The sequence below is a fragment of the Bradyrhizobium canariense genome (assembly GCF_019402665.1).
GTDB lineage: Bacteria > Pseudomonadota > Alphaproteobacteria > Rhizobiales > Xanthobacteraceae > Bradyrhizobium > Bradyrhizobium canariense.
In genome coordinates, this window is record NZ_VSST01000072.1 from 1 (window position 1) to 44,990 (window position 44,990).

Here is a 44,990-nt window from a genome sequence, read left to right on the forward strand (position 1 = left end):
ACATCCATGGGGCGAGAATACCGAAGTCGAGCCTTATTGCAACTCATTTGCAACTGCATCTAGCCGCATCGGTCCCTCGGCGGCCGCTATGTGCCGCCCCTGTCGGGAAGCGGGTGGGTTTGGCGGCCTTCCGAGGCAGATACTCGGCGCCAACCCGACTTTGCAGGAAATGAGCCATGTCAAATCCGCTTCGCCTCCCCGAGACATTCAACCGCCTCGCCTGGTCGAACCTGGCGGCACAGTCGGCCGAACAGATCGCGCTGGCCGCGGCCCCCATCGTCGCGGTGCTGACGCTCGGCGTCGCCGAAGGCCAGACCGGCCTGCTCCAGACCGCGCTGACCCTGCCCTTCGTCCTCTTCGCCATCCCGGCCGGCCTGCTGGCCGACCGCATCTCCCGCCGTTCGCTGATGGCGGGCGCCGAGGCGCTGCGTGCCGCGGCCCTTGCAGCGATCGTGCTGCTGCTCGCGCTCGGCGCGCTCAACCTGCCGCTGCTTGCGCTACTCGGCTTTGCCGCCGTGTGCGGCACCGTCGTCTACAGCGTGGCCGCGCCGGCACTGGTGCCCTCGCTGGTGAGTTCGGACCTGTTGCCGGCGGCCAATGCGCGGATCGAGCTCGCACGCACCATCGCCTTCGCCAGCGGGCCTGCGCTTGGTGGCGCGCTGGTGGGGTGGTGGGGCGCGAGCCCGGCCTTCGGCTTCGCGGCCGCGCTCTCGGCTATCGCCGCCGTGCTGCTCTCCGGCATCTACGAGCCCGCCCGCACGCCGGCGCCACGGCGGCATCCGCTCCAGGACATCCGCGAGGGCGCGGCCTTCGTGTTTCATCATCCGCTGCTGCGGCCGGTCTTCATCACCCAGTTCATCTTCAACACCGGATGGTTCCTGCAGATCGCGGTGTTCGTGCCCTACGCCGTACGTCACCTCGGCCTAAACGCGGTCGGCGTCGGCACCGTGCTGACGATGTACGGTGTCGGCATGGTGATCGGCGCGCTGTTCGCCACGCGCGTGATGAAGCGCGTCGCGTTCGGCACGGTGGTCGGCCTTGGCCCCGTCACCGGCTTCGTCGCCGCAATGGTGATGGCGCTGACGGTGCTGGTCCCCTCCCCCTGGCTTGCCGCCTTGAGCTTCTTCCTGCTCGGCGTCGGGCCGATCCTGTGGGTGATCTCGACCACAACGCTGCGCCAGTCGGTGACGCCGCCTCGCCTGCTCGGCCGCGTTTCCGCCATCAACATCATGAGCTACGGCGCCCGCCCGGTCGGCTCGGCGCTGGGTGCGATCGTCGGCGGCCTCTGGAGCGCGGAAGCGTGCCTCTATCTCGCCGCCGCCGTGTTCGGCGTGCAGGCGCTGGTGATCTGGCTCTCGCCCGCGGTGGCCCTGGACCGGCAGCCCGACATGGTGGGCGATGAGGCGGTGGCGCGGTGTTAGGCAGTTCCTCCGCCGTCGTCCTGGCGAAAGCCAGGATCCATTACCCCAGGGAGAAGTTTGGCAAAAATCGCCAACTATGAGTCTTCGCAAAACTGCAGGCGGTGGTTATGGGTCCTGGCTTTCGCCAGGACGACATTGGGGGGCACCGCGGAATTTAATTCGCCAGATACCGCTCGTAGCTCCCCGTCACCGGCTCGCTCGCATCCACCTCGGGATCGAGCGTGTAGAGATCCTGCGCGCGGCCGATGCCGCGCAACGCGTAGCGGCCGGTGGAGACGAGATAGCGGCGGCCGGCGGCATCGAGGCCCTTGTAGAACTCCGCCGAGGCCAGCAGCTCGCGATCGACCGAACGGCTCATCGAGGCGATGCGACTGACCTCGTTCACGGTCGGACCGACCACGGTGAAGTCGAGCCGGTCCTCGCTGCCGATATTGCCGTAGAAGACCTCGCCGACATGCAGGCCGATATAGGCGGACGTGGTGGGACGGCCCTCGGCGCCCCGCCGCAGATTGAGCGCTGCAACGTTCTTGCGGAATAGATGCTCGGCGCGCAGCGCCGCGCGCCGGGCATACGCCATGTCTTCGCCGGTGAACATCGCGAGCACGCCGTCGCCGATCAGCTTCAGCACGTCGCCGCCGGCGTCGTGGATGGCATCGATCACGGCCTGCGCATAGTCGTTCAGGAACGGGATGATCTCGTCGGGGCCGATGCTCTCGCTGATTCCGGTCGAGCCGCGCAGATCCGAATACCAGAGCACGGCGTTGATGCGCTCGGTGACGCCGCGCGAGATGCGTCCGCTCAAGACCTGCTCTGACGCATCGCGTCCGAGATAGACGCGGCCGAGCGTGCGCGCGATGTCGACCTGCTGCGCCGACTTGATCGCGAGCCCCAGCACCGGCACGAGATCGCGCAGCGCGGCGAGCTCGCCTTCGGCGAAGCCGCTGTCGCGTCGCGTTGTCCAGGAGGAGTAGAGGCAATCCATCTGCCCGAGCGCTCCGGTCTCCCCGAAGCGATGCACAAAGGCCAGGAAATGGCGGTGACCCGTTTCAGCGAGCTCGCCGATCTGCGAGAAATCGAGCGAGGGCGCGTCGGCGAGATCGATCACCATCTCGTCGTGACCATGCTCGAGCAAATGATAGAACACCGACCGGCGCCAATTGTTGGCCGCGTCGCCCTCGGCCGTCGAGCCGTATTCGACCACGTCGCTCTCGTTGGTCGGCGTATCGCTCCAGCGGAAGGCGCGTCCCTCGTAGATCGGGTGCAGCGTATCGATGACGACAAGCCCACGCGAGAGTTCCAGCCCCTCGGCGCGGCAGCGCTCGCAGAAGCCCCGCAGCAGTTCGGGTTCGGGCAGGCCGGTGAGCCCCTGGCCGGCCAACCAGTTCATCAGCGCAAGGCGCGAGGTCAATTGCATGCGCCATTATGCCGTGCATTCGTGACGAGCGAAAGGCGGCGCGCGGAGCTTGCGCCGCCAAAGCTCCGCTCACGGGCAAGGCTCCCACCGGCGGCAGGTCGCATATGTCGCGGACGCTGTTGACGTCCCCCCGCCTCGGGCGCAAATGCGAATGATGACACGGCCGATCAGAAATACGGGGACATGAGCCAGCGCCAGCTTCCGATCATCCTGGCGCTCGGTACCACGCAGACCCTGGCCTGGGCCTCGAGCTACTATCTGCCGGCGCTGCTTGCCGATCCCATGGCGCGCGATCTCGGCATCTCCTCCAACTGGGTCTTTGGCGCGTTCTCGGCCTCGCTGGTGATCTCTGCGCTGCTCGGGCCACGCATCGGGCGACAGATCGATCTGGTCGGCGGCCGGCAGGTCCTCTCGGTGTCGAACCTGACGATCGCTGCCGGTCTCGTTCTGCTCGGCCTCTCGCAATCGGTGGCGGTGATGGCGATGGCCTGGCTCGTGCTCGGCATCGGCATGGCGATGGGGCTTTACGACGCCGCCTTCGCCGCGCTCGGCCGCATCTACGGCACCGAGGCGCGCAGGCCGATCACCGGCATCACGCTGATGGCGGGCTTCGCATCGACCGTCGGCTGGCCACTCACCGCCTGGGGCCTTGCCCATATCGGCTGGCGCGAGACCTGCTTCGCCTGGGCCGCCGCCAACATCCTGATCGGCCTGCCCCTGAATTTCTTTGTGCTGCCGACGATCAAGGGCGCCAAGCAAGCTAAGGCGGCGGCAGAGAAGCCGCATCTGCCGCTCGACCGCACCATGATCCTGCTCGCGTTCGTCTTCGCCGCAGTCTGGACTGTCACCGGCGCGATGGCCGCGCATTTCCCGCGCATCCTGGAGACCACCGGCGCGACGCCGGTCGAGGCGATCGCGGCCGGTGCGCTGATCGGCCCCGCGCAAGTCGCGGCGCGGGTTCTGGAAGCGGGCTTCCTCAGCCGCTTTCATCCGCTGTGGTCGACGCGGCTCGCCTGCCTCACCCACCCGATCGGCGCCGTGGTCGTGGCGATCTTCGGCGGCGCCGCGGCCAGTGCGTTTGCGCTGTTCCACGGCTCCGGCAACGGCATCCTGACCATCGCGCGCGGCACGCTGCCGCTGTCGATCTTCGGCCCCAAGGATTTCGGCTATCGCCTCGGCATCATCGGCGCGCCGGCACGGATGGCGCAGGCCGTGGCGCCGCTGGCCTTCGGCCTGCTCATCGACGTCATGGGGGCGAAGGTGCTGATCGTCTCCTCTGCGCTCAGCCTCTCGGCGTTGGCCGCGCTGTTCATGATCCGCGCACAACCGCGGCCGGATTGACCCGGCGGGAGCTTTCGCGCACAAGCGGAGCATGACCGAAGACACCCGCCCGCCCCGCACATTCAAAGGCCTCTTGCGCTGGGCGACCACGCCGCCACAGGCCTGGGGTGTCTATCTCCTCGCCATCATCCTGGTCTGGCTGGTCTCCTTCTACGCCGGCTCGCTGAAGCCGAAGAAGACGCTGGACGCGAGCCCGCCCGCCGTGACTGCACCGAAAGGCTAGCCGCGTCAGTCGTAAAACTCCGGCGACATCTTCTGGCTGTCGCGCTGGATCTTGTCGTGGTTGATCCAGAGCTGCGCCTTCTCCTTGCCGAGCGTGTCGGCGATCTTCTGCATCGAGGCCGCGCTCTGGTCCTTGTTGGCGTTCATGCTGGGCACACGGCGGTTGTCCCAATTGTCTTTGAAGTGCACCGCATCGCCCGACAGCACGACGGCGCCGGTCTTCGGCAGCTTCACCAGCAGCGATTGGTGTCCCGGCGTATGGCCGGGCGTCGACAGGATGGTCACGCTGCCGTCGCCGAACACATCCTTGTCGCCCGCAAGCAGCTCTACCGGATGTGACGGCTTGAAGCGCGGCTCGTTGTTGGCGCCGGGCCAGTCATACTCGGCCTTCTGCACGTAGAGCATGGCCTGCGGGAACAGCTCGACATTGCCGGTGTGGTCGGGATGGGTGTGCGAGACCGCCATCATCTTGACGTCATCCGGCTTGAGGCCGAGCTGTTCGAGCTGGGCGGCAAGCGTCTTCGGCCGCCGCCAGGTCACCGCCTTGGGATCCGCGGGCGCAAGACCATTCGGCATCGCGGCGACTGCGTCGGCGATGCCGGTGTCCCACAGGAACCAGCCCTTGGCGTGCTTGACGAGATAGCAGCTGTCGACGAAGTCCATCGTCTTGCCTTCGTTGAGGCCGGGCGTCCACCGCGAGATGTCGCCGGCGGTGCCCTCCCCGCAATTGAGCACGTAGAGCTTTTCGACACCGGTCTTTTCCGATTGCGCCAGCGCCGCATGGCCGGACAGAGCGAGCGCGGCGACGGCGAGAGCGAGCATGATCCTTGGCGTCATTCGTTCCTCCCTTGCAGCCATTGTCGGCTGTGACCGAGGGTCAACCCCGGCCAGTTCGCAGAATTCCCGCAGACCGCTTCAATGCGGGCAGGTCTCGACCTCGACGGTGACATGGCTGAGGCCCTTCAGCCCGGCGAGCCGCTTCTTGTAGACCGCCGGCTGCTTCGGCTTGTCCGAGACCACCGACACCAGCACGGCGCAATGGCCGGGACCGACCTGCCACAGATGCAGATCCGTGACGCGGTCGTCCCCGATCTCCATGCGCGCCCGGATCACACGCTCGAGCTTCTCGTCGGCGCGCACATCGAGCAGCACCGCGCCCGATGTCTTGATCAGGCCGAACGCCCAGCTTGCGATCACGGCACTGCCGATCAGGCCGACCGCCGGATCGGCCCAGGCCCAACCCGAATACATGGCGACCACGAGCGCGGCGATCGCCAGCACCGAGGTCGCTGCGTCCGCCATTACGTGGACATAGGCGGCGCGGAGATTGTTGTCGTGGTGGTGATGATGATGATCATCATGATCATTGTGATCATCATGCGCATGACCGTGATGGTGGTGATCGTGGCTGTCGCGGAGCAGCCAGGCACTGGCGAGGTTGACGCACAGGCCGAGGGCAGCGACCGCGATGGCCTCGCCATAGACGATCGACACCGGCGTGAACAGCCGCAGCACGCTCTCATAGGCGATCTCGACCGCGATCAGGCCGAGGATGACCGCGCTGGCGAAGGCGGCGAGATCGCCGAATTTGCCGGTGCCAAAGCTGAAATGCGAGCTCCCCAGGTGCCGCCGCGCAAAGCGATACGCGAATGCGGCAATCCCCAGCGCCGCCGCATGCGTGCCCATGTGCCAGCCGTCGGCGAGCAGCGCCATCGAGCCGAACAGCGAGCCGGCGACGATCTCGCCGACCATCATGACCAGCGTCAGCACGACCACGAGCCAGGTGCGCCGCTCGTTCTCGTCGTGCTTGTCGCCCAGAAAGGCGTGGTCATGGGTCCATTGTTCGATGGAATGGGAATGCATCGCAAAGTCTCCGAAAGGTCCGGGCCGTTGACCCCTAATATAGACCTGCGAGTCTTCTGGGCAAAATCGCCGGAATGAGCCGATTGACAGGTCGGTGCCGTTTCGGTGTAATGAAGGCCATGGGGATTTGAGCGATCTCCCCACGAGGCGACATGCCCAAGTATCGCGTCCCGTTTCTTCTTACGAGGGCGCATCATGTCTTCCTACACGACGATATCATCTGAAAAAATGGCACGGCTGATCGGCACGGCGAATGCCCCTGTCCTGATCGACGTGCGCACCGACGAGGATTTTGCCGCCGACCGGCGGCTGATCCCCGGCTCGATCAAGCTCAGCCACGAAAATGTTCCCGACTGGGGCGCCAACTTCGCCGGCCGTTCCGCGATCGTCTCGTGCCTGCGCGGCGAAAAGCTCGCGCAGGGCACGGCGGCCTGGCTCAGGCAGCTCGGCGTGCAAGCCGAGACGCTGGAGGGCGGCTTCGAAGGCTGGAAGGCGGCAAAACTGCCGCTGGTCGACACCCGCAAGCTGCCGCCGCGCGACGCCAAGGGGCGAACCGTCTGGGTCACGCGGGCGCGGCCCAAGGTCGACCGCATTGCCTGCCCCTGGCTGATCCGCCGCTTCGTCGACCCTACGGCCGTGTTCCTGTTCGTGGCGCCTTCGGAAGTGGCGGCCGTCGGGCAACGCTTCAACGCAGCCCCCTTTGACATCGAGAACGTGTTTTGGAGCCACCGTGGCGAGCTCTGCACCTTCGACGTGATGATCGAGGAGTTCGGGATTGCCGCGCCGGCGCTGCTCCGGCTGGCAACGCTGGTGCGCGGCGCCGACACCGGGCGGCCCGACCTTGCGCCGGAGGCGCCCGGCCTGCTCGCAGCTTCGCTCGGGCTGTCGCGGATGTATGATGACGACCTCGAACAGCTCGAAGCCGGCATGCTGCTCTACGACGCCTTCTATCGCTGGTGCCGTGACGCTACGTCTGAGACCCACAACTGGCCGACCAACAAGGCGAAGGCTTGATGGATACGCGTACGATCGAAGCAGGAGCTGATGCCGGTCACGGCGTCAGCTTCAGTGAAGCGTTTCGCGTCTGGCTCCGTGTCGCCTGCCTGAGTTTTGGCGGGCCCGCGGGCCAGATCGCGGTCATGCACCGCATCCTGGTCGAGGAGAAGAACTGGATCTCGGAAGCCCGTTTCCTCCACGCGCTCAATTACTGCATGCTGCTGCCGGGCCCGGAAGCGCAGCAGCTCGCGACCTATGTCGGCTGGCTGATGCATCGCACCGCCGGCGGGCTGATGGCTGGCGGTCTGTTCATTCTGCCCGGCATCATCGCCATCATGGGCCTGAGCTACGTCTACGCCGCCTACGGCAATGTCAGCTTCGTGGAGGCGCTGTTCTTCGGCTTGAAAGCCGCCGTGCTCGCCATCGTCGTCGAGGCCGTGGTGCGGGTCGGCAAGCGCGCATTGAAGAACCGCATCATGATCGCGCTCGCCGCGATCGCCTTCGTCGCGATTTTCTTCTTCGCGATCCCCTTCCCGGTCATCATCATCGCCGCCGGCATCATCGGATATATCGGCGCCAAACAGGGCCGTCCGGAATTTGCGCCGGCCGGTCACGGCTCTGCCGGCAGCAGCGCCGTGATCGACAGCATGCTCGGCGACGCTGTGCCCGAACATGTACGCCCCAACACCGCGCGCGCGATTCGCGTCGGCGCGCTCTGGCTTGCGCTCTGGCTGGTGCCGGTGATCGCGCTGTTGCTCGCTGTTGGACAAGACAATGTCTTCAGTCACATCGCGCTGTTCTTCTCGAAGATGGCGCTGGTCACCTTCGGCGGCGCCTACGCAGTGCTGGCCTATGTCGCCCAGCAGGCGGTCGAGCATTATCACTGGCTCAAGCCGCACGAGATGCTCGACGGTCTCGGCATGGCCGAGACCACGCCGGGCCCGCTGATCATGGTGCTTCAGTTCGTGGGCTTCATGGCCGCCTACCGCGACGCCAGCGGCCTGTCGCCGATGCTCGCGGCCACGCTCGGCGGATTGCTCGCGACCTGGGTCACCTTCACGCCCTGCTTCCTCTGGATTTTCGTAGGCGCCCCTTACGTCGAACGGCTGCGCGGCAACAAGGGCCTCGGCGGTGCGCTCAGTGCCATCACCGCTGCCGTCGTCGGCGTGATCCTCAACCTCTCGATCTGGTTCGCGCTGCACACGCTGTTCCGCGACACCGTGCCGGTGCACACCTTCCCGTTTGCCTTCGACATGCCGGTCCTGACCAGCGTCGATATCCCTGCGCTCGTGCTGTCGATCGCGGCCGCAACCGCGATCTTCCGATTCAAGCTGGGGATGTTGACGGTGCTGGCCGGCAGCTGCGCGGCTGGTGTGGCGCTGCGGCTGGCGGGGGTGATTTAGGACGCGGAGTCATTGGTTCGTCGCGTCCGGTTTGCCAATGGAAGGCGTCACTAAGCCGTCAGAGTTGCATGGCGGCTGCTATCGACCACAAGCCGGCATCGCTGCCGCTAACTCCGTGGCCCCGGCTGCGGTGGCGACGGTTTCGTTTCCGGCTGCTGCGATGACGTAGCGGGGGGTTGCTGCTGCTGAGCATTGACCGGCTGCTGATCGCCGCCACCATGCGGGACACACGTCCCAACGTTGCTCAGCAGTCGTTTGGCTTCGACATCGCGAGCTTTCTTGTAGTCCCTGCGCCGGTCGATCCTTGCCGCAGCCATGCGATCCCACGCCTCGAAGGCATCAGCGTAGTGCTGTCGCATTTGCTCTTCTGCGGCGAGACAATCACTGAACTTGTCGAACACAAGATCGGTGTTGACGGGCGAGACGCCGCTTACCAAAACCACCAGCATCCATTTCATAGCTTCTGCCTGCGTTCGCCCCGCTCACGGGAACGACGAGGCCTTGGCAAAGTTCCCAGCGGCTTTGCAAGCCCGCCGGCTGATCCATCGAGGTGGGCAGATGGATCTAGCTACAAACTTCAACACTTTCGTTGACCGAGCCGAACGACTTCCGCTCTGCCCTCAAAAGCTAGCGTCTCTCGGCACGCGCCTCGGGCGAAAGCCGTCACCCTCGCCTCCGCATGCCCGTCGGGCAAAACAGCCGACCACTTCCGCCACACTTCCTGTCAAGCCCACCTCGCAAAATATTCCGCTTTACCGAAATTCGGATTTGACGTACAAGCGACACACCCTGGCCCGAGACGAGGGGCGGATCGCGATCGTCACGAACCGCGGGTTGGGTAGCGATGGACGCGACGGCGTCGAGTACGATCGGCATTGCAGGGCGGCTTCGGCTGTGAGCAATGGCTTTCGTGCCTACGACACGACGCCGAAAGCGTTTTCGCATGGCCTCGGGTGTGAGCACACGCCAGCACTCGAAGTTCCAGCGAAGACGTGCGCGGACGAACAAGTCGTGTGGTCCTGACGCCCGGGGTCTGTGCGTCAAGTCCTGCGGTGATGTGGCGGCCCGACCGGGCGCGCGCATCAGTCATCTGCATGGCGACGGGGGCAATAGTGCATCGCTCCCCGGGGAGAGCACGAAGGACACGTTAAAACCATCGCGCAGGGAAGGCCGGGCGATCCGGCGAACCTGTGATCCACCCCGTGTGCATTTCTATCGCCCACGGATCTGCGGGTGCCAGCCGGCGCCCGGCCTTCCCTGCGCCCTTGTCTCCACGAGGGGCAATGCGCCGACGCAAGACTCGGGCGGAACGCGCCGCGAGATCGCGAACTCTCGTCCGTTGTTTGAAACGTGTATCGGCGCGACGACTAGTCTAGCCCACTCTCCGTGTCATCGTCCGCGAAGGCGGGCGATCCAGTATTCAACGGCGGCATTGTGCGAACCCAGCGGCGCCTCGGAGTACTGGATGCCCGCCTTCGCGGAGCATGACACTGTCGTTTTCGCTCTACCGCATCATCATCCGCGCAATCGCTTCCCCGATCACCACCGTCGTGAAGTGGGTGTTGGCCCGGCAATCCGACGGCATGATCGAGGCGTCGGCGACGCGCAGGCCCGTAATACCCTTCACCGTACCATCAGGATTGACCACACCGTCGGCGTCGTTGACACCAGTCATCCGGCAACTGCCGGCAGCGTGCTGGATATCGCCGGTCTCACGGCGCAGCAGCGTGTCGAGTTCGTGATCGGGCAAGGCCGCAGCCTGGGGCAAGCTCAAATCCGTGTCGGCGAGCCGGATCCAGTCCGCGATGCCTGATAGCGCCGGGTGGGTGGTGATCACGGCCAGCCGCTTCACCGCATCCTTCATGCGCAGCATGTCGCGGGGATCGGCCAGCATGTTTTCCTCGACGACAGGATCGATCGCAGGATCGGTCGAGGCCAGCTTGAGCGTTCCACGCGAATACGCGTTGAACAGCCCGGCGCCGATGGCCCCCGGCACGCCGATGCCGCGATGATTGAAAGCGATCATGATCATGTCGCGCTTGCCGCCGTCGGCGAGGCCCGACGAATAAGTCACGCAGCAATTGGTATGGCGGGTGTCCGGATCGGTCGGCCGCAGGTTTTCGTGGAGCTGGATCGTGGCGCGAAACAGCGGGTGGTCGAAGAAGTGCCGGCCGACCGGCAGGTCGCGCTCGACCGCGATCCCCATCGCCTTCAGCTCATGCGCGGGTCCAATGCCCGAGCGCAGCAGGATCGCCGGACTGTGGATGGCGCCGGCGCACAGCACGATCTGGCGCGCGCTGATCTCGCTGGTGCCCTGCCCCTCGATGTGAACGCGGAGGCCGGTCGCCCTTCCGTCGCTGATCAGGACCCGGTCGACCAGTGCATGCCCGCGAATCTCGAGATTGGCGCGGCCGCGCGCGGGCTCCAGATAACCCTCATTAGTCGTGATGCGGCGGCTGTCGCGGCTATTTATGGGATAGCAGGCGACGCCCTCGCCGTCCGGGCCGTTGACGTCGGCGCACCAGGGATGGCCGCTCGCCAGCGCCGCATCGCGCAAGCCGCGATCGATCGGTCCCCATTTGTCCGGCAGCGCGCGATAGACCGGCAGCGGTCCGCCGCGTCCGTGGCCGGCGGCGTCGCCGAATTCCAGGTCATCCTCGATCACCGAGAACAACGGCATCACGTCCTTCGCCGACCAGCCGGTGCAGCCATTGGCGGCCCATTCGTCGAACGCAGCGGCGACGCCGCGGATGGCGATCTGGCCGTTCATCATCGACGAGCCGCCGAGCCCCTTGCCGCGCCAGTAGAAGCGCGGCTCCTGGCCGGCCACACGGCGCGTCAGAAGATCCGGCCATTGCCATTTCTCCTGGTACTCGCGCTTGTGGATGATCGGGATGGGATTTGGCGTCATCACTTCCCAGGGCGCCTCGTCGGCGCGCCAGTCCAGACCCGCCTCGAGCAGCAGGACGCGCCGCGCGGGATCTTCCGAGAGCCGCGCCGCAACGGCGGCGCCGGCGGAGCCGCCGCCGACAACAATGACATCGTACATCGGGCTACTTCTCAACGTTCCAGAACACCGGGATGGCTGACGGTATCAGACCGCGCAAACTGGCGCGAGAGGCGGCAGGCTGGGCGAATTGGCCCCACGGTATTGCGGGTGCCTGATCGTACATGACGGCCTGGATCTCGCCTGCGATCTTCTTGCGATCCTCCTCGGCGGGCGCCTTGGCAAAGGCCTCCATCAGCGGCGTGATGCGCGCGTCACACTGCCAGCCGGTGAAGTCGGCGCAGTTGAAGGCGACCATGACGTTGGTCAAGGGCGAGCCGAGATCGAAACCGCCGGCGTGGACGCCATAGACGCTCCAGCCCTCCTTCTTGGCGCGGCGTGCCAGCACGCTCGCCCAGTCCATCACTTGGAGATCGACGGTGAAACCGGCCTGCTTCAGCCGCTCGGCCAGCACCTGCGCCGAGACGCGCGGGGCTTCGAGATCGTTCGCCTCCATCACGATAACAGGCTCGCCGGCATATTTCGTCGCCTTCAGTGCCGCCCTCGCCGCCTCGATCGACGGGCTCACCGCGGCCTCGGTGCCGGCCTTGCTGTCATAGGTGGTGCCGCAGGTGAAGTATGTCGCGCAAGGGGCCGCGTATTTGGCGTCCAGGCCGAGTGCGTCCAGCACCTCGCGCTGATCGACCAGCTTCCACAGCACGCGCCTGATGGCGGGATCGTCGAACGGCTTCGATGCGGCGTTGAGGCGATAGGCGCCCGCGAACATGTTGCCGCCGGTGAAATTGACGAGTTTCACGCGAGAGTTCTTCTCAAGCGTCGGCAGCAGATCGAACGGCGCATACTGCATGAAATCGACTTCGCCGGCCTGCAGCGCGGAGGCTGCGGTCGCACCATCTGGAATGACGCGGATCTCGAGTGTGTCGATGTTGACGCGCTTGCCGCCGGCGAGGAAGTCGGCAGGCTCGGGACGCGGCACGTAGTCGGCGAACTTCTTCAGGACCATGCGATCGCCAGTGCGGTGATCGGCCATGCTGTAGACGAACGGGCCGGAGCCGACGATCTCGGTGATGCGTTGGTCGCCGGGCGTTTTGGCAATGCGCTCGGGCATCATGAAGGCGACCGGACTGACGGGATTGCCGAGCGCGTCGATGACGAGACCGGACGGCTCCTTCAGCGTCAGCACGAATGTTTTCGCATCCGTCGGCTCGAGCGAGGCCGTGATTGCAAAAATGCGGCGGCCGAGCGCACTGCGGGTGCCCCAACGGCGCAGCGAGGCGACGCAATCGGCGGCGGTGACCGGCTGACCGTCATGCCATTTCAGGCCGTCGCGCAGCGTGAAACTGTAGGTCAGGCCATCGGCCGAGACCTTCCAGTCCTGCACCATCTGCGGCTTGATCTCGCCTTTGGAATCCTTCGCAAACAGCGTGTCGAACACCATGTAGCCGAACGTGCGCGTAATGTAGGCCGTCGAGAAATGCGGATCGAGCGTGACGATCTCCGCCTCGAGCACCGCAACGAGATTGCCCGCCGCATGCGCCGGCGCCGCGACGATCACGAGCCCGAGCAGCGCCGGAATGAAAGCCTTCAGTTTGGACATTGGTGCCTATTGCCTCTGGCGAGCTGTTGCTGTCGCCAGGAAAAGGCAATGTTCGTGCCCATTCGATGGAAGCACTCATGCGTCCACGGCTATCTGCCGCGCGTTTGCGCGCTACACCCTGGCTGTCATCGCCCGGCTTGACCGGGCGATCCAGTATTCCAGAGAAAGCTATGGTTGAGCCGAGAGGTCGCTGCGTACTGGATGCCCCGCCTACGCGGGGCATGACACTGTCGTTCGGCGACGGCCTGCGCCCTACCCGATCACCCTGCCGAACTTGTTCGACTTCGGGAATCCCTTCGGCGGCAGGCGGCCGGCATCGGCGCGGGTGCCTTGCCACTCGGCGAGCTCCTTCATGGTCGCGGAGAATTCGCGGCCCGCGGAGTCCTTCCAGGTCAGCCCCGCCTTGGCGTCGAACACGACGACGTCCGAGAGGCCGCCGTCCTTGTATTTCTGCAAGCGAACGCCGCGGCCGCGGGCCATCTCCGGCACCTGGTCGAGCGGGAAGACCAGCATCTTGCGGTTCTCGCCGATGACCGCGACGGTGTCGCCGAGCACTTCGGTGACCGTGCGCGCCTCGTTCGGCATATCGACGTTGAGGACCTGCTTGCCCTTCTTGGTGGTGCCGACGCAGTCGTCCTCGTTGACGACAAAGCCCTGGCCCTCGTGGCTCGCGACCAGGAATTTGCGTCCGCCCTTGTTGACGAACAGCACGACGGGAGCGGCCTCCGGCTCCAGGTCGATGAACTGGCGGATCGGCTCGCCATGACCGCGACCGCCCGGCAGCTTTGCGACATCGAGCGAGTAGAATTTGCCGTTGGTGGCGAACAGCAGCAGCTTGGACGTGGTCTCGGCGAAGAAGGCAAAGCCGAGCTTGTCGTCCTGCTTGAAGGCAAGCCCCGAGAGATCCTCGACATGGCCCTTCAAGGTGCGGATCCAGCCCTTGTCCGAGACGACGACGGTCACCGGCTCGCGCTCGACCAAGGCCTCCTCGATGGCGGCGAGATCGTGCTCGGGCGCATCGGCAAAAGTGGTGCGGCGCTTGCCGAGCGGCGTCTTCGGCCCGAACATGTCGCGGACCTTGGCGACCTGCTCACTGACCTTCTTCCACTGCTCGGGCTCGGACGCCAGCAGTCCCTCGATCCCCTTCAGCTCCTTGCGCAGATCCTTGTCCTCGGTGCGGATCTCCATCTCCTCGAGCTTGCGCAGGCTGCGCAGCCGCATGTTGAGGATGGCTTCGGCCTGCACCTCGGTGAGCTTGAACGCCTTGATCAGCGCCGGCTTCGGCTCGTCCTCGTTGCGGATGATCCTGATCACCTCGTCGATGTTCAGATAGGCAATCAGCAAGCCGCCGAGAATCTCCAGCCGGCGCTCGATCTCGGCCTTGCGATGGTTGGTCCGGCGGATCAGCACGTCGCGCAGATGGTCGAGCCATTCGCGCAGGCACTCAGCGAGCCCCACCACCTTGGGGACGCGGCCCTTGATCAGCACGTTCAGGTTCAGCGGAATCTTGTTTTCGAGCTCGGTCAGCCGGAACAGCGATTCCATCATCAGCGCGGGATCGACGTTCTTCGACTTCGGCTCGATCACGATGCGGACGTCTTCGGCCGACTCGTCCCTGATGTCGCCGACCAGCGGCAGCTTCTTCTGGTCGAGCAGCTCGGCGATCTTCTCGATCAACCGCGACTTCTGCACCAGAAAGGGTATCTCGGTGACGACAACGACCCAGGTGCCACGCGCGCCCTCTTCCTGCTCCCATCGGGAGCGGACGCGGAACGAGCCGCGGCCGGTGGTGTAGGCTTCAGCGATCGCCTGCTTGGAATCGACGCAGATGCCGCCGGTTGGGAAATCCGGACCCTTGACCCATTTCAGCAGCGCTTTGGATTTCGCGTCCGGTTTCTCGATCAGATGCAGCGCGGCCTCGCAGAGCTCGGCGGCGTTGTGCGGCGGGATCGAGGTCGCCATGCCGACCGCGATACCCTGCGCACCGTTGGCGAGCAGGTTCGGGAAGCCGCCGGGCAGCACGATCGGCTCTTTCGACTGGCCATCGTAATTGGGACGGAATTCGACCCCGTCCTCATCGATGCCGTCGAGCAGAAGCCGCGCGACGTCGGTCATGCGCGCTTCGGTGTAGCGATAGGCGGCGGGATTATCGCCGTCGATATTGCCGAAATTGCCCTGGCCGTCGACCAGCGGGTAGCGCGAGGAGAAATCCTGAGCGAGACGCACCATGGCGTCGTAGATCGCCTGGTCGCCGTGCGGATGGAACGAGCCCATCACGTCGCCGACGATTTTGGCGGACTTCTTGAAAGCCGTGCCCGGATCGAGCCGGAGCAGGCGCATGCCATAGAGGATGCGCCTATGCACCGGCTTCAGGCCGTCGCGGGCATCGGGCAGTGCGCGGTGCATGATGGTGGAGAGCGCGTACGCAAGATAGCGCTCTTCCAGCGCCTCACGCAGCGGCACCTCGTGAATTTCGGCCGGTTCCTCCGGCGGAATCAATCGTTTTCCCATGCTGCCCGGTTAAACCGTGGAAGCGAATCGGGCAAGGATCGATTGGTTCCCTGTGGGCGGCCTACTGGCCGGCCCAGCCTGCGGTGAAGGTCTGGGTGGGTTGGGCGTTTTTGGCCTGCGTGGTGGCCGGGGTATTGGTCAGGCACCGCCGGGCCGTCTCGATCTCGGCCTCCGTCGCGCCCTTGGACCGGGCCCATGCCTCTGCTGCCACAGCAGAATATTTGGCCACATAGAATCTGACGACGGTACAGGAGGCACGGCGAAAGACGCCCGGCTGCTCACCCGCGAGAGCGTCCGGCGCCAGCGCGATCAGCGCTGCCGATATCACAAGTCCCTTGATCAGCATCAGGATATCCCCGGTTGGAACCCCGGGGGCAAGTCAGGGAAACCCGATTTCGTTCCACGGTGGGCCGACATATTGCGACAATGCAGAGCCGCGTTTGGCTCATGGCGCGGGAATCGCGGCCTTTGCCTGCTGCCGCGTCAACGCGCTGATGAAGCCTGCCCGCGCGTCGGAATGGCCTTGCCCGCGCGGCTCCAGCACGTGGCGCAACAGGAAAAGGCCGGTCAGTCGAAAGCCGTCCTGAAGATCCTCGTCGGTGAGGTCACCCTGCACCTCGCCCTGGCGCAGGAACGGCGGCAGCCGCAATAGCCGGTCGCGCCACGGTTCGCCCGCCCCGCGCGACACCGCGCCGCCGGATTTGGGCGAGACGTAGATCAGGTCGGTGGTCTCTCCGGTTACGGCGCAGTTTTCCAGCGCCAGCCCGAAGCCGAGCTCGGTGAGCATTGCCAGTTCGAAATGGATCACGTGTACGGCGGCGCTGCCGATGTCGTCGAAATCGTCCAGCGAATGTTCGAGCAGCGCCAGGAGGTTTTCGTGCGGATCGCGCTCCGGCAGCAACCGTGCGATCGAAGCGAGGTGGGTGATGCCGTAGACTCCGTGGGATGATCCCAGCAGCGTCGCCGCCCGCAGCTTGAGGCCCTCGATGGCATAGGTGCCGAGATGCTCGTCGAGCCGCGCCCGCCACACCACGCTGAGGCTGTTGCCGGGCTGCAGCAGCGGCCGCATCCGCGAGCCGGCGCCGCCGCGGACGAGACCGAGATGGCGGCCGTGCGCACGGGTCAGCAGCTCGACGATGGCGCTGCTCTCGCCATGCCGCCGCACCCCCAGCACGATGCCTTCGTCGGTCCATTCCATCGGTGAAGTCTAGCGGATTCCGGTCTTCAATCGTAGGGCGGATTGGCGGGAGGCCGGAAAGTGAAGCGCCGCCAATCCACCCGACGCGGCCTCACGCGTTGAACCAGCCCTGCGCGTCGCCGCGGAACGAGAAATACAATCCCATCGCCGTCAGCACGCAGGAGACGATCTCGATGGCGCTGTCGAGTTCCATGCCCTTCTCGCCGATGATCTGGCCGAGCGAGATCACCGACAGTACGAGTGCTGCCGCCAGCACCCAGCGCGGCCAGTTCTTGCGCCCGCGCGCGGCCAGCCGGACGAAATAAACCAGCAGCAGGATCATGCCGCCGGCAAGGAGCGACGACGTCATGATCATCTGTTCGGTCATCTCGGCAGTCGGCGTGCGGTCCTGCACCGCCACCGACAAGGCATCCAGCATCAACGATGCATAGAGCAACGCTTCGAAGCGCCGTACGTTGCTGGGTACGCTCATCGCCGACCGATCTTTTCTTGGTTATTCTTTGGGAAATTCCAGGCCCATCTCGCGGTAGCGATCGGGATCGTCGCTCCAGTTCTCGCGCACCTTGACGAACAGGAACAGGTGCACCGGCACGCCCAGGATCTCGCCGATCTCCTTGCGCGAGTCCGCGCCGATCGACTTGATGGTGGCGCCGCCCGCGCCGAGCACGATCTTGCGCTGGCTTTCGCGCTCGACGAAGATCGTCTGCTCGATGCGCACCGACTTGTCCTTGCGCTCCTCCCACTTGTCGGTCTCGACGGTGGACTGGTAGGGCAATTCCTGGTGCAGCTTGCGAAAGATCTTCTCGCGGGTGATCTCGGCCGCAAGCTGCCGCATCGGCGCGTCCGACATCTGGTCTTCGGGATAGAGGAACGGCCCCGGCGGCACGATCTCGGCCAGTGTATGCCTGAGGTCGTCGACACCGTCGCCGGAGATCGCCGCGATCATAAACGTCTGTGCGAAGGCCATGCGCTCGTTGGCGGCCTGCGCCAGCGCCAGCAGCTTCTCGCGCTGGACCAGGTCGACCTTGTTGATGACCAAAATCTTCTCGTGCTTGACGCTGGCGACCTTGGTGAGGATCGCCTCGGCTTCCTCGTCGATGCCGGCCTTGGCATCCAGCAGCACGCACACGAGGTCGGCGTCATGCGCGCCGCTCCAGGCGGTCGAGACCATGGCGCGGTCGAGCCGGCGCTTGGGCAGGAAGATTCCGGGCGTATCGACCAGGATGATCTGCGAATTGTTCTCGATCACGATGCCGCGGATCAGCGCGCGCGTGGTCTGCACCTTGCGCGAGACGATCGTGACCTTCGCCCCGACGAGCGCATTGACCAGCGTGGATTTGCCGACATTGGGCGCGCCGATCAGCGCGACGAAGCCGCAGCGCGTAGCAGTGGGCGCCTCGCCGCTTGCTTCAACCGTCATTGCCGCCGCCAACGCCTTCACGTTCGATCATCACTGAAGCTGCCACTTTCTCTGCCGCACGCTTGCTGCCGCCGATGCCTTCCGCCGGAGCGAGTCCCGGAAGATCGACCGCGACGCGGAATTGCGGATCATGATGCGGGCCGGTGCGCTCGACCTCGCGATAAACAGGCGTCGGCAATCCCTTGCCCTGCGCCCATTCCTGGAGAACGGTCTTGGGATCGCGCAACGGACGCCGCGGCTTGTGCATGCGCTCGGTCCAGTTGCGCTTGACGAAATCGGCCGCCGCCGCGTAGCCGCCGTCGAGGAAGACGGCGCCGATCACGGCCTCGCAGATATCGCCGAGCACGCTCTTGCGCAGGCGCGCGTCGGCGCTGGAGCCGACCGAGCCGAGCTTGATGTCGTCGAGCAGACCGAGCGACTTGGCGACATCGGCGCAGCTCTCCTTGCGCACCAGTTCGGCAAGTCGCTTGGACATCTCGCCTTCGTCGGCGTTCGGGAAGGCGTGATAGAGCATGTCGGAGACGACGAGCCCGAGCACGTGGTCGCCGAGGAATTCCAGCCGCTGATAGCTGTCACCGCGCTTGCGCCCGGACTTCAACGCGGAGACATGCGTGATGCCTTGCATCAAAAGGTTCGGATCGGCAAAGCTGTAGCCGATGCGTGCCTCGAGCCCCGCGTTCGCATCCGAGCCCCTGGCCTTGCTGCTCCGCACCCGCTTCTTCTTTGCGGGCGTCTTGTTTTCAGGCGTCTTGCCCTCAAGGCTCTTGGTCGCAGCTTCGCCGTCGGGGCCCGCTTGCGCCTCGGTCGGCAGGGTCGCGATGTCCTTGGCTTCGTCTTTCATCGGACGATTTTGAAGAAGCGATTCCAGCGCACCGCCCACGGCCAGCGCCAGAACATCCATGCATGCTCGCCTTCGGCGATCGAGAAGAAGATCATCTGGGCGCGCCCGATCAAATTCTCCTGCGGCACGTAGCCGACCTGGCCGAGAAAGCGGCTGTCGGTGGAGTTGTCGCGGTTGTCGCCCATCATGAAGAAGTGGCCGGTCGGCACGGTGTAGACGTTGGTGTTGTCGACGTAGCCGTTGTCGGCGCAGTCCAGCGTCTCATAGGACACGCCGTTCGGCAGCGTTTCCTTCCAGCGCTTCACCCGGGAGACGCCGCTGCCTTCGGCGCCGCAGGGATCCTCGCCGACAAATTCGCTCATGCGCTGCCGCTCGACCGGCGTGTCGTTGATGTAGAGCAGCCCGTCCCGCATCTGGATGCGGTCGCCGGGCAGGCCGATCACGCGCTTGATGTAGTCGGTGGAATCGTCCTTCGGCAGGCGGAATACGACGATGTCGCCGCGGTTCGGGTCCGAGCCCCAGATCCGCCCCGAGAACAACGGCGGTGAGAACGGGATCGAATAGTGGCTGTAGCCGTAGGAATATTTCGAGACGAACAGATAGTCGCCGACCAGCAACGTGGCCTTCATCGAGCCGGATGGGATGTTGAACGGCTGAAACAGGAAGGTGCGGATCACCAGCGCGATCAGGAGAGCGTGGATCACGACCCGGATCGTTTCGCCGACGCCGCTCTCAGTTTTCGTTCCTGAAGTCACGCTCATTGCTCTCTCAATTCCGGCGGGCGGTCACAGCGCGCCCTCCTCCCGCGAACAGCCCATCGCTCGCGGCCCAAGGAGATTGTCCTGATTCTGATAATGAGGGCCAATTCCGGCGTAAAGCCGAATTCGCCCAGCCTGATTTGCGTCCGCGGACTTTTAGACGGTTGTCGGAGGCCACGCAATCAAGGATCGCATCAAAACTGCATAAGCATTTGATTTTGAATGCGAATTATAAAATGATCGGTGCCCAATCAGGGTTTGTCCAGCGGCACGGCGGAAATGATGACGAAGGCCTGTGCCAACGGCCAGTCATCGGTGATCGACAGGTCGATCTGCGCCGCGAACCCCTCCGGCGTCAGGGCCTGGAGCCGGGCCAGCGCCCCGCCCGTCAATTGCATGGTTGGCCGCCCTCCCGGCAGGTTGACCACCCCCATGTCGCGCCACCAGACGCCGCGCCTGATGCCGGTGCCGAGCGCCTTGGAACAGGCCTCCTTGGCGGCGAAGCGTTTGGCGTAGGTTGCCACCACCATCTTCTCGTTCTTGGCGCGCCGTTCCGCCTTGGCCCGCTCGGCCGCGGTGAAGATGCGGTCGAGGAAGCGCTCGCCATGGCGGTCGATCACCTTGCCGACACGGGTGATGTCGATCAGATCGGAGCCGATGCCGATGATCATGCCCGGCTCCGGCCGCGGTCCATCGCCGCGCGCATGCTGCGCACCGTCTCGGCGAGACCGACGAACAGGGCTTCGCCGATCATGTAGTAGCCGATGTTGAGCTCCATGATCTCAGGCAAGCCGGCGATCGTCTCCGCCGTCGCGTAGTCCAGCCCGTGTCCGGCGTGAACCTCCAGCCCCGCTTCCTTCGCCAGCTTCGCCCCCGCCACGATTCGCCGCCATTCGGCCTCGGCCTTGTCGGCGTGACCGTCGACGACGGCGTCGCACCAGGCGCCGGTGTGGATCTCGATCACGGGCGCGCGCAGCCGCGCCGCCATCTCGATCTGGGCAGGATCGGCCGCGATGAACAGCGACACCCGGATGCCGGCATCGTTCAGCCGCGCGATACAAGGCGCCAGCGCATTGTGCTGTCCGACGACGTCGAGCCCGCCTTCGGTCGTCACCTCCTGGCGCCGCTCCGGCACGAGGCACACCGCGTGCGGCCTGGTGGCGAGCGAAATGCGCATCATGTCGTCGGTGGCCGCCATCTCGAAATTGAGCGGCTTGGAGATCTCGGCTTTCAGCCGCGCCATGTCCTCGTCGCGGATGTGCCGGCGATCCTCGCGCAAATGAGCGGTGATGCCGTCGGCGCCGGCCTCGATCGCCAGCAGCGCCGCGCGCACCGGATCGGGATTACGGCCGCCGCGCGCGTTACGCAGGGTCGCGACATGATCGACATTGACGCCGAGGCGGAGCGGAGGTGCAGGCATTTCAGGACTCACGGAATCATAGGGACAGACCAGGACGGAAGGCGTCTATCCATTAACACGTTCGGCGCGGGCGACGACCGCCTTCGCGCGCAGCTGGGCCAGGATCGCGCTCAAATGCTTGAGATCGTAGACTTCGAGATCGATCGTCGTCTCCGTGAAGTCCGGTGAGCGGCGCTGCATGCTGATGTTGTCGATGTTGCCGTCGTGCTCGGCGATCACGGTCGCGATCTGCGCCAGCGCGCCGGGCTCGTTGACGTTCTCGACCTTGATGCGGGCCGGGAAGCGCTGCGGCGCGGAGTCCTCGATGTCCCAGCGCACGTCGAGCCAGCGCTCCGGCTCTTCCTCGAAATCCTTCAGGGCCGGCGCCTGGATCGGATAGATGGTGATGCCCTCGCCCGGCGTGACGATGCCGACGATGCGGTCACCGGGCACCGCGCCGCCGTTCGGCGCGAACTTCACCGGCAGATCGGAATTGATGCCGCGGATCGGAATCGCGACCGGGCTGCGCGGCGGTTCGGACGACTTCTCCTTGAGCTTGCCGGCAAGCCCCTTTTTGACGCCGTAGCGCGCGATGCGCTCCTCCTTGTAGTCGGGATACATCGCACGCGCGACGTGGGAGGCCTTGATCTCGCCGCGTCCCACAGCCGCCATGACGTCCTCGATCGAGGTTCGTGCCAGTCGCGGCAGCGCGCCCTTGAGCTTGTCGTCGGCGTATTCGATCTTGGCGCGCTCGAACAGGCGCTCGACGATGCGCCGGCCGAGACCGACATATTGATCGCGCACCGCAGTCCTGGTGGCGCGGCGGATCGCAGCGCGTGCCTTGCCGGTGACCGCGAGCGTTTCCCAGGCCGACGGCGGCGCCGCTTGCGCTTCCGAGGTCAGCACCTCGACCTCGTCGCCGTTCTGGAGCTCCGAGGACAGCGGCGCAAACTGGCCGTTGATCTTGCAGCCCACTGCGCTGTTGCCGACGTCGGTGTGTACGGCATAAGCGAAGTCGATCACGTTGGCATGGCGCGGCAGCGCGATCAGCTTGCCCTTCGGGGTGAAGCAGAACACCTGGTCGTGGAACAGCTCGAGCTTGGTGTGCTCGAGGAATTCCTCGGGGTTGGCGCTCTCCGAGAGAATGCCGATGGTGTGGCGCAACCAGGCGAACGCATTGGACTCGCGCTTGAGGAATTCGGTCGGCGAGCCCACGCCTTCCTTGTAGAACACGTGCGCGGCGATGCCGCGCTCGGCGATTTGGTCCATCGCCTCGGTGCGGATCTGCAACTCGACGCGCTGGTTGCCGGGGCCGATCACGGTGGTGTGGATCGAGCGGTAGTCGTTCTGCTTCGGCGTCGAGATGTAGTCCTTGAACCGGCCGGGCACGACCGGCCAGTTGGTGTGGACGATGCCGAGCGCGCGGTAGCAGGCCTCGATGTCGTTGACGACGACGCGGAAACCGAAGATGTCGGACAATTGCTCGAAGCCGACCGACTTGCGCTCCATCTTGGTCCAGATCGAGAATGGCTTCTTCCGGCGGCCATAGACCCGCGCCCCCAGGCCCCGGTGGCGCAGATTGTTGGAGAGCTGGTCCTCGATTTCGCCGATCAGATTGCGGTTGCGCTCGGCCAGCGCATCGAGCCGCTGCATCACCACCGAATAGGCTTCCGGGTCGAGGGTCCGGAACGACAGGTCCTCCAGCTCCTCGCGCATCTCCTGCATGCCCATGCGTCCGGCCAGCGGCGCATAGATGTCGAGCGTCTCCTCGGCAATGCGCCGTCGCGATTCCGTCGGCACGAAGTCCAGCGTGCGCATGTTGTGCAGGCGATCGGCGAGCTTCACCAGGAGCACGCGGACATCGTCGGCAATGGCCAGCAACAATTTGCGCAGATTCTCGGCCTGCTTGGCCTCCCGCGATACCAGTTCCAGCCGCTTCAGCTTGGTCAGGCCCTCGACCAGCGCGCCGATCTCGGGCCCGAAGATCTGGTCGATCTCGGCCCGCGTCGCTTCGGTGTCCTCGATCGTGTCGTGGAGCAGCGCAGCCACGATGGTGGCGTCGTCGAGCTTCAGGTCGGTGAGAATCGCCGCCACTTCGAGCGGATGGGAGAAGTACGGGTCGCCCGAGGCGCGGGTCTGCGAGCCATGCGCCTTCATGGCGTAAACATAGGCGCGGTTCAGCAGATCTTCGTCGGTGTTGGGATTGTAGGACCTGACGCGCTCGACGAGGTCATATTGACGCATCATGCGTGCGCGAGGCTTCGCCGGGCGCGCCACCGGCGCAGTCGGGGCCACAGCAACCGATTCGGTTGCGGCCTGCATCTGCGTTGGTGTGCGGCGTCGATATACCATGCCGTCCTGCCTTCAAACGGACCACGACAGAGCCCGTTGTATACATCTTAGCTCCGATCGCGCGCGTGTCCGATCAATTCAGTGACAGGGACAGGCGCTAACCGACGACGCTATGGTAACCACGAAAACGCAAACAAAAGCAAAGGCCCGAACAACGGTTCGGGCCTTTGATCAGATCACAAAGAAGTCGATGAGCGCGACGGGACGATTTACTCGTCCTCCTCGGGCTGCTCCTCGGGCGGTGCGAGGCCTTCGAGACCCTTCAGGAGCTCTTCTTCCGTCATGCGCTCAACCGCGACTTCGGTATCGTCTGCATCCACGCTTGCACCGGCGGAACCGATCAGCGGCACAGTGTCCGGCTCGGGCTCGTCGACCTCGACGAACTTCTGCAGCGAGTGCACCAGCTCCTCGCGGAGGTCCTCCGGCGAAATGGTGGTCTCAGCAATTTCGCGCAAAGACACAACAGGGTTCTTGTCGTTATCGCGGTCAACCGTTAGTTGTGAACCAGACGAAATCATGCGGGCACGGTGGGCGGCCAGCAGGACCAGGTCAAACCGGTTGTCGACCTTGTCGATACAATCTTCTACGGTGACGCGAGCCATCGACTGTCGCTCCGTTGTGGGTGGGACGAAATATGTGGATGAATGCCGGTAGTTATAGGTGCCGGGAGGGTTTCGCAAGGCCAATTTGTGATTTGGCCTCGCCAAACGGCTCTGCTACCCCCACATTGGGGCTGGGATGGGTGGTTTCCCGGGCTGCCGGCGACGGCGGCGCCGGGAGTGTGCGAGTTGGCCATAACTATACCTTGATTGCACCGACTTCTCCGGATTTGCGGTTTCGACGGGTTTCGGCGGGACTTTAGAAGTGCGCGGCTTGCTGTCGCCGCGCCAACAAAAAACGATCAATCACGAACTCTACGCGAGCAAACTGAATGTCACCTTCCTCTACCGACAAGATCGCGCTCTTCATCGATGGAGCCAATCTCTACGCGACGGCGAAAACTCTGGGCTTCGACATCGATTACAAGCGCCTGCTGAAGGAGTTTCAGAGCCGCGGGACGCTGCTTAGGGCGTTCTACTACACCGCGATCATCGAGGATCAGGAGTACTCCTCGATCCGGCCGCTGATCGACTGGCTCGACTACAACGGCTACACGGTCGTCACCAAGGCGACCAAGGAGTTCATCGACGCCTCCGGCCGCCGCAAGGTCAAGGGCAACATGGACATCGAGCTCGCCGTGAACGCCATGGAGCTCGCCGAGCACATCGACCAGATGGTGCTGTTCTCGGGCGACGGCGACTTCCGCTCCCTGGTCGAGGCCGTTCAGCGCCGCGGCGTGCGGGTCACCGTGATTTCCACGATCGCCAGCCAGCCGCCGATGATCGCCGACGAGCTGCGCCGCCAGGCCGACGTCTTCACCGACCTCGTCGAGCTGCAGTCCAAGCTCGGCCGCGACCCGTCCGAACGCCCCGCCCCGCGTGACCGCGGCGACCGCGAGGCGCGCCACCACGCTCCGCAGTTCCTCCAGCGCGCAACCACGATGGCGCCGGCGAGGGGCGATGACGACTTCGAGGAGTGAGGCGGCCCGGTCAAGCCGCCAGCCTCTCAGCCTCGTCCCCGACCGTGACTGTCCGCTCTGTCCGCGCCTGGTCGCCTTTCGCGAGGCGAACCGCGCGCGCGAGCCATTGTGGCACAATGCACCGGTTGCGCCTTTCGGCGACATCAAGGCGCGCCTGCTGATCGTCGGCCTTGCGCCGGGGATGCAGGGCGCCAACCGCACCGGCCGTCCCTTCACCGGCGATTATGCCGGCGACCTGCTCTACGCCACGCTGCTCGAATACGGCTTCGCCAAGGGCCAATATCAGGCGCGTCCCGACGACGGCCTGAAGCTGGTCGACTGTCGGATCGCCAATGCGGTGCATTGCGTGCCGCCGCAGAACAAGCCGCTGCCGGTCGAGATCAACACCTGCCGGCAGTTCCTCGCGGCTAATCTCGCAACGATGCCGAACCTGCGCGCGATCGTCGCCCTCGGGCGTATTGCGCACGACACCGTGCTCAAGCCGCTGAACCTGAAGGGATCGCAAGCCCCCTTCGGCCACGGCGCCGTGCATCAGGCTAGCGCATTCAGGCTCTACGACAGCTATCACTGCTCCCGCTACAATACGAACACCCGCGTGCTGACGCCGGACATGTTCCGCTCCGTGTTCGCGAAGGTGAAGGCCGACCTCGACTAATCCTTCGACAAGCCCTTGGCTGGATTGGCCTTCAGCCAGTCCAGGACATCGCCGGCGTTCCGGTCGGGCGGAAACACCGGATAGAACACATGCGTGATCTTGGCGTCGTCGACGATCAGCGCAAGGCGCTTGATCAGCGTCAGGCCCGCGACCTCCATGGTCGGCAAATTCAGGGCGCGCGTAAGCGCCAGCTTGTCGTCCGAGAGCACCGGGAACGGCAGATGCAGCCGCGAGGCCATCTCGGTCTGGTACGCGTTGCTCTGGGTCGAGAGGCCGAACACCTGCGCGGCGCCGGCGGCCTTCAGCTCGGCGAACAGATCGCGAAACGCGCAGGTCTGCGGCGTGCAGCCGCGCGCGCCCGGGATCATGTCCCAATCGTCGACCAGCGCGATCTTGCCGGGCTCGCCGGTGCGCGGATAGGCGAACACCACGGTCCGGCCACGCAGTGCCGACAGCGCGACTGACGTGTCGTCGGTGGCGCGCAGACTGACCGGCGGCAGCGTCATGCCTTTCAGGTGCGCGGCGCTCCCGTCATCCGCGGGTGCGGGAATCCGGGTCCAATCGACCTCGAGCAGGTTTCTCTGAGTCATCCCGCTATCCCCTCGCCCGCATCAGGCGGCCCTTCTCCCGGCTCCAGTCGCGCTTCTTCTCGGACTCGCGCTTGTCGTGCAGCTTCTTACCCTTTGCAACCGCGAGCTGTAATTTGGCGCGACCCCGCTCGTTGAAGTAAAGCTTGAGCGGGATCAGCGTCATGCCTTCGCGGTCGACCGCGCCCATCAACTTGTTGATCTGCTTGCGATGCAGCAGCAGTTTTCGCGGCCGCTTGGGCTCGTGATTGAAGCGGTTGCCCTGGAGATATTCCGGAATGGTGGCGTTGATCAGCCAGATCTCGCCGTCCTTGGAATCGGCGTAGGATTCCGCGATCGTGCTCTTGCCGTTGCGGATCGACTTGACCTCGGTGCCGGTCAACGCAATGCCGACCTCGATCGTATCCTCGATCGCATAGTTGAAGCGGGCCTTGCGGTTTTCCGCCATGACCTTGATCGGACGTTCGTTCTTGTCGGCCATGGAAGACAAACCTGATCGAGATGCGCGAGGACGCTAACAGTTTGGATGAAGCGAGCGCGTCAAGACTTCTTGAGGAGATCGCGGATCTCGGTCAGCAGCTCGACCTCGGCCGACGGCTTTGGTGGAGCGGCAGGCTGCGCCTCGTCCTTGCGCTTCAACTTGTTCATGGCACGGATCACCAGGAACAGCACGAAGGCAATGATGATGAAGTTGATCGTCAGCGTGAGGAAGTTGCCCCAAGCCAAGACGGCGCCCTGCTTTTTCGCGTCCGCGAGATTTGCGGCGGTGACCTTGCTCGAAAGCGGCGTGAAGTAGTTCGAGAAGTCGAGGCCGCCGGTGGCCGCACCGATGATCGGCATGATCACGTCGCCGACCAGCGATGTGACGATGGCGCCGAAGGCCGCGCCGATGATGACGCCGACCGCGAGATCGACGACGTTGCCCTTCATGGCGAACTCGCGGAACTCCCTGAGCATCCGCGTGCCTCTTTCGTCGATCGCCATGAAAGCTCCCCGATCGGCTAGCGCGTCAGTTGATGAGGCCGGCATGAACCATCGCGCTGCGCACCGCAACGCGGGTCGGCTCGGTGACCGGCACCATCGGCAGCCGCAGCGTCTCGTCCAGCTTGCCGAGCAGCGACAGCGCGTACTTGATCGGCGCCGGATTGCTCTCGATGAAGAGGTTGTTGTGCAGCGGCATCAGCTTGTCGTGCAGCTTCAGTGCGGTGGCATGGTCGCCTTTCGCCCAGGCGGCCTGGAACTCCGAGCACAGCCGCGGCGCGACGTTCGAGGTCACCGAGATGCAGCCATGGCCGCCATGGGCCATGTAACCGAGGATGGTCGCATCCTCGCCCGAGAGCTGGTTGAAGTCCTCGCCCATCGCCGCGCGCTGCTGTGAGACGCGGACCATGCTGGCGGTGGCGTCCTTGACGCCGGCGATGTTCTTCAGCTCCCACAGCCGCGCCATGGTGTCGACCGACATGTCGATCACCGAGCGCGGCGGGATGTTGTAGATAATGATCGGAATCCCGATCGCGTCGTTGATCGCCTTGAAGTGCTGGTACATTCCTTCCTGGGTCGGCTTGTTATAGTAGGGCGTCACGACCAGAACCGCGTTCGCCCCCGCCTTCTCGGCGTGCTGGGCGAGCTCGATCGCCTCTTTTGTCGAGTTGGACCCGGCGCCGGCGACCACGGGCACGCGGCCTTTTGCTTCCTCGATGCACCATTCAACGACCTTCTTGTGCTCGTCATGGCTCAGCGTCGGGCTCTCGCCGGTGGTGCCGACCGGGACCAGGCCGTTGGTGCCCTCTGAAATCTGCCAGTTGACCAGGGAGCGGAACGCCGCCTCGTCCAGCGAGCCGTTCTTGAACGGCGTGACCAAGGCGGTGAACGATCCCCGGAATTTCGTCTTGGCTGCCATGGACTTCCTCCGTACGCGGCGATCTCGAGCGAGCCGCATTCATATCGGGTCTATCCCGCCGGTAAAAGACCCGCCTCGGCGTGACGCACCGTTTAGGCCGCGATTTTGCCGCGGTGGTGGTGCAAACCCGGCGAAGGTAAGCGGCTGTTGGTATTTTGTCCGCATATTCAATCAAATACAGCCAGATCTTGTACAGCTAGGTCTTGAGCCAATTGACTGATTCGGGGCGACGAAACGCCGTGATCTCCTTTCCGCGCGCCGCATGGCGATCCACCGGTCTGATCGTGTGCCTGATGGCAGGGCTGTCCGCGGGCTGCGCCGCCTGGGCCAAATCCAATGAGACAACCGCGGAGACCGCCAAGGAAACCGCTAAGGAAACCGCGAAGCCCGCCGCCAAGCCAGCCGCCAAGGACACTTCGAAGGGAGCGTCCAAGGGAACCGGTAAGGAACCTTCGAAGGACGCCGCCAAGGGGGCAAGTAAGGGCGCAAGCAAGGGCGCGACCAGTCCCCCCGCCAAGGATGCCGCGAAGAAGCCTGGCAGGGATGCTGGCAAGAACGCAGGCAAGGAACCTGCGAAGGACAAGCTGAAGCCTGCGGCTGCCGCGCCAAAGTCAACGCCGACCGCTGGCGCCTCTGTCCCGAAAACCGCACCCGCGCCGGCTGCGACAGCCACCGTCAGACCCACCGCTCCGGCCCCCGCCAAGCCCGTCGCGGCTCCTGTCCTGGCTCCGGCGACCCGCCAGCATGCCGCCCCGCGCAAGCCGGTCACACCGGCTGCGGTTGCCGCGACCTCCTCGACGTCGCAAGCCGACAAGGACACGCTGGAGGCCGTGATCGAGCTCGTGCGCAAGCGCAAGGCGGGCGACGCCACCAATGCCGCGGGCACGATCTCAGATCCCGTGGCGCGAAAGCTCGCGGAATGGATCATCCTTCGCAGCGAGGACAATGGCGCGACTGTCGAGCGCTACCGCGCCTTCCTCTCCGCCAATCCGAGCTGGCCGTCGCAGACCTTCCTGCGCCGGCGCCTGGAGGCCGCGATGTGGGACGACAGGCGCGACGACCAGGTTGCGTGGTCGTGGTTCGAGAACGAATCCCCCGTGTCCGCCAAGGGCCGCTTCACGCTCGCCAAGGCGATGCTGGCGCGCGGCGACCGCGCCAACGCCGAACGTCTGGTGCGCGACGCCTGGCGCAGCGACCCGATGTCGGAAGAGACCGAGAACAACGCACTCGACCAGTTCGGCGCGCTGCTGACGCCCGGCGATCAAAAGGCGCGGATGGACACGCTGCTCTATGGCAGCGAGAACGAGGCTGCATTGCGTGCCGCGAAGCGCCTCGGGGCCGGCTATGTCGCACTCGCCAAGGCCCGAATCGCCTCCCTCAAGAAAGCCCCGAACGCACGTGCGTTGCTCGAAGCCGTGCCGCGCGAGCTGCACGGCGATCCCGGCTTCATCTTCAGCAAGATCCAGCTGCTGCGCCGCGAGGAGAAATTTGCGGAAGCCGCCCAGCTCATGCTGTCGGCACCGAAGGATCCGGGCCGTCTCTACAATCTCGACGAATGGTGGATCGAGCGGCGCCTCCTGGCGCGCAAGATGATCGACACCGAGGAATTCCGCAGCGCCTATCTGATCGCGCGCGATGCCGCCCTGCCCTCGCGCGACATCTACAAGACCGAGCAGGAGTTCACCGCCGGCTGGATCGCGCTGCGCTTCCTCAACGATCCCGCGGCCGCGACTCAGCATTTTGCCCGCATCGGGATCGGCAGCGTCAATCCGACCACGCTGGCGCGCGCCGGCTATTGGCAGGGCCGCGCCGCCGAAGCTGCAGGCCGCCAGCAGGAGGCGCGCAACGCCTACGCGCGGGCCGCCGAGCAATCCACCAGCTATTACGGCCAGCTCGCACGTGCCAAGCTCGGCCTGCCGCAGATCGAGCTCAACGCTCAGCCGCGCAGCCGCGGTGCCGAACGGCTGGAGATCGTGCGCGCCGCGCAGCTGCTCTACGAGCTCGACGAGCGCGAGATGGCGATACCGATGCTCGCCGACATGGGTGAGAACGGCGATCCTGAAGCGCTAGCCGGCCTTGGCGAGCTCACCCAGCGCCACAGCGACGCCCGCGGCATGCTGCTGCTTGGCAAGGCCGCGCTCAATCGCGGGCTGCCGTTCGATTTCTACGCCTATCCCGTCAACGGTATTCCGCAGTTCACGCCGATCGGCCCCGAGGTCGAGCGCAGCATCATCTACGCCATCGCGCGGCAGGAGAGCGCCTTCAACCCCTCGGTCGTCTCGCCGGCGCAGGCCTATGGGCTGATGCAGGTGACGCCGGACGCCGCGCGCTATGTCTGCAAGCGGCACGGCGGGACCTACGATCTGGGACGTCTGAAGAACGATTCGGCCTACAACGCCACGCTCGGCTCGGCCGAGCTCGGTGGGCTGCTCGAGGACTATCGCGGCTCCTACATCATGACTTTTGCCGCCTACAATGCCGGCCGCGGCAGTGTGAAGAAGTGGATCGATCGCTACGGCGATCCGCGCGACCCCAAGGTCGATGCGGTCGATTGGGTCGAGCTGATCCCGTTCTCCGAGACGCGCAACTACGTGCAGCGGATCATGGAGAACCTTCAGGTCTACCGCGCCCGCTTCGGCGGCGGCACGCGGTTGCAGATCGAGGCCGATTTGCGCCGCGGCGCCGGCAGCGTGGAGTAACTGCGTGCCCCTAACGACTCCGATGACAAAGCATCCACGCATGCAGCGCAGATAGGGCGCGCAATAATAAGAGACGAAAATGGATCAGATAATGTTGAGCGTCGTCCGTGCGGTACAGGCAGGCGCGACGACGATGAAGGGCGTGATCGACGCCACCGGACTATCTCGTCTCAAAATCGAACGTGCGTTGAATGCCCTAGAGAAGCAGCAGCTCCTGGTTCGAGACGGCCAGGGGTTTAGATCGAACAGTCTGCCGAAGGCAGCCCGGCAGTGCGGATCGTGCAATGCCTGCTGCGATATCCTCGAGGTGGCCGCCGTCGACAAGCCCGTGAACCAGCTGTGCAGGCATTGGCAGACGGGCGCGGGATGCACCATCTACGACCGCCGTCCGCAGATGTGCCGGTCCTTTGTCTGCGCCTGGTTGCAAGGTCACCTCGACGACGACTGGTTTCCAGCGAAATCGGGCATCATCGTGCATTTCAGCCAGGATGCGGTCAACGTCACCGTCGATGACCATTGCCCCGATCGCTGGCGCGAGGAGCCTTATTTCAGCAAGCTCGCCGAATGGTCGCTGAACGGCATCAAGAGAATCGGAAACCGCGGTTACGCGACCCTCGTTGTGTCCGGTGCCGATAAGTTCCTGCTGCTGGGACGGACCATCGTTCCCGAACCGACGCTGTTCGGAACAGCGTTCCTGCCGCTTACGGCCGACACTTTCCGGTTCTGGCGGGCGAAATCGCAGGAGCATTTGCAGCGGCTGCACGAGCGCATCGCCGAGATCGAGCGGATCAGACAGGAATTCGGCTCCTGCGCGATTCCCGACGAACTGGATGACGACCCCTACCCGCCCTATCGGTCGGCTCTTCTGCGCTGGTCGAATCACGCCTGAACTCCCACGCGGTCCACGCGGAGTAATTCGCCGTATGCCGCTCGATGCGCGCCGGTCGCGATCGAAACGTGGCGGCGGGCACGCGCGAAAGACGCCGCCCCGGGAGTTCGGGACGACGTCTTGAGGCTGGAAGCTACGCTACTTGGCGATTGCAGCTTGCGCGGCTGCGATCTTCGCCTTCACGGCATCGAGATTGAAGCTCGCGCCCTTCTGCATGGGCGGAAATTCGATCGCCGTCATCGCCAGCTTCTCAACCTGCTGCTGGACAAAGACAAAGCGCCAGAATTCGTATTTGAACCAGTCGAAGTATTGCTGGGCCCCGTATTTGGTCCCGCTATCGGGCCAGCCCGTGCGCTCGAAAGGATCGAGGCGAAGGTTGGTCAAATAGGGCACGTCAACCTTGCTTTTATCACCCAGCCAGCCTCCGGGCTGGTCGATGAAACGATACTTGTAGTCGTCGATGCGCACGGCCCCCAGCTCGCTTTCGCCGAAATAAAAGATTTCATGCCGATTTGACGGCCCCTTGCCAGTGATCATGTCCAGCTGATTGTAACCATCCAGATGGCACTTGTAGGTGCGGTCACCGATGTGTTTACCCTTTTTGAGCTCGTCGGCGATGTTGGGATTGCCTGCAGCGGCCAGGAAGGTCGGGAACCAGTCCAGTCCGGACATGATGCCGTTCTCGACCTTGCCGGCCGGCACCTTGCCCGGCCAGCGGATCATCGCCGGCGCGCGGAAGCCGCCCTCCATGATCGTGCCTTTGCTCTGCGCGAATGGCGTCTGTCCGCCATCGGGCCAGGTGAAGACCTCGGTGCCGTTGTCGGTCGTGAATACCACGATGGTGTTGTCATCGACGCCCATATCCTTCAGCTTCTGCATCACGACGCCAACGTCGTCGTCGAGCTGCGCCATGCCGGCTTCATGGATGGACCAACCATTCTTGGAGTTGCGCATCGCCTGGTACTTCGGCGACAGGTGCGTAACGATGTGCATGCGGGTCGGATTGAGCCACAGGAAGAATGGCTTGTTGTCGGCCTTGGCCCTGTCGATGAAATTGAGCGCGAGGTCGCGGATTTCATCATCCACGGTTTCCATCCGCTTGGGATAGAGCGTTCCGGCGTCCTCGATCCTCTGCTTGCCGACCTTGCCCCAGCGCGGATCCACGGTGGCGTCGTCCACATTGGTCGCCCACGAGTGGACCATGTTGCGCGGACCGACTGTGTTCAACAGCTCCTGCGGATAAGCGGGGTGGGCCGGATCTTCCATCGCGTCGAGGTGATACAGGTAGCCAAAGAACTCGTCGAAGCCATGCACCGTCGGTAGAAACTCGTTTTTGTCGCCAAGGTGGTTCTTGCCGAACTGGCCGGTGGCGTAGCCCATACCTTTCAGCGCCGCAGCAATGGTCACGGCCTCCGCCGGCAAGCCGGTGGGAGCGCCGGCCTGGCCGACTGTGGTCATGCCGGTGCGGATCGGCAGCTCGCCGGTGATGAAGTTGGCGCGGCCCGCCGTGCAACTCGCCTCGGCATAGTAATCGGTGAACAGCATGCCTTCGGCGGCGATCTTGTCGAGGTTTGGCGTCCGCCCGGCCATCATCCCGCGGTGGTAGGCGCCGATATTCCAGATGCCGATGTCGTCACCCATGATGACGACGATGTTCGGCCGTTGCCCGGGCGCAGCGGGCGCCGGCGCCGCGGCTGGTTGCTGCGCTTGTGCAGGGCTCGTCAATCCGATGGCCGAAAGCGCCGAAGCGGCGGCGAGAGAACTACCACTTAACAAGAGATCGCGGCGTTTCATTCCGCCGCCGTTTGGTCCCGCGCTCATCTCAGGCTTTTCCGGAATCCTATCGTTACTCATGACGCGATCCTCTTCCTGGTGATGCACCTGAAGCCGACATGGCTTGCTGAGGTGTCGATCGGCTCGGCATGACGCGCTGCCGGACGATAGCGGCGGCAATAGTTAGGCGCGCAAAGATGCGAGCCGCCCTTAAGCACCTTGCGCGGAATTCTTATCTTCGGATTTCGGGCGTCGTAGCTCGCATTTTCGGGCCCACCCCGCGGATTTTGCGGAATGCAACACGCCTTCGGCGAATCGGCTTCGTGCACCGGCGAATACCAATCGGCCGTCCATTCCCAGACATTGCCGATCATGTCATGCAGCCCGTAACCGTTGGCCGGGAACGCTGTGACCGGCGAGGTGCGCTCGAAGCCATCGGTCGCCAGATTCTCGTGGGGGAAATTACCCTGCCAAATGTTCGCCATATGTTGGCCGCCGGGTAACAGCTCGTTACCCCATGCGAATTCGGCACCGTCTCGTCCGCCGCGTGCAGCGAACTCCCATTCAGCCTCGGTCGGTAATTCCTTGCCGGCCCATTTGGCATAGGCTTCGACATCTCGGTAGGCGACGTGCACGACGGGATGGTTCTCGAGCCCGCGCAAGTTACTGTGCGGCCCGTAAGGACGACGCCAATTGGCTCCGAACTTGAACGTCCACCATTCGCTCCAATGGTGCACGTCCACCGCTTGCTGCGGGGGTGTGAAGACGAGAGAGCCGGCTTTGAGCATGCGCGGCAATGCGCCAGGATAGTCCTTCGCATGGGGTGTCAGTTCAGCGAGGGTGACGTAGCCAGTCGCGTTGATAAAATCGCGAAATTGGCGATTGGTGACAGGCGTTCGGTCTATCCAAAATCCGTCCACAGTGACCCGGTGGACCGGCGCCTCCTCAGGATAGTGAGTCTCGGAACCCATCCGAAAAGTTCCGCCGGGGATATAAACCATCTCCTGGTTTGCTTGCCCCTCAACCGCTGGCCCGGAAAAACATTCCCCACCGGTGAAATTCATTTCATCTTGCCCCTCAACTAACCTTATGGCGGTGTCACGGACATCCGATGGTTCGCGTTCTCACTCGAAGGCGAATATCCGCTTCCAGTCATTCTTCATGTCGACCACCGTCCATCGATTCACCGCTGCGGCGTCCAGGGCCTTGTCCAATTTCCCGAAGTGGGATTGGCGGTCGTAGGCATATTCGCGCTCGGCGTCAGTATGGTGGACGAGCAAACCGAACCGCGCGCCGGGGGCGAGCGTCGCCCATTGGAGCATTTCAAGGTCTCCATCCGAGTTGCCAAACGCCGCGATGGGGCGGCGGCCGATATGTTCATTGATTCCGATTGGCTTACCGCCCTTGTCATCGATGAAATTGACCTCGGGCAACCGGAACAGGACCGGGGTGCTGTCGCGCATCTCAAACCGGGTCTTGATCGAGGATCCGACCACCTGCTCTGGAGGGACGCCGTAGATGGCATCCGTCCACGGCCGCATGAACTCAACACCGCCGCCTGAAACGATGACAGTCTTGAAACCGTTCGCCCTAAGGTAGGCGAGCAATTCCAACATCGGTTGGTACACCAACTCGGTGTAGGGTCGTTTGAAGCGTCTGTCGCGCGCCGTCGCAAGCCAGTCCGCGACGATCGTCTCAAACTCTGCCGTCGTCATACCGGCGTGGGTGACCGCGACCAGTTCGGCAACGCCCTTTTCGCCGGAAGCTGCGAGCGCGTTCATCTCGCCGTCCAGCACCGCCGTGAAGGGCTGTTTGCCCTTCCATTCCGGGTGCATCGAAGCCATGCCCTTCACGCGATCGAGCACAAAGGCAAGCTGCACATACATGGGTTGTTCGATCCACAGCGTGCCGTCATTGTCGAAGGTTGCGATCCGCTGTTGGGGCGGCACGAAATATGGGCCGCCCTGGTCCGTGACGCGCCTAACGAAGTCGACGATAGATGTCTTCGCCGAACCGTCATTCCAGGAAGGCAACGGATCGCGCTGGGATTGTGCCAGCGCCGACCTGGAGTAAAGCGAGGCTGAAAGCAGCGGAAGCACCGCCAGGGAAGAAAGAAGAGCGCGCCGATCCAGAGATTCAATGGTTGGCGTCATACCCATCTCCAATTGCTCTGCAAAAGGGGTCGCAACATGCGATCATTCGCCGCGGGCAGCATCTCGTAGTGTTGAAGGATGCTCGAACGATTTTCTGTGGTCAGACGACGATCTCGTCTCCGTCAGCTATTTTCCGGTAGTAGGTCTTTTGAGGGCAAGTAAGGCTTACAGAAACGGAGCGGCGCACTTCGGGGTTGATCTAGATCAAGCGATAGTCGCTGTAGGCGAAGGTGCAGGATCATGATCCCAGTCGCGCACGGCGGAATATCGAGAGGCGTCTCTCGCACGCCCTTGCTAAAGCTTTTGGAGGCGATCGATGTTCGAGAGCCGGTAATCCGGCGGTTAGCTGGTCTTAGTATTTTCTAACGATGGGCTTTGTCGTCGCAGGCGTTCCAGGCGCGGGCGGCGAGATTGAGAAGGTGACCCAAGTGTTCCAGCCGGATGGCCGATTTTCCGCGGCGAACTCTCCGTAAGCCTTCAGATTGAGATAGCCCTGCATGTCGCCGACCGGAAACAGAAAACCGATCTGGGGACCGACACCAGCTACCTGGGACTGGAAGCAACCGACGCGGTCACCTGCACCGCTATCGCAGCCCAGTCCCTTGTAGACATAGCCCACGAGGCCGACCATGACCTGCTTCGACAAGAACTGCGATGCACCCCAGTCGAAGTGCATGTCGACACCATTCTGATACTGCGTCGCCGTATTCTTGAAGTTGTAGGTGAAGCCGAGCACCCCGGAAAATTCGTGACCGGTCTGCGGATTGAAATAGGTGTAGCCGCCGCCGGCGTCGATCGCTCCGTGTCCGATGCCCAGGTTCGACAAACGATCGGATTGGTAAGCGCCGACAGGGATGTCACCGGTGATATAGGTCATGTAGTTGTGGACGCCGGCGTTCCAGCGCAATGCGAATTGCGGCGCCAGATCCCCAAAGCCCCACGTCGTGTCGCTGATCGTGTCGGACCGCGCGAAGGGAACATTGCCGAACGGCGTCGTGATCACGCCGGACAAGGTCCCCGCCAAGCTGGTGCCGACGACTCCATAGGCTGCGAGGAGCGAAACTGACGCCTGGCCGCCGAGCACCGGCGTTGCAAATACATAGCTCGGAAGCACAAGGCCGAGATCGCCGGTGGCGTTCACATTCAGATTCAGATTTGCGTTCACGGCAAAGTTGGCCGGGACCCTGCCGAGCGTAAATTCACGCGCCCGCGCGACGTCGGCGCCGGCGGATACGGAGGTGTGGTAGTAGATGGTCGCCAAGGACCAGCCCGGCTGCTGCGGCGTGGCCGCGAGGCTTCCGAAGAGGCCGGGGATCCAGAAACTGATGCCGTTTTCGTCGGCGACGGCAGACTGCGCAAAAAGCAACAGAGTGGACGTCAGGAGGGCTGCAGAAATAACTCTGCGTCGATGTGCTGGGACTGAGCGCTCGCTTTTCGCAGCAGCAAGCGCGGCTCTCACCGTCACATTGTGGCTCCAAAACTGGTCGCCTGAGAGTAGAACTGTACGCCATTGTGCGGCTTAGGCAAGTAGCAAGTTCAGCCATGACCCGATGGCCGAAAATAGATGAATGGATTGAGGGAAGCCACAGCGCAAATTGGATATGGCAGAGTCCGCGTGCGGCCCTGTGACAGACGGCTAGCTCCCGCGCACCACCCAGCCAAGGATCATCTCAAACAAAAGCCCCGGCGGTTTCCCGCCGGGGCTTTCCGTTAGGTCGTTAGACCGAACTTACCAGTTGCGCTGAGCGCGGAGGAGCAGAACGACCGAGTTCTGATCCTTGAGTTGGTAGGTCGCAGCCGGCTTGGCCGGGATCGCCGTCACAGCGGCCGGGGTGACGATACCGGCATACTTCTGGTCGAGATGGGTCCTCAGCCGAGAACGTCAGGTTCTTGACCGGGGTCCAGCGGGTGATGACACCCACCTGGCCGACGGCGAGGTCCGGGTTGCACGAGGTCACGCCCGCAAACCCAAGACCGATCACACCACCACCAGCACCACCGGCGCCGCAGAGCGTGGTCTTAGCCAAGGTGCCGAACTGCGCCTGAGCGTAGGCACCGTAGATCGCCGTGTTCCAGTAGGGATCCCAGTCCGCCTCTTCTGCAACGGCCTCGGCTGAAGCGTAGCGTGCGACCGGTCACGGAAGCGCCGCGGTGCCGGCAGCGTGGAATAGCGGTGGCTTCTTCAGAAGCGAAACCCTCCGCCTCGATTACCACGATGGCGTGGATTGAGTGAGACGCTCTACGCCAGTTGTGGTAGCATCTGTCCGGGAACAGGCATCTGCTGTCCCAGATCAACAAAAACGAGGAAAGCCATGAAGACGTTGGCCATGTCCGCTTTTGCTCTTGTCGCCATGTCGATTACGCCGGTGAATGCAGAGCCCATCAAAGTCGCAGCCGAAACGAGCAATGGCGCTAGGGTCCAATGCTCCCTGTCCAGTGGTGTGGGTCACAATTGCAGAAACGTTCTCAACTTCAAAACTTTCTACGAGTGCCAAGCCAACAGGATGGAGAGGGGCTGGACCAGCATTGAGAGCTCCAACTACTGCCGAACCCTCGACGTGAAATAACGACGGTTTCTGTTTGGACTCCAGGAGGCCGCCTCTGTTGGCGGCCTTTTTCGTACCAAGAGCCCGGCACCGAGACCGCCTCTGCGCCTCAGAGGCGCGATGACGATTGATCCCAATCTCATCGCGCTTGACCGACCATCGCTTGCTCTTCGACCGCGAGGGACAAGGCCAGCAAAAAAAAAGCCCCGGCGGTTTCCCGCCGGGGCCCTCTGTCAGGTCGTTAGACCGAACTTACCAGTTGCGCTGAGCGCGGAGGAGCATAACGACCGAGTCTTGGTCCCTCAGCTCATAGGTCGCGGCCGGCTTGGCCGCGGGACCGTTGATAGCCGTGGTGGTCACGACGCCAGCATACTTCTGGTCAAGGCGGGTCCAGGAGACGTCCGCCGAGAACGTCAGGTTCTTGACCGGGGTCCAGCGGGTGATGAGACCCACCGTGCCAAGCGCGAAGTCCGGATTGCAGGACGTCACGCCGGCAACACCCGAGATGATGCCCGCGGGTCCGCAGAGGAAGCCCTTCGCACCGCTGCCGAACTGAGCCTGAGCGTACGAACCGTAGATCGCCGTGTTCCAATACGCATCCCAGTTATGGGTGTACGCACCGCGGAAGCCCCAGGTCTTGATGGTTTCCTGCTGACCGCCCGTGACGAACACGGTGTCCGGAGCATTCGCCGCGCCCACGCTGGCGTAGGCAACGTTTGAGCTACCGTAAAGCGCGAACGAGCTACCCGCGAGGTTCTGGAAGTTGTAGCGGGTCGCACCATCGGTGTAGACGCCCTGGATGTTGATCACGTCACCCGCACCGGTCGGGATGTTCTTGATCGACAGAGCAAGCTGAACCGCCCAACCCCACTTGTCGTCGGGATGGCCCGTCGCCTCGGTTGCGCCGTAGTAGGCAACGTGGTTGTCATGCGCAGCCACCGACGCCTGGAAGAGACCCCAAGCCTGGTCGACACGGACCATACCCACGAGGTTCGGCGAACGCGAGCCACCGATGGCATTCGAACCATAAGCGGCGCCAGTCACGCCGCTGAGGCCCGCTGCACCGCTCAGGTTGAGGTTGCCGGCTTGCATGTAAGCCGTCGGATCTTCCGCCGAGAACGCCGCCGTGACGCCCTGGCCGAAGTCAGCAGTGTAGCTGAACTGGTTGATACCGGTGACCGTGCCGCTACCGCCGGCGAGACCGTCGAAGTTGTTGCCGGGATAGTTGGTCCAGGGCGCGTCGAACTGCGACACGGCCTTACCCATCGTGAAGCCAGCGAACTGGATGAAGGCGTAGTACACGCCGAGCGAACCGCCCGAGGTGCCGCCGTCGGTCGGGTTGATCGACGAGCCAACGAGGGCCGGCGCTGCACCCGAGGTGTTGAGGGCCAGCGTGCTGCTGTAGGCGGTCGTGCCAGTCGCGCTGCCGGTGCCGTTGTAGTTACCGGTCGTCCACGAGAACACGCCGTCGAAGAAGGTACGGACAACGCCGTATTCAGTCGCGGTGCGGGTGTCGATGTTCAGGTCTTCACGAGCGCGCGCCGTGTAGTAGTTCGTCAGGCGGTTGCGCCCGCCGTTGTTACCGCTGGACTGCCAGTTGATGTCGCTGTTCGTGTTCAGCGCGACTTCAGCGCGCAAATAACCACCCAGCTTGATGCAGGTGTCAGTGCCGGGGATGTAGTAGAAACCCGCACCGTACAGGGAGCAGATCTTCACGTATTCGACCGCTTTGGCCTTCACGGGGAGATCGGCTGCCTGCGCTCCGCCAACAGCGATCAGACCCGCTGCGGAACCGAGCAAAAGGCTCTTAACCAACTTCATGTTAAACCTCCAAGTTTGCCATAGGGAAGGTTCCGGATCCGCTGGGTGAAGACACCCTAAGGTTGGTTCCCTTGTCCCTTAAATTCACCGCTTAGTCGCTTCGCGCCTTCGGACACACCCGCTGAACGCGAGGGACTTAAGCGAACCACCTAAGACGGGACGACCTCGGGATGCCCCCCTCCGTCGCTCAGTCACAATTACCGAACGCCCTTGCACACACAACAACAGAACGCTTCAGAACGGGCCGATGGAGCGTGTTTTCCGGCGGGTGTTGCACAAATAACACGCAGATGTGATCAGAACGACTTTGTACCTCATTGAATCTACAGCGTTTTTTCGACGGGTTTCATTTGCCGTCCAAAGTTCCGGCACGGGCCCCCCACGCGCAGAGACGCTCTGTTGTGGGGCAGAGGCGTCCGAATCGTGGAATCAACCAAGGACCCGGCAGGGACCAAACCTTCGGGAACTCGCTGGCCTGATCAGCAAGCGGCCGCGACGGCCGTCCTCATCCGCGCGCTTGAACGTCGATATGATCCGGCGGCAAGCCGGCCTGATGTCGTAGATACATAGCCTCGTAAGCCGTCTCGAGCCGCCTGGCGTAGAGCGCCGCATCAAACAGTGATGCGGTCAGGTGGTTCCCTTGCAGCCGTCCGCGAATATCCGCCAGCTTCTGCTTATCGAGCGCCAGCTCGATCGCGAGTGCTTCATAATCCGCACGCGTTCGCGTGATCAGCTCAGGCAGACCGACAGCGCTCAGCAAGCTCGCGGCCACGCGGCCGGCGAAACTATTCCCGCTATGGGTCACCACCGGCAGACCAGCCCACAACGCATCGCTGGCCGTCGTATGTGCGTTGTAGGGCAGCGTGTCGAGGAAGAGGTCGGCGAGGCGATGGCGCGCCAGATGTTCCGATGAAGACGCAACGCGCCTTGCAAACACCAGGCGATCCGGATCGACGCCCGGCCCTTGGCTTCCTTCCGCAGATTCGATTTTGCGATCTCGCCCACGTCGGACAGCCACAACACCGACTGATCCACGCTCTTCAAGATATTCATCCAGGAGCCAAAGACAGCCGGATTGATCTTGTAGGCATTGTTGAAGCAGCAAAACACAGTCCATTCCTGCCGCAAATCGTGATCGGCCCGATTGGGTGCAGCATCGTCGATCGTCGCGACGTGATTATCACGCGGCATGAAGCTGCCGGGCAGACGAACGACCTTCTCGTCGAAGAATTGGCTGTTTTGATCTGGCAGCACGATGTGATCGGCAATGATGTAGTGGAAGAGCTCCCTGCTCCCCAGCGTTCCTGCAAAGCCAAGATAGTTGACGACGATCGGAGCCGGGCTGGACGCAAACAACGACAGCCTGGCATTGTGCGTATGGCCAGCAAGATCGCCAAGAATATCGATCTGCGCATCGTCGATTGCTTTCAGGACTTCGCCGTCGAGCTTGTGCTCGCAATCGACAAAGCGATGAAACGACTTTTCGAGCCGCCTGCGCAGATCGCTGTTGTCGTCAGGACCGATCGAAAACGCATATGTCTCGAAGCGGTCGGGATCGTGACTCTCGAAAATCTCGGCAGTGAGATACCCGACCGGATGCTTGCGAAAATCAGGTGAAACATATCCGACCCGGATCTTGTCGTGGCGACGGATTTCACCCCCTGACCTCGTTTCGGAGAGATGCGGGAGCTTTGCCCTCACCCACGTCCTGGCGCAGCTGAGCTGATCATCGGGAGAATCTGTCAGAGACAGCAAAGCAAAGGGAGAACTATTGGCCTTCCCGAGCCGTACTGTTGCCGTCAACTGGCCGATCTCTTCGTCCAGATTGTCCCAATTGCACAGGTTCATCTTCGCAAGAAGACGCAAACCCTCGATGCCCTCGAGGTCAGGCCTGATCGACACCGCCTTGTCGAAGGCGATGAAGGCTTCGTCATGGCGCCCGAGCTCGGTAAAGACGTTGCCACGGCCAATCCAGGCCCCCTCGATGTCGGCCTTGATCGCGAGCGCCTTGTCATACTCGGCAAGAGCCTCTTCGTAGCGCTTCAGCCCCCACGCGACATTGCCACGACCGAGCCACGCCTCGGCGAGATCAGGCTTGATCGACAGCACCCGCCCATACGCCGCGAGCGCATCGTCACGGCGCTTGAGCTCAGTGAGAACATTGCCACGACCAAGCCAGGCTTCCGCCAGATCAGGGCGGATCGATAACGCCCTGTCATAGGCAGCCAACGCCTCGTTAAGGCGTTTGAGATCGAAGGACACATTGCCACGACCAAGCCACGCGTTCTCCAGGCCGGACTTGATCGAGAGCGCCTTGTCATAGGCTGCCGACGCCTCGTCGTAGCGCTTCAGGCTCCAGAGAACATGTCCTCGGGCAACCCACGCGCTCTCGAGCTCAGGCTTGATCGAGATCGCCTTGTCGTACGCGGCAAGCGCCTCGTCGTGGCGCTTGAGATCGGTGAAAACTTCGCCTCGGCCAACCCATGCGCTCGGGAAATCCGGCTTGGCCGACAGCGCCTTGTCGTACGTGGTAAATGCGTCGTCGTACCGCCTGAGATTCCGGAGTGCATTGCCTCGACCAAGCCATGCAGTCTCCAGGTCAGGCCTGATCGACAACGCCTTGTCGTAGGCCACGAGCGCATCCTCGTAACGCCTGAGCTTTTCAAGGCAGCCGCCCTTGCTTGCGTAGGCATCGGCAAAGTTCGGATTGTAGAATGTCGCCTTGTCGAATTGCTCGATCGCTTCGCCATAGCTTCGCGCGAACTCGGCAAGGATCGTACCTCTGTTGTGATACGAAAGGGGATTGCGCGGATTCACCGCCAATGCGCGCGTGAAATAGGCCAGAGCTTCCTGAGGCCGATTCAGCGCTTTGAGCGCATATCCATAATTGCTGAGGGCCTCGTCGCTGCTTCCGTTCAGGGCCACGGCCACCCTGAGATGCATCTCGGCCTCGGCAAACCGACCTTGTACGAGCATCACCACGCCCAGGAGATGTTCGACTTCGAAGATGTTCCTGGCGGATTTGGCGATCTGCTGCAGTATTCTTTCCGCTTTGACCAAATCATGGGCGTGAAAGGCTTCGACAGCACGTCGAAATTTGGTCTGCAGTTCACCCGCCAAGTCCATTCCTCCCTCAGGATGTCGGTCAATCATACCATCGGTCCCGACATTGCAAGATGAGACCGTAGCGGCGTCGCGCGGCCGTCGAGGGACGAGCGAGCGTTTCAGCCCGGCAGCCTTCGCTGATTACGGCGACGCCTGGCGCGGCGGAGCGGCTCCTGGGCCGGCGAGCGAGTTATCCCGACTAAACTAATAAGAGCGCCTGTCCCGCAGTCTGACACGGGACCCCGTCGGCCAATCGGAGAGCGATCACCGCTCCATAGCTTGGGGCGAATCGCGGAAAGATTCAACCAAATCAACTGCTTGCAGGTCGATCACTTGAGAGAATCGGTCGGTGACAAAGGCAATTGTCCCCCGCTCAAGCCCACCCGCCGCTTGGTTTCGCAATTCGCTGGGAATATTCGAGCAAAAACACACGCTTCCAAATTGACCAGCCCAAGTAATTAGATGCATAAGGCTCGCACCGGAGAGGTGGCCGAGTGGCTGAAGGCAACGCTTTGCTAAAGCGTCATACGGTCTCAAGCTGTATCGAGGGTTCGAATCCCTCCCTCTCCGCCACCCCGCAGCAGAATCCGAGATCTGTGCGTTCCTTCACCTGACACGCGACGGTGGCCTCATGCCGCCCCGAATCCGGTTGGCGGAGCACGAGGGAACCTGATTCAGCGAAAATCAGCTTTCACCTGCGAAACGACGGCCAGGACGTGATCTCCGCTCAGTGGGCGGAAACCCATGCCCTCGCCTCGCGCTGGGCGGCCGAGATATCGGCGTCCGACATCTGCCCGGCGACTTCCCGGCGCAGCGTCACGGCGTCCTTGCGACCCTTGAGCGCGGCGAGGTTGAACCATTTGTGCGCGGCGACGAGATCGACGAGACCGGAGCGTCCGCTCGCCCAATAGAGGCCGCGCTCGAACAGCACGTCCGACAGCGCGTCTGCGTCGATCGGCGTCGCGGTCTCCAGATCGAAAGTACCCTGAAACATAACGCATCCCCTTTTTTTGTGCCGTCCCGTCCCCCGAGCCCGGCTCCCGTCCAATCAACTGTTCAACTCATCCCCGAGGCTTCTTGCCCGTGCCGTTTGCCGGCTTGTTGGAGGTAATGATGGCGGGCAAATTTGAATGGCAGTTTAAGTATCGCGATGAAGCAGACGTAAACGCGCCCGCGCCAGGCGCGTGCGACAAATGCAAGAAGTCCCTGTTTTGCAGGCACTTCTGCAATTCGTCAGATTCGGTTTACCTTGGGATTTTGGGAGAACGATAACCATCGCGCACGGAGACGCGCGTCCTGTGGTGATCCCGCCCGCTATCGTCACCGGATTCCTGAGACGACAATGGTCCCACGGGAAGCTGCGGCGTCCTGGATCGCCCGATCGGAGCCGGGCGATGACGCCGCGAATGGACCAGCGGCGCGCGAACAGCGAGCAATTGCGCCGCAGCCTTCCTGCTCGAGCAGGGCGCGCATATGGAGAAACATATGGCTGGAAGCTCGACTGCGGCCATCCTTCGAGACGCCCGCCTGCGGCGGACCC

At 63.5% G+C, this 44,990-nt stretch carries 38 protein-coding genes, 1 tRNA gene and 2 pseudogenes; 10 read left to right on the forward strand and 31 right to left on the reverse strand.

Features of this window, described 5'->3' with window-relative positions; genetic code table 11:
* Positions 1–176: 176 nt before the first annotated feature.
* Positions 177–1,421: an MFS transporter gene (locus tag FXB41_RS32785; RefSeq protein ID WP_219684700.1), complete on the forward strand. Its 1,245-nt coding sequence runs from the start codon at positions 177–179 to the stop codon at positions 1,419–1,421.
* A 154-nt stretch (positions 1,422–1,575) separates the two neighbouring features.
* Here the strand turns inward: FXB41_RS32785 and FXB41_RS32790 are convergent, their stop codons facing one another.
* Positions 1,576–2,835, reverse strand: coding sequence for an adenylate/guanylate cyclase domain-containing protein (locus tag FXB41_RS32790; RefSeq protein ID WP_219684701.1), 1,260 nt, complete (start codon positions 2,833–2,835; stop codon positions 1,576–1,578).
* Between the two features lie 183 nt (positions 2,836–3,018).
* Between FXB41_RS32790 and FXB41_RS32795 the strand changes: the two genes are divergently transcribed.
* A complete protein-coding gene (locus tag FXB41_RS32795; protein ID WP_007603412.1) occupies positions 3,019–4,176 on the forward strand; it encodes an MFS transporter in 1,158 nt (385 codons plus the stop codon).
* 31 nt (positions 4,177–4,207) lie between these two features.
* Positions 4,208–4,399 (forward strand): hypothetical protein, encoded by a 192-nt coding sequence (locus tag FXB41_RS32800; RefSeq protein WP_219684702.1) that lies wholly within the window; start codon positions 4,208–4,210, stop codon positions 4,397–4,399.
* Between the two features lie 5 nt (positions 4,400–4,404).
* Here FXB41_RS32800 and FXB41_RS32805 read toward each other — a convergent pair whose 3' ends face one another.
* Positions 4,405–5,235, reverse strand: coding sequence for an N-acyl homoserine lactonase family protein (locus FXB41_RS32805; protein WP_219684703.1), 831 nt, complete (start codon positions 5,233–5,235; stop codon positions 4,405–4,407).
* A 78-nt stretch (positions 5,236–5,313) separates the two neighbouring features.
* Positions 5,314–6,261 (reverse strand): CDF family Co(II)/Ni(II) efflux transporter DmeF, encoded by a 948-nt coding sequence (gene dmeF / locus FXB41_RS32810; protein WP_219684704.1) that lies wholly within the window; start codon positions 6,259–6,261, stop codon positions 5,314–5,316.
* 195 nt (positions 6,262–6,456) lie between these two features.
* Between dmeF and FXB41_RS32815 the strand changes: the two genes are divergently transcribed.
* Together FXB41_RS32815 and chrA are read left to right on the forward strand one after the other, a co-directional pair.
* Positions 6,457–7,275 carry a chromate resistance protein ChrB domain-containing protein gene (locus tag FXB41_RS32815; protein ID WP_007603409.1) on the forward strand — a complete coding sequence of 273 codons (819 nt, stop codon included), beginning with the start codon at positions 6,457–6,459 and terminating at the stop codon, positions 7,273–7,275.
* Positions 7,275–8,660, forward strand: a complete 1,386-nt coding sequence (chrA, locus tag FXB41_RS32820; RefSeq protein WP_007603408.1) for a chromate efflux transporter — start codon at positions 7,275–7,277, stop codon at positions 8,658–8,660. Before FXB41_RS32815 ends, chrA begins: the two co-directional genes overlap by 1 nt.
* A gap of 107 nt (positions 8,661–8,767) precedes the next feature.
* Here chrA and FXB41_RS32825 read toward each other — a convergent pair whose 3' ends face one another.
* The 14 genes from FXB41_RS32825 to rpoZ form a co-directional block, all read right to left on the reverse strand.
* On the reverse strand, positions 8,768–9,118 hold the full coding sequence (locus FXB41_RS32825; RefSeq protein ID WP_007603407.1) for a hypothetical protein: 351 nt from the start codon (positions 9,116–9,118) through the stop codon (positions 8,768–8,770).
* A 1,046-nt stretch (positions 9,119–10,164) separates the two neighbouring features.
* Positions 10,165–11,709 carry a GMC family oxidoreductase gene (locus tag FXB41_RS32830; RefSeq protein WP_007603405.1) on the reverse strand — a complete coding sequence of 515 codons (1,545 nt, stop codon included), beginning with the start codon at positions 11,707–11,709 and terminating at the stop codon, positions 10,165–10,167.
* Positions 11,710–11,713: 4 nt separating this feature from the next.
* Positions 11,714–13,264 (reverse strand): ABC transporter substrate-binding protein, encoded by a 1,551-nt coding sequence (locus FXB41_RS32835; RefSeq protein ID WP_219684705.1) that lies wholly within the window; start codon positions 13,262–13,264, stop codon positions 11,714–11,716.
* Between the two features lie 252 nt (positions 13,265–13,516).
* On the reverse strand, positions 13,517–15,775 hold the full coding sequence (gene parC, locus FXB41_RS32840; RefSeq protein ID WP_219684706.1) for a DNA topoisomerase IV subunit A: 2,259 nt from the start codon (positions 15,773–15,775) through the stop codon (positions 13,517–13,519).
* Positions 15,776–15,836: 61 nt separating this feature from the next.
* Positions 15,837–16,121, reverse strand: a complete 285-nt coding sequence (locus FXB41_RS32845) for a hypothetical protein (protein WP_219684707.1) — start codon at positions 16,119–16,121, stop codon at positions 15,837–15,839.
* Between the two features lie 99 nt (positions 16,122–16,220).
* Positions 16,221–16,973 carry a DNA repair protein RecO gene (recO, locus tag FXB41_RS32850; protein ID WP_007603400.1) on the reverse strand — a complete coding sequence of 251 codons (753 nt, stop codon included), beginning with the start codon at positions 16,971–16,973 and terminating at the stop codon, positions 16,221–16,223.
* 91 nt (positions 16,974–17,064) lie between these two features.
* Positions 17,065–17,445, reverse strand: coding sequence for a hypothetical protein (locus tag FXB41_RS32855; RefSeq protein WP_007603399.1), 381 nt, complete (start codon positions 17,443–17,445; stop codon positions 17,065–17,067).
* A gap of 21 nt (positions 17,446–17,466) precedes the next feature.
* Entirely contained in the window at positions 17,467–18,393 is a 927-nt protein-coding gene (gene era, locus FXB41_RS32860; RefSeq protein ID WP_219684708.1) for a GTPase Era, read from the reverse strand.
* A complete protein-coding gene (gene rnc / locus FXB41_RS32865) occupies positions 18,383–19,234 on the reverse strand; it encodes a ribonuclease III (RefSeq protein ID WP_007603396.1) in 852 nt (283 codons plus the stop codon). The genes era and rnc overlap by 11 nt, the downstream gene beginning before the upstream one ends.
* On the reverse strand, positions 19,231–19,995 hold the full coding sequence (gene lepB / locus FXB41_RS32870; RefSeq protein WP_007603395.1) for a signal peptidase I: 765 nt from the start codon (positions 19,993–19,995) through the stop codon (positions 19,231–19,233). Before lepB ends, rnc begins: the two co-directional genes overlap by 4 nt.
* Before the next feature lie 248 nt (positions 19,996–20,243).
* Positions 20,244–20,663 carry a holo-ACP synthase gene (gene acpS / locus FXB41_RS32875; protein ID WP_007603394.1) on the reverse strand — a complete coding sequence of 140 codons (420 nt, stop codon included), beginning with the start codon at positions 20,661–20,663 and terminating at the stop codon, positions 20,244–20,246.
* Positions 20,660–21,412 carry a pyridoxine 5'-phosphate synthase gene (locus FXB41_RS32880; protein WP_219684709.1) on the reverse strand — a complete coding sequence of 251 codons (753 nt, stop codon included), beginning with the start codon at positions 21,410–21,412 and terminating at the stop codon, positions 20,660–20,662. Before FXB41_RS32880 ends, acpS begins: the two co-directional genes overlap by 4 nt.
* 45 nt (positions 21,413–21,457) lie before the next feature.
* Positions 21,458–23,743, reverse strand: a complete 2,286-nt coding sequence (locus FXB41_RS32885; protein WP_219684710.1) for a RelA/SpoT family protein — start codon at positions 23,741–23,743, stop codon at positions 21,458–21,460.
* Between the two features lie 209 nt (positions 23,744–23,952).
* Positions 23,953–24,345 carry a DNA-directed RNA polymerase subunit omega gene (gene rpoZ, locus FXB41_RS32890; RefSeq protein WP_007603391.1) on the reverse strand — a complete coding sequence of 131 codons (393 nt, stop codon included), beginning with the start codon at positions 24,343–24,345 and terminating at the stop codon, positions 23,953–23,955.
* Positions 24,346–24,674: 329 nt separating this feature from the next.
* Between rpoZ and FXB41_RS32895 the strand changes: the two genes are divergently transcribed.
* Together FXB41_RS32895 and FXB41_RS32900 are read left to right on the forward strand one after the other, a co-directional pair.
* Entirely contained in the window at positions 24,675–25,322 is a 648-nt protein-coding gene (locus FXB41_RS32895; RefSeq protein ID WP_007603390.1) for a LabA-like NYN domain-containing protein, read from the forward strand.
* Positions 25,303–25,977, forward strand: coding sequence for a uracil-DNA glycosylase (locus FXB41_RS32900; RefSeq protein ID WP_219684711.1), 675 nt, complete (start codon positions 25,303–25,305; stop codon positions 25,975–25,977). Before FXB41_RS32895 ends, FXB41_RS32900 begins: the two co-directional genes overlap by 20 nt.
* Here the strand turns inward: FXB41_RS32900 and FXB41_RS32905 are convergent.
* The 4 genes from FXB41_RS32905 to dapA are packed head-to-tail and all read right to left on the reverse strand — an operon-like array spanning position 25,974 to position 28,464.
* Positions 25,974–26,567: a peroxiredoxin gene (locus tag FXB41_RS32905; RefSeq protein WP_219684712.1), complete on the reverse strand. Its 594-nt coding sequence runs from the start codon at positions 26,565–26,567 to the stop codon at positions 25,974–25,976. The two genes, FXB41_RS32900 and FXB41_RS32905, sit on opposite strands and share 4 nt — an antisense overlap.
* 4 nt (positions 26,568–26,571) lie before the next feature.
* Positions 26,572–27,045: an SsrA-binding protein SmpB gene (gene smpB / locus FXB41_RS32910; protein ID WP_007603387.1), complete on the reverse strand. Its 474-nt coding sequence runs from the start codon at positions 27,043–27,045 to the stop codon at positions 26,572–26,574.
* A gap of 59 nt (positions 27,046–27,104) precedes the next feature.
* Positions 27,105–27,548 carry a large conductance mechanosensitive channel protein MscL gene (gene mscL / locus FXB41_RS32915; RefSeq protein ID WP_219684713.1) on the reverse strand — a complete coding sequence of 148 codons (444 nt, stop codon included), beginning with the start codon at positions 27,546–27,548 and terminating at the stop codon, positions 27,105–27,107.
* A gap of 25 nt (positions 27,549–27,573) precedes the next feature.
* Positions 27,574–28,464: a 4-hydroxy-tetrahydrodipicolinate synthase gene (gene dapA, locus FXB41_RS32920; RefSeq protein ID WP_007603384.1), complete on the reverse strand. Its 891-nt coding sequence runs from the start codon at positions 28,462–28,464 to the stop codon at positions 27,574–27,576.
* A gap of 293 nt (positions 28,465–28,757) precedes the next feature.
* Between dapA and FXB41_RS32925 the strand changes: the two genes are divergently transcribed.
* Together FXB41_RS32925 and FXB41_RS32930 are read left to right on the forward strand one after the other, a co-directional pair.
* Positions 28,758–31,163 carry a lytic transglycosylase domain-containing protein gene (locus FXB41_RS32925; protein ID WP_219684723.1) on the forward strand — a complete coding sequence of 802 codons (2,406 nt, stop codon included), beginning with the start codon at positions 28,758–28,760 and terminating at the stop codon, positions 31,161–31,163.
* Between the two features lie 79 nt (positions 31,164–31,242).
* Positions 31,243–32,052: a YkgJ family cysteine cluster protein gene (locus FXB41_RS32930; protein WP_219684714.1), complete on the forward strand. Its 810-nt coding sequence runs from the start codon at positions 31,243–31,245 to the stop codon at positions 32,050–32,052.
* Positions 32,053–32,190: 138 nt separating this feature from the next.
* On the opposite strand, the gene FXB41_RS32935 is transcribed toward FXB41_RS32930, so the two are convergent.
* The 8 genes and pseudogenes from FXB41_RS32935 to FXB41_RS32975 all read right to left on the reverse strand — a co-directional run bounded on the left by FXB41_RS32935 (position 32,191) and on the right by FXB41_RS32975 (position 43,498).
* A complete protein-coding gene (locus FXB41_RS32935; protein ID WP_219684715.1) occupies positions 32,191–33,846 on the reverse strand; it encodes an arylsulfatase in 1,656 nt (551 codons plus the stop codon).
* A gap of 56 nt (positions 33,847–33,902) precedes the next feature.
* On the reverse strand, positions 33,903–34,889 hold the full coding sequence (locus FXB41_RS32940; protein WP_219684716.1) for a formylglycine-generating enzyme family protein: 987 nt from the start codon (positions 34,887–34,889) through the stop codon (positions 33,903–33,905).
* A 60-nt stretch (positions 34,890–34,949) separates the two neighbouring features.
* A complete protein-coding gene (locus tag FXB41_RS32945; RefSeq protein ID WP_219684717.1) occupies positions 34,950–35,978 on the reverse strand; it encodes an HAD family hydrolase in 1,029 nt (342 codons plus the stop codon).
* 352 nt (positions 35,979–36,330) lie between these two features.
* Complete coding sequence (locus tag FXB41_RS32950; protein WP_376707528.1) at positions 36,331–37,443, reverse strand: SphA family protein; 1,113 nt, start codon at positions 37,441–37,443, stop codon at positions 36,331–36,333.
* 264 nt (positions 37,444–37,707) lie between these two features.
* Positions 37,708–38,068, reverse strand: a pseudogene (locus tag FXB41_RS32955) (porin); the annotation flags it as partial.
* A gap of 149 nt (positions 38,069–38,217) precedes the next feature.
* Complete coding sequence (locus FXB41_RS32960; protein ID WP_219684718.1) at positions 38,218–38,361, reverse strand: hypothetical protein; 144 nt, start codon at positions 38,359–38,361, stop codon at positions 38,218–38,220.
* Between the two features lie 415 nt (positions 38,362–38,776).
* Complete coding sequence (locus FXB41_RS32965) at positions 38,777–40,345, reverse strand: porin (protein ID WP_219684719.1); 1,569 nt, start codon at positions 40,343–40,345, stop codon at positions 38,777–38,779.
* A gap of 505 nt (positions 40,346–40,850) precedes the next feature.
* Positions 40,851–43,498, reverse strand: a pseudogene (locus FXB41_RS32975) (tetratricopeptide repeat protein).
* A gap of 432 nt (positions 43,499–43,930) precedes the next feature.
* On the opposite strand from FXB41_RS32975, the gene FXB41_RS32980 reads away from it, so the two are divergent.
* Positions 43,931–44,023, forward strand: a tRNA-Ser gene (locus tag FXB41_RS32980).
* A 154-nt stretch (positions 44,024–44,177) separates the two neighbouring features.
* Here FXB41_RS32980 and FXB41_RS32985 read toward each other — a convergent pair.
* Together FXB41_RS32985 and FXB41_RS32990 are read right to left on the reverse strand one after the other, a co-directional pair.
* Complete coding sequence (locus tag FXB41_RS32985; RefSeq protein WP_219684721.1) at positions 44,178–44,444, reverse strand: hypothetical protein; 267 nt, start codon at positions 44,442–44,444, stop codon at positions 44,178–44,180.
* A gap of 326 nt (positions 44,445–44,770) precedes the next feature.
* The coding region (locus FXB41_RS32990; RefSeq protein ID WP_219684722.1) for a hypothetical protein at positions 44,771–44,990 on the reverse strand (220 nt) is incomplete at its 5' end.

What these genes read in the sequence shown, in the direction of transcription:
- dapA (WP_007603384.1), bottom strand. Translation starts at nt 28,464, where the DNA reads ATGGCAGCCAAGACGAAATTCCGGGGATCGTTCACCGCCTTGGTCACG.
- FXB41_RS32935 (WP_219684715.1), bottom strand. Translation starts at nt 33,846, where the DNA reads ATGAAACGCCGCGATCTCTTGTTAAGTGGTAGTTCTCTCGCCGCCGCT.
- FXB41_RS32790 (WP_219684701.1), bottom strand. Translation starts at nt 2,835, where the DNA reads ATGCAATTGACCTCGCGCCTTGCGCTGATGAACTGGTTGGCCGGCCAG.
- FXB41_RS32905 (WP_219684712.1), bottom strand. Translation starts at nt 26,567, where the DNA reads ATGACTCAGAGAAACCTGCTCGAGGTCGATTGGACCCGGATTCCCGCA.
- chrA (WP_007603408.1), top strand. Translation starts at nt 7,275, where the DNA reads ATGGATACGCGTACGATCGAAGCAGGAGCTGATGCCGGTCACGGCGTC.
- era (WP_219684708.1), bottom strand. Translation starts at nt 18,393, where the DNA reads ATGACGGTTGAAGCAAGCGGCGAGGCGCCCACTGCTACGCGCTGCGGC.
- FXB41_RS32855 (WP_007603399.1), bottom strand. Translation starts at nt 17,445, where the DNA reads ATGAGCGTACCCAGCAACGTACGGCGCTTCGAAGCGTTGCTCTATGCA.
- FXB41_RS32845 (WP_219684707.1), bottom strand. Translation starts at nt 16,121, where the DNA reads ATGCTGATCAAGGGACTTGTGATATCGGCAGCGCTGATCGCGCTGGCG.
- rpoZ (WP_007603391.1), bottom strand. Translation starts at nt 24,345, where the DNA reads ATGGCTCGCGTCACCGTAGAAGATTGTATCGACAAGGTCGACAACCGG.
- smpB (WP_007603387.1), bottom strand. Translation starts at nt 27,045, where the DNA reads ATGGCCGACAAGAACGAACGTCCGATCAAGGTCATGGCGGAAAACCGC.
- FXB41_RS32945 (WP_219684717.1), bottom strand. Translation starts at nt 35,978, where the DNA reads ATGACGCCAACCATTGAATCTCTGGATCGGCGCGCTCTTCTTTCTTCC.
- FXB41_RS32795 (WP_007603412.1), top strand. Translation starts at nt 3,019, where the DNA reads ATGAGCCAGCGCCAGCTTCCGATCATCCTGGCGCTCGGTACCACGCAG.
- acpS (WP_007603394.1), bottom strand. Translation starts at nt 20,663, where the DNA reads ATGATCATCGGCATCGGCTCCGATCTGATCGACATCACCCGTGTCGGC.
- FXB41_RS32805 (WP_219684703.1), bottom strand. Translation starts at nt 5,235, where the DNA reads ATGACGCCAAGGATCATGCTCGCTCTCGCCGTCGCCGCGCTCGCTCTG.
- FXB41_RS32965 (WP_219684719.1), bottom strand. Translation starts at nt 40,345, where the DNA reads ATGAAGTTGGTTAAGAGCCTTTTGCTCGGTTCCGCAGCGGGTCTGATC.
- mscL (WP_219684713.1), bottom strand. Translation starts at nt 27,548, where the DNA reads ATGGCGATCGACGAAAGAGGCACGCGGATGCTCAGGGAGTTCCGCGAG.
- parC (WP_219684706.1), bottom strand. Translation starts at nt 15,775, where the DNA reads ATGGGAAAACGATTGATTCCGCCGGAGGAACCGGCCGAAATTCACGAG.
- FXB41_RS32985 (WP_219684721.1), bottom strand. Translation starts at nt 44,444, where the DNA reads ATGTTTCAGGGTACTTTCGATCTGGAGACCGCGACGCCGATCGACGCA.
- FXB41_RS32825 (WP_007603407.1), bottom strand. Translation starts at nt 9,118, where the DNA reads ATGAAATGGATGCTGGTGGTTTTGGTAAGCGGCGTCTCGCCCGTCAAC.
- rnc (WP_007603396.1), bottom strand. Translation starts at nt 19,234, where the DNA reads ATGAAAGACGAAGCCAAGGACATCGCGACCCTGCCGACCGAGGCGCAA.
- FXB41_RS32940 (WP_219684716.1), bottom strand. Translation starts at nt 34,889, where the DNA reads ATGAATTTCACCGGTGGGGAATGTTTTTCCGGGCCAGCGGTTGAGGGG.
- FXB41_RS32835 (WP_219684705.1), bottom strand. Translation starts at nt 13,264, where the DNA reads ATGTCCAAACTGAAGGCTTTCATTCCGGCGCTGCTCGGGCTCGTGATC.
- FXB41_RS32895 (WP_007603390.1), top strand. Translation starts at nt 24,675, where the DNA reads ATGTCACCTTCCTCTACCGACAAGATCGCGCTCTTCATCGATGGAGCC.
- lepB (WP_007603395.1), bottom strand. Translation starts at nt 19,995, where the DNA reads ATGAGCGTGACTTCAGGAACGAAAACTGAGAGCGGCGTCGGCGAAACG.
- FXB41_RS32925 (WP_219684723.1), top strand. Translation starts at nt 28,758, where the DNA reads ATGGCAGGGCTGTCCGCGGGCTGCGCCGCCTGGGCCAAATCCAATGAG.
- FXB41_RS32960 (WP_219684718.1), bottom strand. Translation starts at nt 38,361, where the DNA reads ATGGGCTCTGCATTCACCGGCGTAATCGACATGGCGACAAGAGCAAAA.
- FXB41_RS32830 (WP_007603405.1), bottom strand. Translation starts at nt 11,709, where the DNA reads ATGTACGATGTCATTGTTGTCGGCGGCGGCTCCGCCGGCGCCGCCGTT.
- FXB41_RS32800 (WP_219684702.1), top strand. Translation starts at nt 4,208, where the DNA reads ATGACCGAAGACACCCGCCCGCCCCGCACATTCAAAGGCCTCTTGCGC.
- recO (WP_007603400.1), bottom strand. Translation starts at nt 16,973, where the DNA reads ATGGAATGGACCGACGAAGGCATCGTGCTGGGGGTGCGGCGGCATGGC.
- FXB41_RS32885 (WP_219684710.1), bottom strand. Translation starts at nt 23,743, where the DNA reads ATGGTATATCGACGCCGCACACCAACGCAGATGCAGGCCGCAACCGAA.
- FXB41_RS32880 (WP_219684709.1), bottom strand. Translation starts at nt 21,412, where the DNA reads ATGCCTGCACCTCCGCTCCGCCTCGGCGTCAATGTCGATCATGTCGCG.
- FXB41_RS32815 (WP_007603409.1), top strand. Translation starts at nt 6,457, where the DNA reads ATGTCTTCCTACACGACGATATCATCTGAAAAAATGGCACGGCTGATC.
- dmeF (WP_219684704.1), bottom strand. Translation starts at nt 6,261, where the DNA reads ATGCATTCCCATTCCATCGAACAATGGACCCATGACCACGCCTTTCTG.
- FXB41_RS32930 (WP_219684714.1), top strand. Translation starts at nt 31,243, where the DNA reads ATGGATCAGATAATGTTGAGCGTCGTCCGTGCGGTACAGGCAGGCGCG.
- FXB41_RS32785 (WP_219684700.1), top strand. Translation starts at nt 177, where the DNA reads ATGTCAAATCCGCTTCGCCTCCCCGAGACATTCAACCGCCTCGCCTGG.
- FXB41_RS32900 (WP_219684711.1), top strand. Translation starts at nt 25,303, where the DNA reads ATGACGACTTCGAGGAGTGAGGCGGCCCGGTCAAGCCGCCAGCCTCTC.